The sequence below is a fragment of the Nocardiopsis endophytica genome, from assembly GCF_027706725.1.
Classification (GTDB): domain Bacteria; phylum Actinomycetota; class Actinomycetes; order Streptosporangiales; family Streptosporangiaceae; genus Nocardiopsis_A; species Nocardiopsis_A endophytica.
In genome coordinates this window covers 1-55342 of record NZ_JAQFWQ010000042.1, presented here as the reverse complement: position 1 = coordinate 55342, position 55342 = coordinate 1, and the positions used below count along the sequence as shown (strand labels likewise).

Annotated in this window: 38 protein-coding genes and 2 pseudogenes; 23 read left to right on the top strand and 17 right to left on the bottom strand. The window is 74.2% G+C overall.

The window, feature by feature from the left end:
* Positions 1-456 precede the first annotated feature (456 nt).
* Complete coding sequence (locus O4J56_RS15920; RefSeq protein WP_270686585.1) at positions 457-5112, bottom strand: ATP-dependent helicase; 4656 nt, start codon at positions 5110-5112, stop codon at positions 457-459.
* Positions 5113-5415: 303 nt separating this feature from the next.
* On the opposite strand from O4J56_RS15920, the gene O4J56_RS15915 reads away from it, so the two are divergent.
* The 5 genes from O4J56_RS15915 (at position 5416) to recX (ending at position 9228) form a co-directional block, all read left to right on the top strand.
* Positions 5416-5643, top strand: coding sequence for a DUF5957 family protein (locus O4J56_RS15915; protein WP_270686584.1), 228 nt, complete (start codon positions 5416-5418; stop codon positions 5641-5643).
* 163 nt (positions 5644-5806) lie between these two features.
* Complete coding sequence (locus tag O4J56_RS15910; RefSeq protein ID WP_270686588.1) at positions 5807-6928, top strand: MFS transporter; 1122 nt, start codon at positions 5807-5809, stop codon at positions 6926-6928.
* A gap of 5 nt (positions 6929-6933) precedes the next feature.
* Positions 6934-7128 (top strand): DUF3046 domain-containing protein, encoded by a 195-nt coding sequence (locus O4J56_RS15905; protein WP_270686583.1) that lies wholly within the window; start codon positions 6934-6936, stop codon positions 7126-7128.
* 59 nt (positions 7129-7187) lie between these two features.
* The gene (gene recA, locus O4J56_RS15900) at positions 7188-8576 is read left to right on the top strand and encodes a recombinase RecA (RefSeq protein WP_333563801.1); all 1389 of its coding nucleotides are present in this window, start codon (positions 7188-7190) and stop codon (positions 8574-8576) included.
* Positions 8569-9228 carry a recombination regulator RecX gene (gene recX, locus O4J56_RS15895; protein WP_270686581.1) on the top strand — a complete coding sequence of 220 codons (660 nt, stop codon included), beginning with the start codon at positions 8569-8571 and terminating at the stop codon, positions 9226-9228. Before recA ends, recX begins: the two co-directional genes overlap by 8 nt.
* Positions 9229-9962: 734 nt before the next feature.
* Here recX and O4J56_RS15890 read toward each other — a convergent pair.
* Positions 9963-12188 carry a S9 family peptidase gene (locus O4J56_RS15890; RefSeq protein WP_270686580.1) on the bottom strand — a complete coding sequence of 742 codons (2226 nt, stop codon included), beginning with the start codon at positions 12186-12188 and terminating at the stop codon, positions 9963-9965.
* A gap of 433 nt (positions 12189-12621) precedes the next feature.
* Between O4J56_RS15890 and O4J56_RS15885 the strand changes: the two genes are divergently transcribed.
* The 4 genes from O4J56_RS15885 (at position 12622) to miaB (ending at position 18037) form a co-directional block, all read left to right on the top strand.
* Positions 12622-13638 (top strand): TAXI family TRAP transporter solute-binding subunit, encoded by a 1017-nt coding sequence (locus O4J56_RS15885; RefSeq protein ID WP_270686579.1) that lies wholly within the window; start codon positions 12622-12624, stop codon positions 13636-13638.
* A gap of 16 nt (positions 13639-13654) precedes the next feature.
* Positions 13655-14212 (top strand): DUF1850 domain-containing protein, encoded by a 558-nt coding sequence (locus O4J56_RS15880; RefSeq protein ID WP_270686578.1) that lies wholly within the window; start codon positions 13655-13657, stop codon positions 14210-14212.
* A 21-nt stretch (positions 14213-14233) separates the two neighbouring features.
* Positions 14234-16453, top strand: coding sequence for a TRAP transporter permease (locus O4J56_RS15875; RefSeq protein WP_270686577.1), 2220 nt, complete (start codon positions 14234-14236; stop codon positions 16451-16453).
* 105 nt (positions 16454-16558) lie between these two features.
* A complete protein-coding gene (miaB, locus tag O4J56_RS15870; RefSeq protein WP_270686587.1) occupies positions 16559-18037 on the top strand; it encodes a tRNA (N6-isopentenyl adenosine(37)-C2)-methylthiotransferase MiaB in 1479 nt (492 codons plus the stop codon).
* Between the two features lie 116 nt (positions 18038-18153).
* On the opposite strand, the gene O4J56_RS15865 is transcribed toward miaB, so the two are convergent.
* Together O4J56_RS15865 and O4J56_RS15860 are read right to left on the bottom strand one after the other, a co-directional pair.
* Positions 18154-19431, bottom strand: a complete 1278-nt coding sequence (locus O4J56_RS15865) for a cytochrome P450 family protein (protein ID WP_270686576.1) — start codon at positions 19429-19431, stop codon at positions 18154-18156.
* A 64-nt stretch (positions 19432-19495) separates the two neighbouring features.
* The gene (locus O4J56_RS15860; RefSeq protein WP_270686575.1) at positions 19496-20230 is read right to left on the bottom strand and encodes a TetR/AcrR family transcriptional regulator; all 735 of its coding nucleotides are present in this window, start codon (positions 20228-20230) and stop codon (positions 19496-19498) included.
* Between the two features lie 243 nt (positions 20231-20473).
* Between O4J56_RS15860 and O4J56_RS15855 the strand changes: the two genes are divergently transcribed.
* The gene (locus O4J56_RS15855; protein ID WP_270686574.1) at positions 20474-20830 is read left to right on the top strand and encodes a hypothetical protein; all 357 of its coding nucleotides are present in this window, start codon (positions 20474-20476) and stop codon (positions 20828-20830) included.
* 103 nt (positions 20831-20933) lie between these two features.
* On the top strand, positions 20934-21620 hold the full coding sequence (locus tag O4J56_RS15850) for a class III extradiol ring-cleavage dioxygenase family protein (RefSeq protein WP_270686573.1): 687 nt from the start codon (positions 20934-20936) through the stop codon (positions 21618-21620).
* A gap of 225 nt (positions 21621-21845) precedes the next feature.
* Here O4J56_RS15850 and miaA read toward each other — a convergent pair whose 3' ends face one another.
* The gene (gene miaA, locus O4J56_RS15845) at positions 21846-22877 is read right to left on the bottom strand and encodes a tRNA (adenosine(37)-N6)-dimethylallyltransferase MiaA (protein WP_270686572.1); all 1032 of its coding nucleotides are present in this window, start codon (positions 22875-22877) and stop codon (positions 21846-21848) included.
* 135 nt (positions 22878-23012) lie between these two features.
* Here miaA and dapF point away from each other — a divergent pair, with 135 nt between their 5' ends.
* From dapF to O4J56_RS15830, 3 genes are all read left to right on the top strand, one after another.
* Positions 23013-23846, top strand: coding sequence for a diaminopimelate epimerase (gene dapF / locus O4J56_RS15840; RefSeq protein ID WP_270686571.1), 834 nt, complete (start codon positions 23013-23015; stop codon positions 23844-23846).
* Positions 23843-24814: an ABC transporter permease gene (locus O4J56_RS15835; protein WP_270686569.1), complete on the top strand. Its 972-nt coding sequence runs from the start codon at positions 23843-23845 to the stop codon at positions 24812-24814. Before dapF ends, O4J56_RS15835 begins: the two co-directional genes overlap by 4 nt.
* Positions 24815-24929: 115 nt before the next feature.
* Positions 24930-26633, top strand: coding sequence for an ABC transporter family substrate-binding protein (locus O4J56_RS15830; RefSeq protein ID WP_270686568.1), 1704 nt, complete (start codon positions 24930-24932; stop codon positions 26631-26633).
* On the opposite strand, the gene O4J56_RS15825 is transcribed toward O4J56_RS15830, so the two are convergent.
* Positions 26618-26755 (bottom strand): hypothetical protein, encoded by a 138-nt coding sequence (locus tag O4J56_RS15825; protein WP_270686567.1) that lies wholly within the window; start codon positions 26753-26755, stop codon positions 26618-26620. The genes O4J56_RS15830 and O4J56_RS15825 overlap by 16 nt on opposite strands.
* 10 nt (positions 26756-26765) lie before the next feature.
* Between O4J56_RS15825 and O4J56_RS32120 the strand changes: the two are divergent.
* The 3 genes and pseudogenes from O4J56_RS32120 to O4J56_RS15815 form a co-directional block, all read left to right on the top strand.
* Positions 26766-26921 (top strand): annotated as a pseudogene (locus O4J56_RS32120) (helix-turn-helix transcriptional regulator); the annotation flags it as partial.
* Positions 26922-26939: 18 nt separating this feature from the next.
* Positions 26940-27587: a DUF5753 domain-containing protein gene (locus O4J56_RS15820; RefSeq protein ID WP_408639126.1), complete on the top strand. Its 648-nt coding sequence runs from the start codon at positions 26940-26942 to the stop codon at positions 27585-27587.
* Positions 27577-27765, top strand: coding sequence for a DUF397 domain-containing protein (locus O4J56_RS15815; RefSeq protein WP_270686565.1), 189 nt, complete (start codon positions 27577-27579; stop codon positions 27763-27765). The genes O4J56_RS15820 and O4J56_RS15815 overlap by 11 nt, the downstream gene beginning before the upstream one ends.
* Positions 27766-27791: 26 nt before the next feature.
* Here O4J56_RS15815 and O4J56_RS15810 read toward each other — a convergent pair whose 3' ends face one another.
* Positions 27792-30914 carry a hypothetical protein gene (locus O4J56_RS15810; RefSeq protein ID WP_270686564.1) on the bottom strand — a complete coding sequence of 1041 codons (3123 nt, stop codon included), beginning with the start codon at positions 30912-30914 and terminating at the stop codon, positions 27792-27794.
* Positions 30915-30937: 23 nt separating this feature from the next.
* Complete coding sequence (locus O4J56_RS15805; protein WP_270686562.1) at positions 30938-31402, bottom strand: hypothetical protein; 465 nt, start codon at positions 31400-31402, stop codon at positions 30938-30940.
* Between the two features lie 266 nt (positions 31403-31668).
* On the opposite strand from O4J56_RS15805, the pseudogene O4J56_RS32115 reads away from it, so the two are divergent.
* Positions 31669-31776: pseudogene (locus O4J56_RS32115) on the top strand (IS1096 element passenger TnpR family protein); the annotation flags it as partial.
* Positions 31777-31817: 41 nt separating this feature from the next.
* Here the strand turns inward: O4J56_RS32115 and O4J56_RS15800 are convergent.
* The 3 genes from O4J56_RS15800 to O4J56_RS15790 all read right to left on the bottom strand — a co-directional run bounded on the left by O4J56_RS15800 (position 31818) and on the right by O4J56_RS15790 (position 37942).
* Positions 31818-36650: a hypothetical protein gene (locus O4J56_RS15800; RefSeq protein ID WP_270686560.1), complete on the bottom strand. Its 4833-nt coding sequence runs from the start codon at positions 36648-36650 to the stop codon at positions 31818-31820.
* Positions 36651-36756: 106 nt separating this feature from the next.
* Positions 36757-37320, bottom strand: coding sequence for a YwqG family protein (locus O4J56_RS15795; protein WP_270686559.1), 564 nt, complete (start codon positions 37318-37320; stop codon positions 36757-36759).
* Positions 37321-37516: 196 nt separating this feature from the next.
* On the bottom strand, positions 37517-37942 hold the full coding sequence (locus O4J56_RS15790; RefSeq protein ID WP_270686558.1) for a CBS domain-containing protein: 426 nt from the start codon (positions 37940-37942) through the stop codon (positions 37517-37519).
* Between the two features lie 241 nt (positions 37943-38183).
* On the opposite strand from O4J56_RS15790, the gene O4J56_RS15785 reads away from it, so the two are divergent.
* Positions 38184-38936, top strand: a complete 753-nt coding sequence (locus O4J56_RS15785) for a DUF1963 domain-containing protein (protein WP_270686557.1) — start codon at positions 38184-38186, stop codon at positions 38934-38936.
* Positions 38937-39089: 153 nt separating this feature from the next.
* Here the strand turns inward: O4J56_RS15785 and O4J56_RS15780 are convergent, their stop codons facing one another.
* The 4 genes from O4J56_RS15780 to aceB form a co-directional block, all read right to left on the bottom strand.
* On the bottom strand, positions 39090-40445 hold the full coding sequence (locus tag O4J56_RS15780) for a (Fe-S)-binding protein (protein ID WP_270686556.1): 1356 nt from the start codon (positions 40443-40445) through the stop codon (positions 39090-39092).
* A gap of 52 nt (positions 40446-40497) precedes the next feature.
* Positions 40498-41808 carry an FAD-binding oxidoreductase gene (locus O4J56_RS15775; protein WP_270686555.1) on the bottom strand — a complete coding sequence of 437 codons (1311 nt, stop codon included), beginning with the start codon at positions 41806-41808 and terminating at the stop codon, positions 40498-40500.
* A 128-nt stretch (positions 41809-41936) separates the two neighbouring features.
* Entirely contained in the window at positions 41937-43388 is a 1452-nt protein-coding gene (locus O4J56_RS15770; RefSeq protein ID WP_270686586.1) for an FAD-linked oxidase C-terminal domain-containing protein, read from the bottom strand.
* Positions 43389-43605: 217 nt separating this feature from the next.
* Positions 43606-45210, bottom strand: coding sequence for a malate synthase A (aceB, locus tag O4J56_RS15765; protein ID WP_270686554.1), 1605 nt, complete (start codon positions 45208-45210; stop codon positions 43606-43608).
* Between the two features lie 334 nt (positions 45211-45544).
* Here aceB and hflX point away from each other — a divergent pair, with 334 nt between their 5' ends.
* The 4 genes from hflX (at position 45545) to O4J56_RS15745 (ending at position 50830) form a co-directional block, all read left to right on the top strand.
* Positions 45545-47047: a GTPase HflX gene (gene hflX, locus O4J56_RS15760; RefSeq protein WP_270686553.1), complete on the top strand. Its 1503-nt coding sequence runs from the start codon at positions 45545-45547 to the stop codon at positions 47045-47047.
* 331 nt (positions 47048-47378) lie between these two features.
* The gene (locus tag O4J56_RS15755) at positions 47379-48587 is read left to right on the top strand and encodes an amidohydrolase family protein (protein ID WP_270686552.1); all 1209 of its coding nucleotides are present in this window, start codon (positions 47379-47381) and stop codon (positions 48585-48587) included.
* 210 nt (positions 48588-48797) lie between these two features.
* On the top strand, positions 48798-49373 hold the full coding sequence (locus tag O4J56_RS15750) for a helix-turn-helix domain-containing protein (RefSeq protein WP_270686551.1): 576 nt from the start codon (positions 48798-48800) through the stop codon (positions 49371-49373).
* 35 nt (positions 49374-49408) lie between these two features.
* The gene (locus O4J56_RS15745; protein ID WP_270686550.1) at positions 49409-50830 is read left to right on the top strand and encodes an NAD(P)/FAD-dependent oxidoreductase; all 1422 of its coding nucleotides are present in this window, start codon (positions 49409-49411) and stop codon (positions 50828-50830) included.
* A 328-nt stretch (positions 50831-51158) separates the two neighbouring features.
* On the opposite strand, the gene holA is transcribed toward O4J56_RS15745, so the two are convergent.
* Positions 51159-52133, bottom strand: coding sequence for a DNA polymerase III subunit delta (gene holA / locus O4J56_RS15740; RefSeq protein WP_270686549.1), 975 nt, complete (start codon positions 52131-52133; stop codon positions 51159-51161).
* Positions 52134-52190: 57 nt separating this feature from the next.
* Positions 52191-54743 (bottom strand): ComEC/Rec2 family competence protein, encoded by a 2553-nt coding sequence (locus O4J56_RS15735; RefSeq protein ID WP_270686548.1) that lies wholly within the window; start codon positions 54741-54743, stop codon positions 52191-52193.
* Positions 54744-55342: the final 599 nt, after the last annotated feature.

The following is a 55342-nucleotide window of genomic DNA, read 5'->3' as shown; positions in this document are numbered from 1 at the left end:
AAAACCGCCGGAATGACAGCACCTTTGTCGAGATCATCGCCGGGCAGGGGCGCACCGGGCCGACGGACGCCACGGGCGCCCTCGACCATCCGCCTGCCCGGTCGCGCCGTCGCCTGGACCGCGAGTGGCCGGACGGACGGTTGGCAGCGCTGGGGAACCGCCCCGCTGTCTCCGTCGCCGCCTTTCACGGTGACCATGCACACGCCCGCCAGCCGACAGTGCTGCGGCGAGGGCCGCCCTCCTGTCCTCGTCGCTGCCCTCCAGGCTGCATTTCGGTGGCCCGGCGGACGGCTGGGGTCCGTGAGTGGGGTACCTGCTCAGCCGCCGCCCACCGGAACTGCGAGTGGCCGGATGGACGGCAGGCAGGGCCGGGGAACCGCCCAGGTCGCTCCGTCGCCGCCGACCACACCGACCACTCACACGCCCGCCGGCCGACAGTGCTGGCGTAAGACCCGCCTACCTCAACCGGAGGCCCTTCGGGGTCGGGTGGAAGCCCGCCTTCTTCAAGGCCGGTTCCAAAGGGGTTCCGAACACCTCGCCTCCGTCCGCGCGCTCCACCGTCAGTGACGCCAGGCCGCCCTCACGGACCGTCTCCGCCAGGGCCGACGCGGCCCTCTCCAGCTCCGCCTCCCCGGAGCCGAAGGTCACCGCCGTCTTCCCGCCGCGCTCCAGGTACAGCGTCGGCGCCCCGTCGTCCAGGACCACCATCGCCCCCGCCTTCCTGGACGGGCGGCCGCCCTCGCTCTCCGGCCACGCCAGCGCCGCGCCGTACGGGTTCGCCGGGTCGGCCGCTGCCAGGACGAGCGGGGCACCGTCCCCGGGAGGCGTCCCGGACCCACCGGGCCCACCGTCCCCACCGGAGTCCTCTGGGCCCCCGGCGCCGACGCTGAACGAGCGCAGCCGGTCCACCGCCCCGGGCGGGGCGAACTGGGCCGCGCCCAAGCCCTCGACGAAGTACCCGCGCCGTGCCTTGCCCGCCTCCTCGACGCCGCGCAGCACCGGGTACACCGCGCTGAACCCGCCGCCCGACCGCTCGCCGGTGCGGCGCCGCACCTGCTCGGCCACCACCGGGCCGCGCGTCACCACCCCGTACCGGTCCAGCAGTGCCGTCGCCGCCGCCAGCCCCCTCCTGGTCGCGTCCGCCTCCCTCTCCGGGAGCCGCCACCAGCGCCCCGCCACCGTCGGCGGCCCCATCCGGCTCGGCATCACCGGCCGCCGCGACCGCCTCCGGTGGGCCGCCGAACCTGAGCCGGAACCCCCCGCCCCCGTGCCGCCCGCGCCCAGCAGCGCGCGCAGCGGCCCCAACGTGTCGTTGCCCAAGCGCCCCGCCCACACCAGGTCCCACACCGCCGCCACCAGCGCGGCGTCGGAGACCGCCGCCGTCCCCAGAGCGCGCTGGGCCCGGTCGGCGATGTCCCGGAAGAACAGCGCGCCTCCACCGTCCAGCGCCTCGGCCACGGCGTCGTGCAGCGGCGACTCCTCCACGTCCGCGGGGTCGGGCAGCAGCTCCGGCGCGTCCTCGGCCGGGACCAGGCACACCCACCCGTCCTTGCCGCCGATCGGGCCCACACCCGCCCACACCACCTCGCCCGCCGAGGTGAGCTCGTCCAGCATCGACGGCGCGTACCCGCGCACGCGCGCCGGGAGCACCAGGGTCTCCAGCGCGGACGCCGGAACCGGGCACCCGCGCAGCGACTCCACCGCCTCGAACACCGCGTCCGGCCCGCGCAGCGGCGACGACACGTGCTGCCACGCCGGGAGGAACCGGCCGAGCGCGCGCTGCGGCACCGGCTCGGCCTCCTTGCGGAGCCGCAGCACCGACCCCTTGCGCAGGCGGCGCAGCACACCCGTGTCGCACCACTCGCTCCCTGCGCGGCCCGGCCGGAATCCGCCCTCGACCACCCGGCCGTCGCCCGACAGCCGCCGCAGCACCTCGCGCACCGCCGCCGGCCCCAGGCCGAAGCGGCGCGCCGCGTCCTCGGCGGTGAACGGCCCGTGCGTCCGCGCGAACCGGGACAGCAGGTCGCCGAGCGGGTCCTCGACCGGCCGGGTGAACGCGACGGCGGTGTCGGGGAAGGGCGAGTCGGCCCCCAGCTCCAGCCAGTCGGGCAGCGCCGTGCCCAGGCCGTCGCGCAGGCGCGCCGCGTCCTCCACGGCCGCCCACCGCTCCTGCCCGGCCACCCGTACCCGGATCGCCCGCCGCGCCTTCTCCAGGTCCTCCAGCCACGCGGCCCGCGCCCCGCGCTCGGCCGCCTCCTCCCCGGACAGCGGCCCCAGCTCGCGCAGCAGGTCGGCGGCGCCCTCCGGCCCGCGCCCGTCCACCCGCCGCTCGGGGGTGAGCCGCTGCAGCGCCGCCTCCACGTCGGCGATCACCCCGGCGTCCAGCAGCTCCCGCAGGTCGGCCCGGCCCAGCAGCTCGGCCAGCAGCGCCGAGTCCAGGGTGAGCGCCTGCGCGCGCAGCTCCGCCAGCGGCGCGTCGCCCTCGTACAGGAACGCCGCCGTGTACCCGATCAGCAACGACTGCGCGAAGGGGGAGGCGCGCGGCGTCTCCACCTCCACCACGCGCACCCGCCGCGCCCGCATGTCGCCCATCAGCGCGGCCAGCCCCGGCACGTCGAACACGTCCCGCAGGCACTCGCGCACCGCCTCCAGCACGATCGGGAACGACCCGTACCGCCCGGCCACCGACAACAGCTGGGCCGAGCGCTGCCGCTGCTGCCACAGCGGCATCCGGTGCCCCGGCCTGCGGCGCGGCAGCAGCAGGGAGCGCGCCGCGCACTCCCGGAACCGGGCCGCGAACAGCGCCGACCCGCCCAGCTCCGCCGCCACCGCGTCCTCGGCCTCCTCCGGTGGCAGGTACAGCAGGTCGGCGATGCGCAGCCGCTCGGCGTCGTCCACGTCCGGCAGCCGCAGCACGATCCCGTCGTCGCCGTGCACCACCTGGGCGTCCAGCCCGTAGCGCTCGCGCATCCGCGCCCCCAGCGCCAGCGCCCACGCCCCGTGCACCCGCGCGCCCAGCGGCGAGTGCACCACCACCCGCCAGTCGCCCAGCTCGTCCCGGAACCGCTCGACCACCACCGTGCGGTCGTCGGGCACCGCCCCGGTCGCCTCCCGCTGCTCCTCCAGGTACGCGGCGAGGTTGTCGGCCGCCCAGGCGTCCAGCCCCATCCCGCGGGCGCGCTCCCGCGCCCCGTCCGGCCCGGCCTCCCCGAGCTCCCGGGTCAGCGCGCCGATGGCCCGCCCCAGCTCCGGCGGGCGGCCCGCCGCGTCGGCCTTCCAGAACGGCAGTCGGCCCGGCCGCCCCGGGGCGGGCGCCACCAGCACCCGGTCGGCGTCGATCGACTCGATCCGCCAGGCCGTGGAGCCCAGCACGAACACGTCGCCGACCCGCGACTCGTACACCATCTCCTCGTCCAGCTCGCCCACCCGGGTGGGCCCCGACCCGGCCGCCCCCGCCAGGTGCACCGCGTAGGTGCCCCGGTCCGGGATGGTGCCGCCGCTGGTGACCGCGAGCCTCTGGGCCCCCGGCCGCCCGGCCACCGTGCCCTCCTCCCGGTCCCACACCAGGCGCGGGCGCAGGTCGGCGAACTCGTCGGAGGGGTAGCGCCCGGAGAGCATGTCCAGCACGCCCGTGAGCGCCGAGTCGGGCAGCGCGGCGAACGGCGCGGCCCGCCGCACCGCGGCCGCCAGGTCCTCCACCCGCCACTCGTCCATCGCCGCCATCGCCACGATCTGCTGGGCCAGCACGTCCAGCGGGTTGGCGGGCACCGCCAGCTCCTCGATGGCCCCCGCGCGCATCCGCTCGGCCACCACCGCCGACGCCAGCAGGTCGCCCCGGTACTTCGGGAAGAACACCCCGCGCGACACCTCGCCCACGTGGTGCCCCGCGCGCCCGACCCGCTGCAGCCCCCCGGCCACCGACGGCGGCGACTCCACCTGCACCACCAGGTCCACCGCGCCCATGTCGATGCCCAGCTCCAGGCTGGAGGTGGCCACCACGCAGGGCAGCCGCCCCTCCTTCAGGTCGGCCTCGATGGCGGCGCGCTCCTCCTTGGAGACCGACCCGTGGTGGGCGCGCGCGACCACCCGCTCGGCGCCCCGGCTCGGCCCGGACGGCCCGAGCACCTCGGAGGGCACCTCCTCCGGCGGCAGCGCGCCCTGCGCCCGCTCGGTCGCCAGCTCGTTCAGCCGGGCGCACAGCCGCTCGGCGACGCGGCGAGCGTTGGTGAACACGATGGACGAGCGGTGCTCCTCCACCAGGTCGAGCACCCGCTCCTCGACGTGCGGCCAGATGGAGGCGCGGGCCTTGGGGTCGGCCTCGGCGGTGCCGCCCGCGCGCTCCGGGGCGGGCGCGGCCGCCAGGTCGGCCATGTCCTCCACCGGCACGGTGATGCTCAGGTCCAGCCGGGGCGCCGACGGCGGCGCGACCACGGCGGCCGGGCGCGCCCCGCCGAGGAAGGCGGCCACGGTCTCGTGCGGGCGGACGGTCGCCGACAGGCCGATGCGCTGGGCCCGCCGCCCCAGCAGCGCGTCCAGCCGCTCCAGGGACAGGGCCAGGTGCGCGCCGCGCTTGGTCCCGGCCACGGCGTGCACCTCGTCCACGATGACCGTCTCCACGCCGGCCAGCCCCGCGCGCGCTTGCGAGGTGAGCACCAGGAACAGCGACTCGGGCGTGGTGATGAGGATGTCCGGGGGAGCGGCGGCCAGGCCGCGCCGCTCGCTCTGCGGGGTGTCCCCGGTGCGCATGCCGACCCGGATGTCCGGCACCGCGCCGCCGGAGCGTCCGGCCTCGCGCCGGATCCCCGACAAGGGGGCGCGCAGGTTGCGCTCGATGTCGGCCGCGAGCGCCTTGAGCGGCGACACGTACAGCACCCGGCATCGCCTGGCGGGCTCCTCGGGCGGGGGAGCGGTGGCCAGCCGGTCCAGCGACCAGAGGAACGCCGCGAGCGTCTTTCCCGACCCGGTCGGGGCGACGAGCAGGGTGTCGCCGCCCTTCTCGATCTGGGCCCACGCGCCCTCCTGGGCGGGGGTGGCCCCGTCGGGGAAGGCGGAGCGGAACCAGGCGCGGGTGGCGGGCGAGAACCGTTCAACCGGGTCGTGCGGGTGTGCCATGCCCCAAGTGTGCAACGCGGCCCCGACGGTTCTCCGGAGGCGTGCGCCCGCGGCCCGCCATCGGTACGGCCGACGCCGACCACGGGCCGACCACGGCTGGCCACGACCGACCTTCGAACCTTCCGGCGGGCGCCGCGTGCATCCAGGGATGTACGCGGGTTCGGTCCCGCAGGCCGACGCCGCGTCCGGCGCCTGCTCCGTACGGTCGCAGACGACCGGAGACCGGCCGCGCGCATCGCGCACGGCCGCACAGCGCGCGCTCGACCGCACAGCGCGCATGACAGCACAGAACGGACGATGAGAATGAGGATCGCTGGGGCCGCACTGCTCGGCCTGTTCGGAGGGTGGGTCGTCGGCTTTCTCCTGTCGACGCTGGTGCACATCCCCATGGGGCTTCTCGGGGTGGCCGACTCGACGGGGTGGGTGATCGCCGTCGGGATGCTGCCCTATGCCCTGGCACTGGTGGGGCTGGTGGCCGTCCCGGTGATCGTGGCGCGCAGAGGCCGCGAGGACCCGGAGGGGCAGGGCTGAGGCGGCCGGATAACGCCTTGTCCGGTTCAGGGCACCGGCATAAGGTTGCTTCATGACCTGGCGATGTTGACCCTCACCTGACGTAGCCGAGGCACCTGAGGCCCGGACGGCGCGCAGCCTCTACCCGTACGCCTTCCTGGTCGACCTCATCCCGCTCTACCCGCTGTACGCGCTGCTGTTCGCCGACAGCGGGCTCTCCGCCGCGCAGATCTCCAGCCTGCTGATCATCTGGTCCCTCACGGCCTTCCTGCTGGAGATCCCCTCCGGCGTGCTCGCCGACCTTGTCCCACGGCGGCACCTGCTCACCGCGGCCCCGCTGTTCTCGGCCGCCGGGTTCGCCCTGTGGACGCTCCTTCCGGCCTATCCCGCCTTCGCCGCGGGTTTCGTGCTCTGGGGCGTCGGAGGGGCGATCACCTCGGGCACGCTCCAGGCGCTCGTCTACGACGAGCTGGACCGCGCCGGCGCCGCGTCCGCGTACGCCCGCCTCATCGGACGCTCGCGCGCGCTGGGAACGATCGCCGTGGTCACGGGCACCGCCGCCGCGGCGCCCCTGCTGGCGTTCGGCGGGTACACGGCCGTGGGCGCGGTGAGCGTCGCCGCCGCGCTCGCGGCGGCGCCCATCGGCTTCTCCTTCCCCGAAGGCGCCCGCCCCGGGAGCGGCGCCCATCCCGGGAACGGCGGGGAGGACCGCTCCCCGGGGCTCGGCCCGCCGCTCCGCGTGATGCGCACCGCGCTGTCGGAGGTGCGCCACGCGCCCGGCGCGCGCCCGGCCCTGTTCGCCGTCGCGGTGGTCATGGGCCTCTCCTCCCTGGACGAGTACCTGCCGTTCCTGGCGCGGTCGTTCACCTCCGACACCGCACTGGTCCCGATCCTCCTCGTGCCCGTGTTCGCCGCCATGGCGGCGGGGGAGTGGTGCGCGGAGCGCGGTGCCCGCCGGCCCGCCCCCGTGGTGGCCGCCGGCGCGCTGCTCCTCGCCGCCGGTGCGTTCCTGGGGCACCCCTTGGGGATGCTCCCGGTGTCCGCCGCCTTCGGGGTGTTCGCGTGGGCGGCGGTGGTCGCGGAGACGCGCTTGCAGGACTCCGTCTCCGAACGCGCGCGGGCCACCGTGGTGTCGATGTCGGGCTTCGGCGCCGAGGCCGCCGCCGTCGCGACGTTCGCGGCCTATGGCCTCGGATCGGCGGTCGCCGGGCCCGGGATGCTGTTCGCCGCCGCGGCCCTCGGGTTCCTGGCCGTCGTCCCGGCGCTGCGCCGACGCGCGCGCGGTCCCCGGTCGGAGCGATACTGAGGGGGATGAGACTGACGCTTTTCTGGGACCGCATGCACGAGCAGTTCGGCGAGTCGTATGCGGAGAGCCTCGCCAAGGACTACGTGATCGAAGGACTGGGCTCGCGGACCGTGAACCAGGCCCTCGCCGAGGGCGCTCCGGCCAAGGAGGTGTGGCGGCGCGTCTGTGAAGCCTTCGACCTGCCCGAATCCGTGCGCTGACCCTGCGTTCGGCACCGGCCGCGGACCTGCGGGCGGCCCGGCCCCGCGACACGCGTTCGATGTGGTGGGCCCCCGCTCGAACAGAAGTTCGGGTATGGTGGTCGGTGAGTCCGGGGTGCGCGGATGTGGCGCGAGATACCCCGAGGGCCGGGAAGGCCCACCGGGACGCGGGAGCCGCTGGGCCCCGCGGTCAGGGGGACGGTGCGAGCCGTCCACAGCGCGGCCGGCGCCGTCGCGGAATGTCGCGGCGAGCGCATAGCGTCGCCTTCGAGATGAAGAAGAAGACACCGACCCAACAGGGGTTCCCCGTGGCAGCAGCAGACCGAGACAAGGCCCTCGAAACCGCGCTCGCGCAGATCGAGCGCCAGTTCGGCAAGGGCTCCGTGATGCGCCTGGGCGACGACGACCGCCCGCCGATCCAGTCCATCCCGACCGGTTCCATCTCGCTCGACGTGGCCCTGGGGATCGGCGGCATCCCGCGCGGCCGCATCGTCGAGGTCTACGGCCCCGAGAGCAGCGGTAAGACCACGGTCGCCCTGCACGCGGTGGCCAACGCCCAGCGCGAGGGCGGCATCGCGGCGTTCATCGACGCCGAGCACGCGCTGGACCCCGAGTACGCCAAGAAGATCGGCGTCAACACCGACGACCTGCTGCTGTCCCAGCCCGACACCGGTGAGCAGGCCCTGGAGATCGCCGACATGCTGATCCGCTCCGGCGCGGTCTCCATCCTGGTGGTGGACTCGGTGGCGGCGCTGGTGCCGCGCGCCGAGATCGAGGGCGAGATGGGCGACAGCCACGTCGGCCTTCAGGCCCGGCTGATGTCGCAGGCCCTGCGCAAGATCGCCGGCGCCCTGCACCAGACCGGCACCACCGCGATCTTCATCAACCAGCTGCGCGAGAAGGTCGGCGTGATGTTCGGCTCGCCCGAGACGACCACCGGCGGCCGGGCCCTGAAGTTCTACTCCTCGGTGCGCCTGGACGTGCGCCGGATCGAGACGCTCAAGGACGGCACGGACGCGGTCGGCAACCGCACCCGGGTCAAGGTGGTCAAGAACAAGACCGCCCCGCCCTTCAAGCAGGCCGAGTTCGACATCCTCTACGGCGTGGGCATCTCCCGCGAGGGCAGCCTGATCGACCTGGGCGTGGAGAACGGCATCGTCCGCAAGTCCGGGGCCTGGTACACCTACGAGGGCACCCAGCTCGGCCAGGGCAAGGAGAACGCCCGCAACTTCCTGCGGGAGAACGCCGACATGGCCCTTGAGGTCGAGAAGAAGATCAAGGAGAAGCTGGGCGTGCCGATGAAGGGCGACGACGCCGCCGGCGCGGCCGCCGCGCCCGACACGGCCAAGGACGCCGCCGGTGCGTCCGCGGCCGCGTCCACGGTCAAGGAGCCCGCCGCCAAGCGCACCACGAAGGCCAAGAGCACCGCCGCCGCCACCGATGCTTGATCGCACGTCCGGGGACCCTGGCACCGCCCAGGGGCCGCAGGACCCGGGGCCGGACGCCGCCGCGGCGCCCGACCCCTGGGCCCCGGCCGAGGACGCCGCCGCCGACCCGTCCGGCCCCGAGGGGCCGGACGGGAGGAGCGCCGAAGTCCCCGACCAGGACCCCGAGTCCTACGCCCGCACCGTCTGCCTCCGGCTGCTCACCGTCGCCCCGCGCACCCGCGCCCAGCTCGCCGAGGCGCTGCGCACGCGCGGGGTGGAGGAGCCGGTGGCCGAGACGGTGCTGGAGCGCTTCGGCGAGGTGGGCCTCATCGACGACGCCGCGTTCTCCGCCGCCTGGGTGGAGTCCCGGCACACCGGGCGCGGCCTGGGCCGCCGCGCCCTGGCGGGGGAGCTGCGGCGGCGCGGCGTGGACGAGGAGACCGTGCGCGACGCGGTCGACGACATCAGCGCCGACCAGGAGGAGGCCACCGCCCGCGACCTGGTCCGGCGCAAGCTCGCGGCCACCCGGGGCCGCGACGACACGGTCCGCGTCCGCCGCGCCATGGGCATGCTCGCCCGGAAGGGCTACCCCGCGGGCCTCGCCTACCGCGTCATCCGCGAGGAACTCGAGGCCGAGGGCTCCGACCTGGAACTGCCCGACCCCGATCTGTGACCGCGTGTGTCACGGTGCCCCGGCAGCGCAAACCGGGCATACCGGGCAGCGAGAGAGGGGGCGGGCGACCTATGTCGTGAAATCGACGCTTTTTGGCTGATCAGGCGTCGGTTTCACGACGCAGGATTCCCCCGCGCCCCCTCGCTCGCCCCCCTGGTGATGATCTCGACAGAAGTGGTGTCAAAACGGCCGGAATGACAGCACTCCTGTCGAGATCATCGCCAGGAAGGGCGCAGCGGGCCGACGGCCGCCACGAACGCGCGTGACCGCGCAGCCTGCCCACCGCGCCGCCCGCCCGGACCGCCCGCGGCCCGCCGGACGGCAGGCAGGGCCGGGGAACCGCCCCGCTTCTGCCGTCGCCGCCAAGCACGGCGACCACGCACACGCCCCACGGCCGGCAGCGCTGCGGTGTGGGCCGCCGACCTCTCCTCGTCGCCGCCCTCAACGCCGCACTACGGCGGCCCGCCGCTCGGCCGGGGCCTTGAAGCGGGGTACCTGCCCAGCCGCCCGCTGAACCGGACCGCGAGGGGCCTCGCGCCCGGCAGGCAGGGCCGGGGAACCGCCCCGCTGTCTCCGTCGCCGCTCGCTTCGGTGACTGCGTACACGCCTCACGGCCGATGACGCTGCTGGAAGGGCCGCCTACCCGGCCGCCTGTCCACTCGCACCGCGAGACCTGGAACTCGAGCCGCGCCGCGGTGGCGTCGTTCCTCCCGAGATCAACGAGGAGGGGGCGCTCAGGGGTGCGGGCGGTCCCTCTCCGGGGCTCGGGAGCCGCCGGGCGGCTCCGACCAGGGGATCAGGTCCGGTTCGGCGTCCTGCGGTGCGTCCGGGACCTCCGGCGGCGCGGACGGCGTCTCCGTCGCGGGTGTGGCCTGCGCCGCCGGTGCGGCCGGCTGGGCCTCTCCGTCTCCGTCAGGGGCGTGCGCGGACCTGGGGCCGGTGTCCTCCAGCTCCGGCAGCGGCTCGGCCTCCAGCTCCGGGTCGGGGTACTCGGTGACCAGCTCGATCCCGGGCACCCCCGGCGGGGTGAAGCCGAAGACCTCCCCGTAGAAGGCCAGCTCCGCCTCCAGCCCCCGCTCGATGGAGTCGGCTGAGGCGAAACCGTGCCCCTCGCCCTCGAACTCCAGCATCGCGTGGCGCACCCCGTTGTCCGCCAGCGCCCTGGCGAAGTCCCGAGTCTGCTCCTTGGGGACCACGCGGTCCTCCGTGCCCTGCAACAGCAGCACCGGCACCCGCACCTGGTCCGCCTTGCCGATCGGCGAGCGCTCGCGGTAGGTCGCCTTGTAGCCGGGCAGCGGCCCCACCAGGGTGTCCAGGTAATGCGACTCGTAGTCGTGCGTGGTCGCGGCCAGCTGCAGCAGGTCCGCCACCCCGAACAGCGACATCGCGCAGGCGAACGTGTCGCCGGCCGCCGCGAGCAGGGCGGTGTACCCGCCCGCGCTCGGGCCGCGCACCGCCAGCCGCGCGGGGTCGGCCTCACCCGACTCCACCAGCGAGCGCGCCACGGCCTCGACGTCCTCCACGTCGACCACGCCCCACATGCCCGCGATCCGCTCGCGGTAGGTGCGGCCGAACCCCAGCGACCCGCTGTAGTTGACGTCCACCACGCCGATGCCGCGACTGGTGAAGTACGCCTTCATCAGGTCGAGCCCGCTCGTGGCGCGCCCCACCGGGCCGCCGTGCACCCACACCGCGTAGGGCGCCGGACCGTCCGCCGTCCCCCGCGGGTTGGTCGGCGGGTACACGTTGGCGTGGACGGCGGCGCCGTACTTGCCCGAGAACTCCACCTGCCGGGGAACCGGCAGCAGCGCGGCATCGGGCATCTCCTCCCGGCTGGAGCGGAGCACCTGCGTCCTGCCGGTGGCCGGGTCCAGCCGCACCAGGCTCTGCGGGGCCTGCGGCCCCGAGGCGATGCCGACGACCTGCCCGCCGTCGCCGCCGAGCGTCTCCCAGGTGGTGAAGGCACCCGTGTCCAGCGGGGTGAGCTCCAGCGTGTCCGGGTCGTACACGGCGGGCACCAGGTCGGCGCCGCCCTGCAGCACCACCAGGCGCCCGTCGGCCAGCGGAACGCAGGAGCACACGCCCAGCCGCGACGGCCCCGGGGTGAACTCGCGCTCGTCGGGGTAGAGCGCGACCGCCTGCCCGGTCAGGCCGATCTCGTACAGGTTCCACCAGCCCGACCAGTCCGACACGAAGCGCAGGCGCGAGGGTCCGCACCACACCGGCTGCAGCACCGACTCGTCCACCCCGCCCTTGAGGGTGTAGGGGCGCTCCACACCGTTGGCGCTCAGCCCGCCCACGCGCAGCTCGGTGCCGTCCCAGGGCATGCGCGGGTGGTTCCACGCCACCCAGGCCAGGTGCTCCCCGTCGGGGGAGGGCGTGGGGGAGGCGTAGAAGTCGGCGCCGGTGACCAGCTCCGCCACGGCCGACGGGTCCTCGGCGGCCCGCCCGGACAGCGGGACCGACACGATCGCCCGGTCCACCGAGCCGTCGCCGGCATGGCGCTCGCGCACGCACACGATCCGGCGGCCGTCGGGCGACAGGGCCGGGTCGGCATAGCGCAGCGCCCCGGGGAACGCCGGGGCGGGGGTCAGGGGCCGGGGCTCGCGCGCTCCGCGTTCGAGCAGGTAGAGCCGCTGGTCGCTCGCCTCGGCGAAGACGATGCCATAGCGGGTGAGCGCCTTGTCGTCGCGCCGGGGAACCGGCAGGAAGGAGCGGCCGCCGTACTCGTGCACCCGGGTAAAGGCGCTCCACGGGGCCTCGAGCAGCTCGGCGGGGGCGCCGTCGGGGCCGCACCGCATCACCGTGGTGCGCCCGCCCTCCTCGGGGCGGGCCTCCTCCCACCAGACCTCGCCGTCGGCGGTCGCGGGGAACCCCAGGCGGCGGGTGCCTCGGGCGACGTCGCTCGCTGAGATCGGCGATGGCCAGGCGCCGTGGGGGGCCGTCACGCGGTCGGTCATAAGAGGATCTCTGCGTTCGCGGGGATTTTGTGTGGCATGTCGACCTTAGTCCCCCAGGGGAGCTCCGGACGAGCCGACAGGTGCGTTCCCTGGGGTTTCGGCCCGTCCCCGCGCCCCGGTGCGCGTGGTGCGGACGCCCTGGGTGAAGGGGCCGTTCCTCCGTGTGCGCCCGCCCGCGCCCGCCCGCGCCCGCCTGCGCGCATGTCCGCCCGCGCCTGCGCGCGAAGGCCGGAACCGGCGCCCCCGGACCGGGTTGTCCGGGGTCCGCAGGGGGAATGCCGTCGGCCAGACGGGGCGGGAGGGGGCATTTGTTCCCCACTTGTGACCGCGCAGGAGCGGCGGTGTATTCGCTCGCGTGTCTATAGTCCCTGTCCACGCTCAGTGAGCCGCTCAGTGAGCAAGCGACATTCATCGCGCGAGGAGGACGCTCGGAATGACGACGAGAATCACGGCCAAGCGCTTCGCAGCCGTTACCGCTGTGGCGGCTGCGGGCGTGATAGCGGCCGCGGGGTGCGGCGGCGGGAGCGTCCCCGGCGCGGGCGGCGGTGACGAGGAGGTCACCGGCGGCGACCTGACCCTGGGCACCGGCAGCACCGGCGGCACCTACTACCCGCTCGGCGGCGAGATCGCGCAGATCTGGTCGGACAACATCGACGACGCGAGCGTGTCGACCCAGTCCACCGGGGCCTCGGTGGAGAACATGCGCCTGCTCGACCAGGGCGAGATCGACATCGCCATGGCGATCAACGGCGTCGCCGCCGACGCGGTCAACGGCGAGAACGACTTCGCCGACGAGCCGATCGAGAACGGCGACGACGTGTTCATGCTGGGCAACGTCTACCCGGAGGTCCTGCAGATCGTCGCGACCGAGGACTCGGGCATCGAGACGGTGGAGGACCTCAAGGGCAAGCGCGTGGACGTCGGCCCGCCCGGCAGCGGCACCGCGCTGGCCGCCGAGGCCGTGCTCGAGGCCTACGGCATCAGCATGGACGACATCGAGCCGTTCAACAGCACCTTCGAGGACGCGGCCACCAAGCTGGGCGACGGCCAGACCGACGCGGCCTTCGCGGTCCTGGCGGTCCCGGCCGGCAGCATCGAGCAGGTGGCCACGACCAGCGACGTCCGGCTGGTGCAGTTCGCCGGGGACGGCCTGGAGCAGCTCCAGGAGGACAACCCGTCCTACAGCACCCTGGACATCCCGGCCGACACCTACAACGGCCAGGACGAGGACGTCACCACGGTGACCAACTGGGCGACCATGTACGTGCGCGGCAGCATGAGCGACGACCTCGCCTACAACCTCACCAAGGAGATGTACGAGCGTGCCGGCGAGATCGGCCACGACGTCGGCGAGCAGGTCCAGCTCGACACCGCCCTGGAGGGCCAGGGCGCGGTCGACCTGCACCCCGGCGCCGAGCGCTTCTACGAGGAGGAAGGCGCCCTGGGCTGACGCCCCGGACGGCACAGTGAGGCAGGCGGCGCACCGGGTCGGTCCCGGGCGCCGCCGCTTCCTACGGGACGGAGCGGTGGTCGCCGCCGGGGCGCTCCTGGCGATGGCCACGTACGGCGGCGCGGAGGCCGCCGGGGCGCGCTTCGAGGCGGCCGACCTGTCGGCCGGGCGGCTGCTGCTGTCCGTGCCGGTCCGCGAGGGCGACCGGATTCTGATGGTGCACGTCCACTCCATCGCCAAGCGGCCGGTGGAGGAGGAGTTCTCCGTGCGCAACGGGGTGCTGTCCATGGAGGAGATGCGCTTCGACACCTTCGGGGCCAACCTTCCGGTGGGCCCCGAGCACATCGGCGGGACCACCACCGAGTTCCTGCGCGGCGAGGACGGCTACCGGGTGCTGCACCACGGGCGCCCCCTGGGCGCCGTCCAGGTGATGGTGGGCGGCCCCGCGGTGGACCACACCCTCACCCTGCCGGGGGGAGGGCGCGTGCGCCTGCTCGACCTGACGCGGCGGGGAGCACGTGTGGAATTGCGCGTCCGGGGCGGGGGGCGACCCCGCCCCCGCCGGGACGCCTGAGACGAGGATGGGGATGGGGCGATGACGAACGACCCGACGCCCGCCGCTCCCGCGACCGAGGACCCCGAGGTCCTGCGGGAGCTGGAGAAGGACGTCGCCGAGCTGGAGCAGCACGACGCGGCGGAGGAGACCGCGGGCACGCGGAAGGACATGCGGGGCCTGTGGCGGGGGGCGGTCTTCGCGGTCGGCCTCGTGTTGAGCCTGTTCCACCTGTACACGGGGGCCTTCGGCACCCTGCCCGGGCTGCAGCAGCGCGGTGTGCACCTGGCCCTGGGGCTGGGGCTGGTCTTCCTGCTCTACCCGGCCAAGGAGCAGGACACCCGCAACCAGCGGATCTACGGATGGGCGCTGACCGCCGGGGGCGTGGGCATCCTCGCCTACCTGGCGGCCTTCCAGATCGCGGACTGGTACGTGCTGGCCCCGGCGGTGGGGGTGCTGCTGCTCGTGCAGGCGGCCCGCTACGTGCCCTGGCGCCCGCTGGGCATGCCGGTGGCCGACGTGGTGCTCGCCCTGCTGGGCATCGGGTCGGGGATGTTCCTGGTGGTGAACTACCAGGACATCATCCTGTCGGCCGGGCGGATCACCCCCGAGTACGTCGCCGTGGGCACGGTGGGCATCCTGCTGGTGCTGGTGGCCGCCCAGCGCACGCTGGGCACCGCGCTGGTGCTCCTCGGCTCGCTGATGCTGGCCTACGCGCTGTTCGGCCCGCTCATGCCCGGGTTCCTGCACCACGGCGGCTACACCATCGACCGCATCGTCTCCTCGATGTTCCTGGGCACCGAGGGCGTGTTCGGCACACCGCTGGCGATCTCCTCCACCTTCATCTTCCTGTTCCTGATCTTCGCCTCCATGCTCACCCGGACCGGCATGGAGCGCTTCTTCACCGACCTGGCGCTGGGCAGCACCGGGTGGGCGACCGGCGGCACCGCCAAGGTCGGCATCGTCACCAGCGCCTTCTCCGGGACCATCACCGGAAGCTCGGTGGCCAACACCGTCTCCAACGGCGCCTTCACCATCCCGATGATGAAGAAGTCGGGCTACAAGCCCGAGTACGCCGGCGCGGTGGAGGCCGCCTCCTCCACGGGCGGGCAGATCGCCCCGCCGATCATGGGCGCCGCGGCGTTCATCATGATCGAGTTCACCGGCGTGCCCTACCTGGAGATCATCCAGGCGGCGATCGTCCCGGCGATCCTGTTCTTCGTCGCCCAGTTCATCGTCGTGCACTACGACTCCAAGAAGCTGGGCATCCGCGGCATCCCCAAGCGGCTGCTGCCGAGCGTGCGCCGCCTGATGGTCACCCGCGGCTACATGCTCATCCCGATCATCGGGCTGTTCGTGCTGCTGTCCATGGGCTACTCGCCGATCTTCTCGGCGATGGGCGCCATCGCCATCACCGTCGGCATGAACATCGTGGCGCAGCTGGTCTTCCTGGCGCTGGGGCGCTGGCAGGACATGCCCGACCGGCTGAGCCCCTGGGGGCTGCTGGACGGCCTGGTGAACGCGGCCCGGGTGGCGGTGCCGATCATCGTGGCCACCGCCACCGCCGGCATCATCGCCGGCGTGATCACGCTGACCGGGCTGGGCCTCAAGCTCAGCGACGGCCTGCTGTCCCTGGCCGGGGGGCAGCTGCTGCCGACCATGGTGCTGTCCATGCTCGCCTGCCTGATCCTGGGCATCGGCGTGCCGACCACAGCGAACTACGTCATCACCGCCACCCTGGCCGCCCCCGCGATCATCACGATCCTGCAGGGCGACCTGGAGGCCCCCACGGTGGCGATGCTGCTGACGGCGCACATGTTCGTCTACTACTTCGGCGTGATGGCCGACATCACCCCGCCGGTCTGCCTGGCGGCCTACGCGGCGTCCGGCATCTCCGGGGGCAATCCGATCATGACGGGCGCGCACTCGGTGCGCATCGCGGTCTCGGGCTTCGTGGTGCCGTTCATGTTCGTGCTCTCGCCCGAGCTGCTGCTGCAGGAGACCACCTGGGCGACCGGACTGCTGGCGGCGGTCACCGGCATCCTGGGCGCGTCCGTCGTGGGCGTGGCGGTCGTCGGGTACATCAACACGGCCATCGGCTGGTACCTGCGGATCCCGCTGGCCGCGGCCGGGATCGCGCTGCTCTACTACGGCTGGGAGAGCGACCTGGCCGGGCTGGTGGTCGCCGGAGCGATCTTCGGCTACCAGTGGTTCCGGCACCGCCCCGCGGCCGCTCCGGCGCAGGCCGCGGCGACCGCCTGACCCCGGGGGCTCCCGGGCGCGGGGCCGGCCGCCGGACACCGGCGGTCGGCCCCGCCCCGTATGGCCACTAGCCTGGGACCTGTGAGCCAGAGTCGTACTTACCAGGTGCGGACCTACGGCTGCCAGATGAACGTGCACGACTCCGAGCGCCTGTCCGGCCTGCTGGAGGACGCGGGGTACGAGCGCGCAGCCGAAGGCAGCACCGCAGACGTCATCGTTTTCAACACGTGCGCGGTCCGGGAGAACGCCGACAACCGCCTCTACGGCAACCTCGGGCACCTGCGCCCCGTCAAGGACGCCCACCCGGGGATGCAGATCGCCGTGGGCGGGTGCCTGGCGCAGAAGGACCGCGGCGAGATCGTGCGCCGGGCCCCGTGGGTCGACGTGGTGTTCGGCACCCACAACATCGGCTCGCTGCCGGTGCTGCTGGAGCGCGCGCGGGTGCAGCACGAGGCCCAGGTGGAGATCGAGGAGTCGCTGCAGACCTTCCCCTCCACGCTGCCCACGCGCCGCGAGTCGCCCTACGCGGCGTGGGTGTCGGTCTCGGTGGGCTGCAACAACACGTGCACCTTCTGCATCGTGCCGCAGCTGCGCGGCAAGGAGAAGGACCGCCGCCCCGGCGACGTCCTGTCCGAGGTGCGCGCCCTGGTCGACCAGGGCGTGGTCGAGGTGACCCTGCTGGGGCAGAACGTCAACGCCTACGGGTCGGAGTTCGGCGACCGCCAGGCCTTCTCCAAGCTGCTGCGCGCCTGCGGGGACATCGAGGGCCTGGAGCGCGTGCGCTTCACCTCGCCGCACCCGCGCGACTTCACCGACGACGTGATCGAGGCGATGGCCGAGACGCCCAACGTCATGCCGCAGCTGCACATGCCGCTGCAGTCGGGGTCCAGCCGGGTCCTCAAGGCGATGCGCCGCTCCTACCGCCAGGAGCGCTTCCTGGGCATCGTGGAGAAGGTGCGCGCCGCCATGCCCGAGGCCGCCATCACCACCGACATCATCGTCGGCTTCCCCGGCGAGACCGAGGAGGACTTCCAGGAGACGCTGCACGTGGTGCGCGAGTCCCGGTTCTCCTCGGCGTTCACCTTCCAGTACTCCAAGCGCCCGGGGACGCCCGCCGCCGAGATGGAGGGGCAGCTCCCCAAGGAGGTCGTCCAGGAGCGCTACGAGCGCCTGGTGGCCCTGCAGGAGGCCATCTCCGAGGAGGAGAACGCCAAGCTCGTCGGGCGCGAGGTGGAGCTGCTGGTCGCCGAGGGCGAGGGCCGCAAGGACGGCGAGCGGCGCCGCCTGTCGGGCCGGGCGCCCGACAACCGCCTCGTCCACTTCGCCGTGGAGGAGGGCGCCGAGGAGCCCCGCCCCGGTGACATGGTCACCGTCGGGGTCACCTACGCGGCCCCGCACCACCTGGTCGCCGACTCGGGCGTGCGCGCGCTGCGCCGCACCCGCGCGGGCGACGCCTGGGCGGCGCGCAACGGCAAGGCCGACGAGGGTGCCGACGGCGGCCAGGCGGGCGTCATGCTCGGCATGCCGTCGGTGGGGGCTCCCGCCCCGCAGCCGGCCGCCACCGGGGGCTGCTGCGACGCCTGAGCCCCCGCCCCGCGCGCTGAAGACGAACGCGGCCCCTACCCCGGGAAGCCGGGGGCGGGGGCCGCGTGTGCGTCCGGGCCGTGCGGGCGCCACCTGGCGTGCGCCCGTGCGCGGAATCAGCCCAGGCGCACAGGGAGCGCCTTGAGGCGCCAGAAGAGGGGGAACGGCTCGCGCTCCAGCTCCTCGCGGCCGGCCGCCAGGGACAGGTTCGGGTAGCGCTCGAAGAGCCGGGTGAACGCCACCTCGCCCTCCTGGCGCGCCAGGGCGGCCCCCAGGCAGTAGTGGATGCCGTGCCCGAAGCCGACGTGGGACTCGCGCCGCCCGGCGGGCTCGCGGGTCAGGTCCAGGACGTCGGGCTCGGAGAAGACGTCCGGGTCGGTGTTGGCGCCGCCGAGCACGGCGAAGACCACGTCGCCGCGCTGGAAGCGCATGCCGTCGACCTCCATGTCCTCGGAGGCGTAGCGCATCCGGGTGGCCTGCACGGGGCCGTGCCGGCGCATCAGCTCGTGCGTGGCGCGCGGCCCCAGGTCCGGGTCGCCCTGGAGCAGCCGGAGCTGGTCGGGGTGGTCGAGCAGGGCCAGGGTGCCGTTGGTGATCAGGTGCGCGGTGGTCTCGTGCCCGGCCAGGATCAGGGTGAGCACGATCGAGACCAGCTCGATGTCGGAGAGCCGGTCCCCGTCCTCGTCGTGGGTCCGGATCAGCGCGGTGATCAGGTCGTCGGCGGGTGTCCGGCGCCGCTGGCCGATCAGCTCGCGGGTGGTGGCGACGATGCCCTCCAGCGCGTCGAGCTGCCCGCCGGTGGCCGCCGCCGCGATCAGCCGGCGGCCCCAGTCGCCCCACTGCATCCGCTGGTCCTCGGGCACCCCCACCAGCTCGCAGATCACGGTGATCGGCAGCGGGTAGGCGAAGTGCCGGGACAGGTCCACCACGCCGTCCTCGGCGTGCCCGGGCAGCTCGTCCAGCAGCCGCTCGGTGATCTCCTCCACGCGCGGGCGCAGCGCGTTGACCCGCTTGACCGTGAAGGTGCGCGAGACGTGCTTGCGCATCCGGGTGTGGTCCTCGCCGTCCATGTCCAGGATGCTGGCGTCCACCAGGTAGCGGGCCTGGTCCCGGGTCAGGCCCAGGTCCATCAGGCGCTTGACGCGCACGTTCTCCACGTCGTCCCCGGCGATGGAGGCGGGGTTGTTGACGAACCGGCGGTCCGACAGCACGGCGCGCACTCCCTCGTAGCGGGAGACCAGCAGGACCTGCTGTTCCACACCGGGGAAGGACGCCGGGACGGGCTGCTCGCGCGCGTTCAGCTCGGCGAAGAAGCCGTGCGGGTCGGACTGCAGGCGCGGGTCGGTCAGGTCGACGGCGGCGCCGCTCGCGCCGGTGTCGGCGGTGGCTGTCATGTCGCGTCCTCTCGTGTCGGGCCCAGCGGCTCGCCACCGCTGCCGGGCCCGGCCCCGCAGGGGGTCAGGTGAGCTTGAGCCGTGCGATCTCCTCCCGCATCCGCCCCAGCACGTCGGTGAAGGAATCGGCGACGCGCGGCGCGACGGCGCGGACCGCCGCGGGGTCGGGGTCGGGTGCGGGCTCGAAGGCGTTGCGCACGGTGGTGGCGAGCATCCCGGCCAGCGTCTCCGCGTCGGCGCCGTCGGCGCTCAGCAGAGGCCCGGAGGTCAGGAAGCCGGTCACCACGATGCCGTAGGAGCGGCGCTGGTCGTCGAGCGGGCTGTCGGTGCGCAGCAGTCCGTTCTCGCGCAGCACCGCGAAGTGGGCGCGCTGGGCCTCGCGGCGGCGGTCGATGAGGTCGCCCAGGATGCGCCGGGCCTCGCGGGTGAGGATGCCGAGCGTCTCGGAGTTGCCGATCAGCACCGCGTGCAGGACCGGGTCGGCGTCGGCGCCCAGGTAGGTGGCGCGGGCGGAGCGGTGGGGCAGGACCGCCATGGGGTCGGTGCGGATCTCGGCGATCATCCGGTCGGCCAGGGCCGCCTGCGCCCGCAGCATCACGGTCAGGAACAGCGCCTCCTTGGTGGGGAAGTGCAGGTAGACCGTGCCCTTGCCGACGTCGGCGCGGCGCGCGACCTCGCTGATGGACACGCGGCGGTAGCCCTGCGCCGCCAAGAGGTCCGCGGCGGCGTCGAGGATGCGCTCGGCGCGCAGGTCCTTCTCGGCGTCGCTGGTGTCGGCCTCGCGTACACGCCCTGCCATCGCCGTCCGCTCCTCCTCGCCCGTCCGCCGCTCCGGCGTCGGGAAACCCGTCCATGCCGTGCTTTGACCAGATTTTCAAATCCGGTCATCTGGTCACAGCGCCACCGTAGCCCGCTCGGCGCCCCGGGGCAAGGGGGCGCGGTGGGGTGTCCGGCCCCGGCCGACGGGGGAGGCGGCGGCCGGCGCGCCGGTAGTGTCGGACAGCATTTCCAGGCGGCGCCGAGCGGCGGGGGTTCACAGGCGATGGCGGAGATATTCGATCGGCGGGAGGAGATCCCGCTCGACGGCCGCGATGCTGACATCGGCCGGTTGGCGACGCGGCTCAGGAGTGCGGGGTGGCGGGTCGCCCAAGGGGACGGCGACCGCATCGATGCCGTCCACGGCTCCCGCTTCACGTTCCGGATGTTCGGCTGCTATACGCAGATCGGCCGCCGCAACCTCCCGGCCCGGTTGGAGATCAGGAGGGAAGGGGCTGCGTCCGCGTTGCTCAGTGTCCGCCTGTACAGCGACGAGGGCTGGTACCTCTTCTACGTCTCGGAAGTCACGACGGCGTATGAGGAGCTCTTGCATAAGACCTTGGAGACCGTGCGCGACGCCTGATCCTCTGGTCGGTCCGGGCGGCGTATCCGCCGTCCCGCTCCACGCTCGGCCAAGGGTGTCGACGGCGGAGAGCGCGCTGGAGGACGGTCTAGGGTGGGGAGCCATGCTGACCGCCGCCGCAGTGTGCCCTTTTCCGCCTCTGCTCGTCCCTGACGTGGCCGCGGGCGCCGCGGCCGATCTCGACGACCTCCGGCGCGAGTGCGGCGCCGTGGTCGGGGCTTTGAACGCGAGTGGCGCGGACCGCCTCGTCGTCGTCGGGCCGGGCGAGCGCACGCGCCGCTACGGGCCCGACAGCGGGGGAGACCTGGCGCCGTACGGTGTGCCGTTCCCTATCGGCCCGCAGCCGCCGGTGCTGCCGCTGTCCCTGACCATCGGCCGCTGGCTGTGCGAACGCGAGGGGGCGGCGCCGGACGCCTACGTCGAAGTCGCCTCGGACGCCGCGCCGGAGGAATGCCTCGCGCTCGGGGCGGAGCTGGCGGCCGAGGCGCCTGCCGTGGCGCTGCTGGTGATGGGCGACGGCAGCGCGCGCCGCCCGCCCTCCTCGCCCGGAAGGCCGGACGACCGGGCGCCCGCCTTCGACGAGGAGGTGGCGTCGGCCCTGGCGCGCGCCGACGCCGACGCGCTGGCCCGGGTCGATCCGGCACTGGCCCGGGAGCTGATGGCCGCAGGGCGCCCGGCCTGGCAGGTCCTCGCCGGGGCGACGGACGGGGGCGCCGTCAAGGGGGAGCTCCTCGCCCACGAGGCGCCGTACGGCGTCGGCTACTTCGTGGCCCGCTGGACCCGCGACTGAGCCCGACGCTGATCTCATCGCGGAGGGGGCCGTCCGGGCGGGGCACACCGGGCATTTCGAGCGAGCGGAGAGGGGGCGGGCATCCCGCGTCGTCGGATCGACGCTTTCATGCGGATCAGGTGTCGGTTTCACGACCCAGGATGCCCCTGCACCCCGGCCCGCCCCCACGCGCACTGCGAGAACCCGGCACCCGAGACCGCTCCGGTAGGGACGATTCCCCCGAGATCAGCGAGAAGGGGGCGCCGGGGCGGCGCCGCCTGCCGTGATCCCCTCCTCGACCAGGGCCAGCGCGCGGGCGGTCAGGTCGGGGGCGTCGTAGGGGAGCCACTGCACGCGCGGGTCGCGGCGGAACCACGACTCCTGGCGCCGGGCGAAGCGGCGCGTGGCGCGGACGGTCTCCTCGCGCGCCTCCTCCTCGGTGCACTCCCCGCGCAGGAACCGCAGCACCTGGGCGTAGCCCAGCGCGCGCGGCGCCGTCCGCCCCTCGGACAGTCCGTGCTCCTCCAGGGCGCGGACCTCCTCCACGAGTCCCGCCTGCCACATCCGGTCCACACGCAGCTCGATGCGCTCGTCCAGTTCGGGGCGCGGCACCTCCAGGCCGACCTGGACCGACGGGTACGACGAGACGTGGTCGGGCAGCGTGGCCGTGAACGGGCGGCCGGTGAGTTCGATGACCTCCAGCGCGCGCACGATCCGGCGCCCGTTGCTCGGCAGGATCGCCTCAGCGGCGGCCGGGTCGCGCTCGGCCAGGCGCGCGTGCAGTGGGCCCGGTCCGGACTCGGCCAGCTCGGCCTCCAGGCGCGCGCGCACGCGCGGGTCGGTGCCGGGGAACTCCAGCTTGTCCAGGACGGCGCGCACGTACAGTCCCGACCCCCCGACGAGGATCGGCACCGCCCCCTGGGAGCGCAGGCGGTCGACGATCCCGCGCGCGAGGTACTGGAACCGGGCGACGTCGGCGGGCTCGGTCACGTCCCAGATGTCGAGCAGGTGGTGCTCGACCCCGCGCCGCTCCCCTTCGGCCATCTTGGCGGTGCCGATGTCCATGCCGCGGTAGAGCTGCATGGAGTCGGCGTTGATGATCTCCGCATGGCGGCCGGAGGCGCGCAGGCGCAGGGCGATGTCGACGGCGAGGTCGGACTTCCCGGCGGCGGTGGGGCCGACGACGGACACGACCGGGATCCCGGCCCGCCCCTGTGCGCCGCCCTCACCGGCGGCGTCGTCGAACCTGGTCCCGTCGTTGTCCGTGCTCGTGCCCATTCCTCCAGTTTGGCAGCGGGCGGCGACCTGATCGGACGCCCCCGCGGTGCCCCCGGAACCGCGGCGCATGGACGGCTCCGGACAGGTCCACCGGTACGGCTCCAGGGTCGCCGATCCAGTCATAAGATGATCTCCATGCGTTTCGCCAAAGGCCACGGCACCGAGAACGACTTCGTCATCCTCCCTGACCCGGACGGTGCCCTGGACCTCAGCGCCGGTCTCGTGGCCCGGCTGTGCGACCGCCGCGCCGGGATCGGCGCGGACGGTGTGCTGCGGGTCGTCCGCACGCGCGCGCTCGGCGAACCGCTCACCGGCGCCGCGGCCTCCTCCGAGGCCGCCGAGTGGTTCATGGACTACCGCAACGCCGACGGCAGCATCGCCGAGATGTGCGGCAACGGCGTGCGGGTCTTCGCGCGCTACCTCCTGCACGCGGGCCTGGCCGAGGGGCGGAGCATCGACGTCGGCACGCGCGCGGGCCTGCGCACGGTGGCGATCGAGGACAACGGCGACGTCACCGTGGACATGGGCCGCCCGGAGGTCCTCGGCGACGGCGAAGCGCGGCTGGCCGACGGCCGCGAGGTGCGCGGCCTGCGCGTCTCCGTCGGCAACCCCCACCTCGCCTGCATGGTCGACGGCCCGGTCGCCGGCCTCGACCTGACCGCCGCCCCGGCGCTCGACGCGGCCGCCTTTCCCGACGGCGGCAACGTCGAGGTGGTCGCCCCGGCCGGCGACGGCGTGCTGGACATGCGCGTGTACGAGCGCGGGTCGGGCGAGACGCGCTCCTGCGGCACCGGCATCGTCGCCGCCGCCGTCGCGGCCACCCGGGCCGCCGGCGCCGCCCCGGACCAGGGCGCCACCTGGCGGGTCCGGGTCCCCGGCGGCGAGTGCCTGGTCCTGCTCGACGCCCGGGGCGCGCGCCTGCGCGGCCCCGCCGTCATCGTCGCGGAAGGCCAGGTCCGTCTGGGGTGAGCCGGGCGGCGCTGTTCCTGCTGCGCCGGCTGGCGGGATACGCCCTCCTGCTGGCGGCGGCATCAAGCTGTGCCTACCTGCTCAGCGCCGCGGTGCTCGACCCCACCGGCAACTACGCGGCACAGCGGCCGCCCCCGCCCCAGCAGGAGGTGGAGCGCCAGCTCGCCGAGCGCAACCTCGACCCCGAGGTGCCGCTGGCCCGGCGCTACCTGGTGTGGGCCTCCGGAGCGGTCACGGGCGACCTCGGGGAGACCTGGGACGGGCGCCCGGTCGGAGCCGAACTGGCCGACCGGGCGGCGGCCAGCACCCGCCTGCTCGTCCTGGGCGCCGTCCTGGGGTCGGTCGCCGGGGTGGCCTGGGGCGCCTGGGCGGGGGCCCACAAGGACCGCGCGAGGGACACCGCGGCCACCCTCGGGGCGGTGGTGCTGATCTCGGTGCCGCCGCTGGTGGTGGCGGTCGTCCTGCAGACCCTGGCGATCGGGCTCAACGCGGCCTCGGGGGAGGCGCTGCTGCGCACCGCGGGGGAGGCGCCGCCCGGGTCCGGCCCGGCCGACCAGATCCGCTACATCGTCCTGCCGACGGTGGCGCTGGCCCTGCCGCTGGCCGCGGTGGTCAGCCGGTACCAGCGGGGACTGATGGCCGACGAGGCCGGTGCGGACTACGTGCGCACCGCCCGGGCCAAGGGGCTCACCCGGGGGCGGGCGCTGCGCGGGCACGCCCTGCGCACCAGCCTCGTCCCGGCCTCCACCTATGTGGCCTACACCGCCGCGGCCATGTTCACCGGCGCCGTCTTCGTCGAGCGGGTCTTCGGCCGGCACGGCGTGGGCGGGATGCTGGTCGAGTCGGTGGAGGCCGGGGACGTGAACGCGGCGGCCGCGGCGTGCGCCTTCGGCGCGGTGTGCGTGGTGGCGGCGGGTGCCGTGGCCGACACGGTGCGCGTCGTGCTCGATCCGCGGGTCCGAAGCTGAGGCGCCCGGGGCGGAATCGCAGTACTATTTCCGGATTGTTCCAATCGTGGCTTTCGTCCGCGACGGGCCCAACGGCCGCCCCTCGGCCGTCGGGGACCGTCCGAAAGGGGTGCACGTGGGTCAGGGACGTGCCCGGCGCGGCGCCGCACTGCTGTGCGCGGTCGCCCTCGGCGCCGCCGCCTGCTCGCCCGCGGAGGAGGGCGCCGGTCCCCGGCCCGCCGCCGCGGGCGGCGTTGACGTGGGCGCCGCCGACCGCGCCGACCTCGAGCCCGGCGGCACCCTGGAGTGGGGCATCAACGAGTTCCCCGCCCAGTGGAACCCCCACCACGCCGACGGCAACCTGGCCACCGTGCGCACCGTCACCGACGCCGTGCTGCCCACCCCCTTCGAGGTGGACCCGGAGGAGGGGCCCCGGCCCGACCCGGACTACCTGCTGGGCGCCGAGGTGCGCGAGGCCGGGCCGGACCGGCCGCAGACGGTGACCCTGCGCCTCAACCCGGAGGCGCGCTGGTCCGACGGCACCCCCATCACCTGGCGGGACTACCGGGCCACGGCCGACGCGCTGGACGGTCGGGGCGACGGCTACCGGGTGCGCGGCGAGGTCGGCTACGACCGCATCGCCCGCGTGCGGCAGGGCGCCGACGAGTACGAGGCGGTCGTGGAGTTCTCCGAGCCGTTCTCGGAGTACCCGTCGCTGTTCGCCCCGCTGCTGCCCGAGTCGGTGGCGGGCGACCCCGAGGCGTTCAACGAGGACTTCACCGGGGACATCCCGGTGACCGCCGGGCCGTTCGAGGTGGCCGGGGTCGACGACGGCGCTCGCCGGGTGGAGCTGCGGCGCTCCGAGGACTGGTGGGGCGACCCCGCTGTGCTCGACGGCATCGTGTTCACCGCCATGGACCAGGAGGGCCTGGACAGCGCGTTCCTGGACGGCGGCATCGACGCCTACGCGCTGCCCGTGGACGCCGGGTCCTTCGGCCGGGCCAACTCCGCCGGGGACGGGGAGGTGCGCGTCGCCCTCGGGCCGGACTACCGGCACATCACCCTGAACGGCCAGAGCCCCCTCCTGCGGGACCGGCGGGTGCGGCACGCGGTGTTCCTCGGGGTGAACCGGCAGGCCCTGACCGACGCGGCGCTGAGCGGGCTGGGCATGGAGGCCGAGCCGCTGGGCAACCACTTCCTGCTGGAGGGGCAGCCGGGCTTCACCGACAACAGCGGCGAGTGGGGGCGGCACGACCCCGAGCGCGCGGCCGCCCTGCTCGACGAGGCCGGGTGGAAGCCGGGCGAGGACGGGATCCGCGAGAAGGACGGCGAGCGGCTCGAACTGCGCTTCCTGGTCCCGCGCGGGTTCCGCCCGGGCCAGGACGAGGCGGAGATGGTGCAGGCCATGCTCGGCGAGGCGGGCATCGGCGTCGACATCGAGCAGGTGGGCGGGGACGAACTGTTCTCACGCTATGTGCTGCCGGGCGACTACGACATGGTCGCCTTCGTCAACACCGGCGGCCGGTTCCCCATCTCCAACTCGCTCCCGCAGTGGGCGTCCCCGGTCGAAGGGCCGGACGGCGAGGAGTGGCGCTCCAACGTCGGCCGCATCGCCTCGAAGGAGATCGACGCCGCGATGGACGACGCACTGGAGACCCTCGACGAGGAGGAGTCCCTGCGCGCGGTGAACCGCGCCGACAAGGCCCTGTGGGAAGAGGGCCACACCCTGCCGCTGTACCAGCGCCCGCAGTTGATGGCCGTCCGCTCCGACCTGGCCAACATCGGAGCCCCGGGCTTCGGAAGCTACGACTACGAGGACATCGGCTACCTGAAGGGCTGAAAGGGCTGAGGAGCCACGGGCGCCGGGGCCCTGTCCGGGGTGAGCAGCGTGAGGGAGAGGCACCCGCCGTCGGGCTTGTGGAAGTAGAGCCAGTGGGCGGCCAGGGAATCGATCAGGAACATTCCCCTTCCCATGGAGGGTTTCCCTAAGGCGGCTCGTCGGAGATTCGGACATGACCTGCGGCGATGGCGCGGGCGAGCTGGGCTTACGCAAGCTCAGCTCGCATCGGCGGTGTTTCTTCGGCAGTCACAGATCAGCGGGATCGAGCGGGGGAGCAAAGGGACCAGATCGGAACAGATCCGGCGGATGGATGAGGTTCTCAACGCCGGTGGAGTACTCCTGAAACGATGGGAGGATCTCCATCGGGAGGACGGCTACGCGTCGTGGGCGCGGGACTTCGTCGCCTTGGAGCGCGAGGCTTCGGAGATCCGGGCGTACCAGCTCGCGCTCGTGCCCGGGATCCTCCAGGTGGAGCCATATGCCCGAGCCCTCATCCAGACCGGGCGCCCTGGCGACACACCGGCGGAGATCGACGAGGCCGTGAACGCGCGCATCCGTCGTCAGGCCGTCCTTGAGCACGAGCGGGGCCCAGTCTTCAAGGCAGTGGTGGAAGAGCATGTGCTTCGGCGGCCGATCGGAGGTGGTGAGACCATGCGTCGGCAGCTCGTCCACATCCTGGACGTGGCCGCGACACCTCGGGTCACCGTCCAGGTCGTGCCGATGAGCTCGGAGGTCCACCACGGAGCGGATGGCTCCTTCACCCTCTACACCATCCCTGACCGGGGGCAGACGGTGTACATGGAGAATCGGGTGTCCAGCGACGCCCGGGACGACCTCGCGACCGTAGAGGCGTACGGAGGCGTGTTCGGTGACCTGTGCTCGGACGCCCTACCGCCGTCGGCGTCGCGGGCTCTCATCGAACGGATCAAGGAGGAGTTCGGCAGTGATCAGTGAGCAGTGGGCGAGGGCCAGCTACAGCCAGAAGGGGATGGACAACTGCGTCGAGTGCCGGTCGGCGCCGGAACCCGGGGTCCTGATGCGCGACACGCGACACCGCCACCTCGGCCACCTCGAATTCCCCGTCGCCGAGTGGGAAGGGTTCCTACGCCCTCTCAAGCAGCGGGAACTATGAACCCACCCGGTGCGGAGACCGGTCGGTCACCCGGCGGTGAAGACCTTCTCGGCGCGGTCTTCCAGGGGTTCTTCGCCGTCCTTCTGGAGCACGAGGCGGCCGTCGCCGTAGCGGGCCGTCCAGCCCTTGCCCAGGTCGGTCTCGCGGAGTCCGCCGGTCTCGGCGGGGGACCAGGTGTCGGCTCCGGGGGCCAAGGCGTGGACCTCGGGGTCGGCGGAGGAGTCGTAGATGCACCTGCCGTCGAACTCCGCCTCGGACGCGTAGTCGTTCTCGGGCCCATAGGGCATGAAGGCGACCTTCGCGGTGCCTTCCTCGTCGAACCAGGCCTCGCTCAGGCTCCGTCCCGGCTCCGCTTCCGATTCGGCCAGTACCGAGCCGTCCTGCAGATCCAGGACACGTACCGGGGTCACGGGTGCGCACGGTGAGCTGGACACCCCGAAGTTCTGCGTGGCGACCAGGCCGCGGGTCCCGTCGGGGCTGACCGCGACGACGTCCTCCGTGCTGTGCGCCGTGTAGTTGATGTCCGCTAGGCGCCGGGCCTGATCAGGGGAGGGGATCTCGTATACGGCGGCCTGGAAGATGTCGTCCGGGTCGTCGCTGACGTGGGCATAGGTGTGCTGTTCGCCACCGCTCCACAGTGAGACCAGCTCGATGTTGGGCGCGACGTCTCCGGGTGGGCCGTCCGCTATCTCCGGGATGTCGTGGGCGGTGGGCTCGCCGCCGTCGTCGGGGTAGGAGTACAGGTCGTCGCCGAAGCCGGTGGACACCAGGGTGTCGCCGACGAAGGCGATCGTGCAGCCGTCGCAGGTCCACGTGCGGTCCTCGCCGCCCTCCAGGTCGCGCAGGCGGATGGTCGGTCCGGACAGCCCGCCGAAGGGGTCGTCGGGGTCTTCTTCCCCCGGCTCCAGCCATGCGGCCTTCGTACCGTCGGAGGACCAGACGAGTGACCCGCCGACCGTCTCCTCGGCGAGGACCTCGGGCTCGCCTCCCGGCTCGGTGACCGCCTTGAGGACCCCGCCGCCGAACCAGGCCACCGGGCGGAAGGCAGACGTCCCGGTGGCCTCGGCGCAGGCGCGGCGGTTGGCCGCGTCCTCCGGGGCGGTGGTGCTGATGCACACGGTCAGCGCCGCGTCCGCCTTGACCGTGCAGGACTCGGCCCCGGGCCCCTCCTCGCACCCCCAGTAGAGGAAGGAGACCCCCTCCGGCAGAGGCGCGTCCGGGTCGACCTCGATGGGGCCGGTCTCCCCCTTCTCCGAGTCGACGACGGTGGTGCAGTCGGTGGCGCCGTCACCGATCGCGCAGTCCTCGCCCGGCTCGCCCGGCATGGTGACCTCGGCCGCCGCGGTCGCCACCATGACGCTGACCGGAACGGTGTCGGGTGTGAGCACCTGCTGCCCGAGCACCACACCTCCGGCGGTGACGACGGCCAGCCCTCCGCCGATCGCGAGTTTGGCGGTGATCCCGGCACCGGTCGTGGCGGCGGTCCCGGTTGCGGTGCCGGTGCCGGTCGCGGTGCCGGTGGAGAGGGTGCTCGTGGCCGTGGAGGTGACCGCGCCGCCGGGGTCGGCCGCGCCTGCCACTTCGCTTCCCAGGCCGCCCGAGTGGGAGGCGGCCCCACCGACCGTCTCACCGCCGGGCGGCGGCGAGACGGACGACAGGGCGTCGCCGGACGCCCCCGGATCGGCGCCGGCACCGTCCCCGGCACCGCCGCCGTCACCGGCCGAGCCGGTCTGTGCGTGCTCCGGCCCGCACAGCTCTGCCCCCTCCTCCGCCCCCTGCGCCGCTCCCTCGTCGCCCAGCTGCCGCCACAGGGCTGCGGCAGCGGCGAAAGCGGCCGCCGCGGCGGCGCGCCGACCGGTGACCAGGCTCCGAACGCCCTCCTCGTGCAGGAAGTAGGCCAGAGCGCCCTTGTCGCGGGCGCGCTCGGCGGCCGCCCGTCCGCGCTCCATCAGCCGCCCCCAGGCACCGGTCTTCAGCGAGCAGGCGAGCGTCGGGGCGGCGGCGCGGGCCAGGCGTACGGCGGCCCCGGCGGATCCGTCGCGGTCCAGCGCGTCGACGGTGCGCGACAGCAGTCCCTCGGCCGCCGCCGCGTCGGCGGGGGAGCGGTCGGGCGCGCTCACCCAGTGGGCCAGGCGGTCGGCGAGGCCGGCCAGTTCCGCACCGCTCGGGGGCGCCAGGGCCTCGGCCGCGGCTCCGTAGGGGGCGGGCGCCAGGCGCAGGCCCTCTCCGATGGGCACGGCCAGGCCCAGGCGTTCCAGGCGTTCACCGGCCGAGGCGGTGTCGGTGCCCGGTGCGGTCAGCGCCGAGAGCAGTTCCTCGTCGACGCCGGAGGGCCCAGCGAGCGCGAGTACGGACAGCACGGCCCGCTCGCCGGGCTCCAGCGTCCCGGCGAGGCGCGGAAGGAGCTCGGGCAGCTCTGCGGGGCGGACCAGCCGCCCCTCGGCCGACGCGAGCAGGAGTTGGTTGGGGCTGCCGGAGGTGGCCAGCACCAGCTCGTCGGCCAGCGCTTGCTCGGACTCGTCCAGCGTGTGCCCCAGCGCGCGGGAGAGCAGGGCGAGCGCGTCGTCGTGACCGAGGCCCTCCAGCGCCATCACGTCGCCGTTGCCCCACAGGGTGCGCCGGGTCGAGGAGAGCAGAACGGCCGAATCGGGGAGCGTGTCCAGCAGGGCGTCGACGTCCTGCCGGGGGCACTCCAGGTCGTCCAGGACGAGCGTCGCCGCGACACCGGCCATCAGGCGGCGCAGCTCCGCGCCGGTCGGCCGGTAGCCGGGGGAGTCGAAGCAGGCGGCGAACACCTCCTGCAGGACGTCGCCGAGGTCCTGGCCCGTGGCGTCGATGAAGGCCACCCCGTCGCGGTCGGCCCGCGCCTCATGCGCGCACATCCGCAGCAGCGTGCTCTTGCCGGTGCCGGAAGGGGCGTAGACCTGGACGGCGCCGCCCTCGGTGAGGGCCCGGGTGACGGCGGCCAGCTCCCGGCCGCGCCCCACGGGGTCGCGCACGCGGCGGGGAAGGAGGCGGACCTCCTCCCGGCGCCGGACCTCCGGCCGCCGCCCCTGCTGGACGACGGTGACATGGGAACGCTCGGCGGTGACGACGATGTTGTGGTCGCCGACCACCACGCTCCCGGAGACGCTCCCCCCGACCTTCACCCGGTGACCGGGCCCGCCGTCCACTACTCGGCCCCGGGCGCGGTCCCGTCGCCGCCGTCCTCGTCGCCGAAGTGGCGGGAGAACTCGGAGGCCACGGCGTCGCCCGCGTGCTCGACGAGCCGCCCGACGAAGGGGTGCACGATGAGCGCGGTGACGGCCCCGGCGAGCGCGGGCAGGCGCTTGACGAACCAGTCGCGGACGTAGACCATGACCGAGACCTCGGGCTTGTCGGCGGTGACCGCCTCTTCGAGCTCGTCGATCCGCTCGCGGGCGGCGGCGCCGGTCCCGTCCTCGGCCTCCCGGTCGATCCGCCCGCGCAGGGCGGCGAAGCCGGACCGCAGCGACTCCAGGTCGGCGCCGACGGCCGCCGGCGCCCCCTCGGCCCCTCCGGTGGCCGCGACGACGACGTTGTCCTCGCCCACGACCACCTGGCCGGACACGTCGCCGGTCTTCACCCGGTACCGCTTCCCGGACCCGCCTTCACCCATGCCCGCCCCTTATATCGTTTTTTGCCCCCCGGCATTGCGATGATAATGAGGCGGTGTGAGGATCGGTGGGCTCAATCGATAAAGGAATGAGCACATTTATTCGCCCATTGGGCTGAAAAGCGCTCATTCCGCTGAAAATGTACGATAGAGAACGGCGTCCCCACCGGAACCACAGGCCCCACGGGGCGGGGCGGGCGGCGCCCCCGCCCCACCGCGTAGCAGTTCACGAGGAGAACGGGGCGGGCCGCTGTCCCTTGTAGAGGCCGCTGGCCTCGGACCTCTACCTGAACCAGGTGCACGGGGTACTCCAGAACACCTTCGCCTGGCAGGACTACCATCTCCACCGCTTCTCACCGACCGGCGACGTCTATGGATCCTCCACCGAGGCCCGGCGACGGCCTCCGGGGGGCTCGGATCAGCTCTGCATCGTTTCCGTACGCTCCCTCCGTTCCCTCCAGGCGCGGGTGAACAGTTCGTGCAGGGGGATCGGGGGGAGGAGGCGCCCGAAGGGGGCGGTCACCTCTTTCCTCGTCTCCCTCGCCAGGTACAGGTCGAGTTTGGCGGTCTCCAGCGGCAGTTCCGGGGCCTTCAGCTCGGTCCAGGGGCCAGGCAGGAACGCGGTGCGGCCCGCCCTCGGGCGCTTCTCCTCCACGATTGCCCCAAGGGCCGCCAGCTCTTCGCGTGCCTGCTTGAGGCGGGCGGCGGTCCAGCCGTTCCACCGGCGGACGTTCTTGTCGGTGGGGCGGGCCAGGGCGAGCAGCTGGAGGTACAGCGCGGCGGCGTCCGGACCGCTCCCCAGCTCGTCGGCGACCTCCGCCACGAGGGACGGGACGCTCAGGGACGGATCGGCCTCGTAGCCCCCGGCCGGGACCGGGGTGGAGGCCGCCCGCTCCACCATGCGCCCCAGGCCCGTGCGCACCACCAGGGCGCGGTGGATCTCCAGTGCCGCTTCGCGCCACCCGCGCTCTTCACACGCCTTCAGCGTCCGCTCCACGGCCTCCGGGTCGGCCAGCACGGACGGCCTGAGGAAGGGTCGTTGAACGGTTCTCCCCGCCTCGACGAGGAGGAGGCCTCCGTCGTAGACGACGGGATCGTTCCTCTGCTCCTTGGGGGCGGGGTGCGGAAGCACGGGGTGGGTGTCCGGGCCGAACACGGCCGCGAGGTCCGTGCCGGACCCCCCGAAGGACACCAGGTCCAGGCGCTGGAGGAGCTCCGGCTCGTCCAGACGGGCGCACAGGCGCTCATAGAGCCGGGGGACCCCCACCACGGCCGGGTCGCCGACCGGGCGCTCCGTAAGAGCCCAGGACAGGAGCGTGGGCACCGTGCTGAACAGGGTGGTCCGAAGCGACCGGCCGGCGCGGTCGAACTCGCCGTCCTCGTCGGCCGTGCGGACCTCGGGATGGAAGCCGAAGAGGTCCATCATCAGCTCGCACCGCAGGCCGTGGGTCTCGGATCCGAAACGCCTCGGAGCGGCCAATTCGGCGGCCCACCGGTCGGAGAACCCGAGATCGCGTTGGAGCTGGTCGGCGGCGTGTTCGCCCACAGGGGCGCGGGTGCCGAGCACCTCGGCCCACACCGCCGCCATCCGCTCGGCCGCCGCCACGGTCCCGCCCGGCCGCCACAGCTCCGCCGGGTCGTCGGGGACCCCCGCCGCGAGCAGTCGGAACCGCCCTTCGTCCCCGAGGGAGGCGGCGGCGCCGTCCGCCTGGGCGGCGACGGACGCGTTCGCCTTGTAAGGGGCGGCGCGCAGCATCGCCTTGTGCTCGTCGAAGCGGGGGGAGTAGTCGGTACCGAACTCGGCGCGCCTCGGCAGGCCGTCCAGAGCGAGGAGCGCCACGGCCCGCCGGACCCCTGTGCGTTCGATGAACACCCGCACCGCCTCCGGGTCGGCGGACACCCGTACCGGCCCGTTGTCCTTGACCAGCGAGAGCAGCCGCCGGAGCCGCTCCGCGTCGTCGCGGCCGATCTCCACCTCTTCGACACCGTGCGCCCCCTCAGGCGGCGCGGCTCGGTCCGGCTGCACGAACCGGTACTCGCGTTCCGGGTCGAGCGGGTGGCCCGGTTCCGGGAGCGGTGCCCCGGCAGGCCGCCCGTACCCCCGCCGCTCATCGCGGGCGGGCGCGGTCCCGGTCGCGACCGCTTCACCGGCGGCGAGCAGCGGCGCCAGGGCCTTCCCGGAGGCCCGTCCGCGCCGCCACCGGCCGGGGGCGGCGAACGGCTGCTCGACCCAGGTGCGAAGCAGCGCCTCCAAGGCGTCGCGCTCGGCGTCCGCCCCGACCCCCACGGCGAACCGCAGCGCGGCCGCGTCGATCCGCCCGAGCAGAGGGGACCAGTCCTGGGGCGGGACCGGCGGGCTGAGGCGGCGCACCTCGTCGTCGACCTCGCCCCGGAACAGGGCGCCGTCGGCGGCGATCGCGGTGAGCAGGGCGGGGTGCGCCGCCGAGGAGCCGCTGTAGGCCCCGGACGGGAGCGGCAGGAGCCCGCGCAGCGCAGGGAACAGCTCGGCGTCCGGCACCGGGGCGGGCGGGGAGACCCGCGCATCCGAGCGGACAACGTCCACGCGGGAGGACAGGTCCTCACGGATGCCCAGGATGTGGGCCGCCCAGCGCGCGGCCCACACGACGCCATCGGCCACGCGGGGGTCGGTGACGCCGGGGAGGACTCGGGCGAGCGCGTCGCGGACCGCCGCCTCCTCCCCGCCCGCCGGGGCCGTGCGGGCGGCGCCGATCAGCGCCCGCGCCGCCTCCTCGTCCGCACCGCGCAGGGCCCGTGAGGAGGCGGGGTCGGCGGGCATGAGGAAGTGCCAGAAGGCGGGCGGCGGGAACCACAGGTGGTCGTGGAGCTCGGGATGGATCCCGCGCGCGGAGAGGACCTCGCGGTCGTGCAGCGACCACACCTGCCACAGCAGGGCGTCCCCGCCGTCCCCGCCGGCGGCGTACGCGGCCAGCGGCCCGGTCCGCTCGGGGCCGACCCCGCCCCGCTGGTCGAAGAGGACGACGTCCGCGCCGCCTTCGGGCATCCGGAGGATCGCCCAGGGCTCGTCCTTGGCCGACCCTCCGGGGACCTCGGCGCGTCGGCCGTCGACCCCTTCGATGACGAAGCGGTCGGGCGCCCTGAAACGGGCGGTGGTGTCCTGGGAGACACGGAAACCGGAGAGCCCGTCCGCCGAACCGAGCGGTGATCCGGGGACGCCGTCGGGCAGCCGGACCAGGGTCAACGCCCTGTCGACCCACGACCACCCGTCGGGCAGATCGACCTCCTCGAAGAAGGAGGGCATGGACAGCGGGCCCCGCTCACCGGTGACGGGGTCGACCTCGGCCCACCCCCATGCACCGGGTCCGCCGTCACGAAGACTCCATACGGTGGAGCCGTCGCTCATCTGCCTCGGTTCGCCGCCGATTCCGTGCCGGTCGCCGGGACGCAGCAGCCGCTCGCCGTCGTGCCTGCCTCCTTCGATCTCGAACTGGAAGCCGTAGGCCCCCTCCAGCCAGTCCCGGCACGGTTCCATCGCGTGGATGCGGTCCGGAGTGAACACCGCGTCCGGCGCGCTCGCCCAGAAGGCCCGGTGCGGGGCCGAGGCCTTCGAGTCGTGCGCCCCATCGGCGGGCGGGGCCCACCCGACGAGGAAGTCGCCGCCGGAGAAGTGCACGGAGATCTGGTGGGCGCCTTCGGGCAGGGAGAACGTGCAGGCCCCCCGGCGGCCCTCGTGGTCGACGGCGACGGCGCCCGAGCGGGTGAAGACGGTGAGCACGGGCCAGGTCGCGGTGGCGCCCTTCAAGGGCCCGTCGCCGAGCACGGGGTCGCCGAGCGCCTCCTCCAGGGCCGGCCAGTGCAGCTCGGCGGGGATGCCGGTGCGCAGCGTGCGGGCGAGCGGCGCGGCCAGGTCGAGGGGGGACAGGTCGTCCCCGATCCCGTCCAGCGCGGTGGCCGTGGGGGCGTCGAGCAGGCCGTCCAGCTCCTGGACGGCCTGGTGGGCGGCACCGAGTGGGCCGTCTGCCGCGCGGCCGATCAGGCCGGCGATGCGCGAGCGCACGTGCGGTTCCACGCCCGGGGCGTCGGGCAGGCGGCTGATGGCGGTCCCCCCGGTGCGCTGCTGCCCGAACCCGACCCGCTCCGGGGCGTGCGCGGCGCGTTCCAGGCGCCCGCCCAGCACCGGGTCGGCGGCCAGGGCAGCCAGGTCGCGGCGCCCACCGCGGTGCCACAGGTGCAGGCGCACCTTCGGCCCCGGATCCTCCACCGGGATCCCGGCGGCGAGGCACGCGTCGACGACGTCGGAGTCGAAGCAGAAGTGGTGGTACCGGGATTCGTGCAGCCGGACGGGGGAGCCTTCGGCGCGGATCCCCGGGGCCAGCCGGGGGAGCAGCGCGAACAGCTCCTCGGGCTTGCGCTGGGCCATGACTCCGCCCCCGCCGGCGAGCACGTAGTTGTACTGCCGCGCGAACGCCGACAGCCACGCCGTCAGGCCGCTTTCGGGGACGAGGCGGCCCTCGGCCATGCGGTCGAAGGTGCCCGCGGCCTGCAGCAGGCGCAGCCAGGCCCCGCCGTCGGTCGCGGACGAAGGGAAGAGCACGGCCAGGCGTGCGTGCACGTCGTCATCGGCGGGCGGGACGGCGGCGAACACGGTTGCGGCGGCGTCCAGGAGGCGGTCGGGGACCGCGGTGCCGCGCGCGTGCGCGAGCGCATGGGCGAGGAGGCGGGACTCCTCTTCGGCACCGAGACCGGCGGCCTTCACCGAGGCGCGGACCCGCGTGCGCAGGTCGGCCGGGGGCGCCGCGCCGCCGTGCGCCCACGCCTCAAGGATCCGCACGAACAGGGCGTGCGCCCTGTCGCCGGGCAGCTCCGCCGCCAGGAGCTTCTGCACGGCGGAGAGCTCCTTCGCCGGCAGCCCGCCGTACCGGGCGAACAGCGCGGCGGAATCGGCGAGCCGTTCCGGGCTGGAGGAGTGGCCGTTGCTCCTCTCGGCGGCGCGCGCTTTGGAGTAGGCGCTGCCGGCCTGTTGAGGGGCGTCCCGCAGCATCCGGTGCCCGACCGTCTCCCAGAACCGGGGCAGGTGCTCGGCGGGCAGACCGCGGGTGAGGCGTTCCAGGGCGCTGATCGCCGCCTTGGGCTTCGCCCAGGAGCGGCGGATCTCGGAGCCCATCCGTGTGATGAGCGTGTCGGCCTGTTCCGCCCGGGAGGGGTCGTGGGCCTTCACCCAGTCGAGGTAGGAGGTCGACTCGTGGGGATTCGAGGGGTGTGGCGTCGGCATGGCGGAGAGTGTCGCAGGCGCTACCGACATGCTCCACTCCGGTCGATGCGTTCTGGTGGTGGGGGCGGGGAGCCGCCCCCACCGGGCATCGCGGCGGGGCCGCGGGTCAGGCGCACTGCCAGAGGAAGCGGCCCTCGCCCGTCTCCGGGTTCAGGAAGGCGTAGCCGATTCCCGCGTCTCCGAAATTGACGTCGAAGGGGGCGTCGCAGCTGTCCAGCTGGAGCACGTGCTCCCACGTTCCGGGGGCTTCGGGCTCCTCGTCGCGTTGAAGCCAGGCGGGGTCGCCGCCCAGGAAGGTGTGGGCCTTGTCGTCCTTGTCGGGCGCGGACGTCACCGCGATGTGGTCGGGGCCGTGCGTCGGCCCGGTCTCCATCGGGGCGACCTCATAGAAGGCCGCGGGGCGTCCCGGCTGGGCGAAGAACGCGTTCTCGCCGGCCTCGGGCTCCCACGTGCCATCGACGAAGTCCTCCTCGTCGGTCATGAAGAGGTAGGCGAGGCGCACCCGGGCTCCGGGCAGTCGGACCTGCCCGATGAACTTCATGGGGTTGCCGGTCTCCGCCGACAGTGGCCATGCCGGCTCCTCCAGCCACACGGGCTGCCCGCCGAGCTTGGTGACCGGCTCCCGGACCGGTACGTCGGACTCCTTGAAATGCAGGCTCTGCTTGTCCACGGGGGGCTTCCGTTCGTTCGTCGGGCTGCTGCGGGGGGCCTGGCGCCCCTGTCGTTCCGGCGGTACCGACGCATGGGACGGGAAAGCGGTTCCTCCGGAGCAGAGCCGAGCCGGGCGGGGCGGTGGGGCGTTCCGGCGCATACGGAACCGAGGGGCGCCCTTCGGCTGCCCCTCGGTCGGAATCCGGTCCGGTGCGTCAGGAGTAGACGCGCTCCACGAACTTCGCCAGCTGGTCCTCGGAGAGGAAGTGGGCCAGGTCGGCCTCGCTGATCATGCCGACGAACCTGCGGTTCTCGTCGATGACCGGCAGGCGGCGGATCTGGTTGTCCTCCATCTCCCGCAGGACGTCCTGGACGCTCGCGCGGCTGGAGATCCAGTGGGGCGTGCCCTGGCACAGCTCCCCGGCGGTCACGTGGGACGGCTCGTGGCCCGCGGCCACGCAATTCACCACGATGTCGCGGTCGGTGATGATCCCGACCATGCGCTGGTTCTCATCCATCGGGTCGCCCACCGGTAGGGCGCCCACGCCGTGCTCCCGCATGAGCTGCGCCGCACGGTCCAGGGTCTCGTCGGCGGGGATCCAATGGGATCCGGAGTGCATGATGTCGGCGGCGGTGGTCATGTCCCGGCCTCCTCGGCTCGGATTCCTGGTGGACGGGGCCGTCCACAGGCCTCTCCACGTCAACGCTAGGAGCGCCCCGGCAAAAGGCACGACACATGCGGGGTTCGGACTCGCCAAAGAGCGGGCGCCGATCGGTGGGGGGATCCGTGTCGGGATCCGCGGGAACCGGATGCCCTCCGGCCCCGTCTTGTCCGTTGCCGGGGCCGCACAGGGCGCCGCCGGATCGGGACGAGGAGAATCCATGACGGTAGAAGACCTGCGGACCCTGCGGCTCGGGCGGCTGGTGCCCCTGGCCGAGGGCGAGTCCGCAAGGGCGGACGACGGCGGGCCGGCGACCAGGTTCGGCGGGCAGCCGGACTGGCTCTCCCAGCCGGAGTGGCCCCTGGCGTCCGGAAAGGCCCAGCGCTTCATCGCGCAGGTGCGGCTCCCCGGATCCGAGCCGAGGATGGCCTACATCTTCATGGAGGACGACGGGCTGGGCGACGACGACCCGGACCCGGGCGACCTCAGCGAGTACGACTGGAACACCGACGCCCCGTCCACCTACCGCGTGACCGACTCCCACGCCCCCAACACCGTCATCGTGCAGCCGGGAGGCACGCCGCGGGTGCCCACCGCGCCGGTCGCGGAGGGGCCGACGCTGCAGAACACCGTCCCCGGCCGGACCATGCCGGTGGTGTACCGGGTGGAACTCGCGCCGTACGTTCCGGAGACGGTGGAGGCGGAGGTCGAGGGGGAGGAGGACGAACCGGTCGCCTGGTGGTCGGGCAAGTCGAAGTTCGACGGGGAGGAGGGCGGCCGCCCCGACGTCCAGGTCGGCGGGGACGCCTTCTGGCTCCAGATGGACGAGGCGCCCGGCGACGACTGGCACCACGTGGCCACCATCGACTCGGCCACCGACAAGTACTCCATCAACTGCGGTGACAGCGGGCTCGCCTACGCCTTCCTGAACCCCGAGCAGACCAACGGCGTCCTCATCACCCAGTCCTGCTGACTTCGGGCCCGCGGGTCGGCGCCGGGCCTGGTCGGTCTCGGGGAGGTCGGGCTTGCGACGGCCCGCTCAAGCCCGGCCTCCCCGAGATCACCGGGGGCCGGGCCGCGTCGGAGGGAGCGGTCGGGTGGGCCGCTGCCGTCCTTCGGACGGGGCCTAGACCAGCGCCGACGGCGGCAGCCCCCGGATCGAGGCGTCGAGCACCTGGACCGTGTGGGCGACGGCGATCTCCTCGCCGCGCTCGCGCATGGTCGCGGCGATCTGCAGTGAGCACCCGGGGTTCCCCGCGATCAGCAGGGACGCCTTCGTGGAGGCGACGTCGTCGGCCTTCCGGGCCCCCAGGTCGGACGCGGGCTCGGGGTTGAGGAGGTTGTACACCCCGGCCGAGCCGCAGCAGATCTCCGGGTTGGGCAGGTCGGCCACCTCCAGCTCCGGGATCGCGCGGAGCAGCTCGCGGGGCTGGGCGGTCACCCCCTGGCCGTGGGAGAGGTGGCAGGCGTCGTGGTAGGCGGCCTTCACCGGGAGAGGGCGGCGCTCGGCGCGCGGGCCGAGCGCCACCAGGTACTCGGAGAGGTCCACGACCTTGGCGGAGAGCGCCTCGGCGCGGCGGACCAGGTCGTCCGGGCGGCCCGCCTCGCGCAGGACCCGGCCGTAGTGCTTCATCGTGCCGCCGCATCCCGCGGAGTTCACCACGACGGCATCGACCCCCTCCTTCTCGAACGTCCTGACGGTCCGCTCGGCGAAGCGCGCGGCCTCCTCGGCGCGGCCCGAGTGCGAGGAGAGCGCGCCGCAGCAGCCCTGTCCCTTCGGGACGACCACCTCGCATCCCTCGCTGGCCAGCACGCGCGCCGTCGCCGTGTTCACCTGAGGGAAGAACGCCCCTTGGACGCACCCGGTGAGCATGCCGACGACGGCCCGCCGCCGACCCACGGCCGGGACACGCTCGGGGAGCGCGGGCACCTTCCCCTTGATGGGCGGCGCCATCCGCTCCATCGCCGCGACGGAGGGGGAGACGCGTTCGAGCACCCCGGACGAGCGGAGGGGACCGGCCAGGCCGCTGGCCTGATAGGCGCGCAACGGGCCGCGCATGAGCTCCAGGCGGCGGCGGTGGGGGAAGAGGGAGAAGATCGCCGACCGGATGAGGCGCTCCGCCCGGGGGCGCTCGTGCTCCTCCTCCACGCGCGCGCGGGTGGTCTCGATCAGCGCGTCATAGGCGACCCCGGACGGGCACGCCGTCACGCAGGCGAGGCACCCCAGGCAGTTGTCGAAGTGCCCCACCGAGGCGTCCGTGAACGCCCCCTCCTCCTCGGCCTGCCCCATGAGGTGGATGCGCCCCCGAGGAGAGTCCATCTCCTCGCCCCAGAGCACGTAGGTCGGGCACGTCGGCAGGCAGAACCCGCAGTGCACACAGTCGGACAGCAGGTCGGGGAACGGCCGCTCGGCGGTCCCTGCGCCGTTCTCGGCGCTCTCGGGGCCTCCGGTGCTCTGCGTGCTCTCGGCGCCTTCGGTCATCGGGTGTCCTCCCTGCGGGTCGGGGCGCGGAATGCGAGGGAAGGGGCGGGCGTCAGATGCCCCCGGCGAACCGGCCGGGGGAGAGGACACCGTCCGGGTCCAGGTTCTGCTTGATCGACCGCATGAGCGGCAGGCCGAGCACCGTCCCCCACGGGTCGAGGCCCGCCCCGTGCACGGTGGGCGGCGCGTCCAGGACGGTCAGGGAGCCGTGGCCCCCGGTCACCGCCTCGACACGGGCACGCAAGGACGCGACGGCCCGGACAGCGCTCGCCGGGGCGGTGGCCGACGGCAGGGCGCCGTACAGGACACCGGAGCCCGCCGAACCCCGGACCGGCAGGGGCCCGGTGTCAGGGGCGGCGTCGGCCACGGCGTCCAACACGGCGGGCAGGCGCGCCGGCGGGGTCGTCAGCTTGAGGAGCGTGTCCCCGGGGCCGCCCGGAAGCGCCCCCCAGCCGTCGGGAAGGTCCTCCGCCACGGAGGAGCCGGGCAGCAGCGCGGACACCTCCTCAGCGCGCGCTCTGATGCCCTCCTCAGGCCCTTCGAGCAGGACGTGCACCGTGACCGCACCTCCGTCCGGACGGTCGGCCTCGATCGCGGTCGGGGCGGTGTGCGACCGCAGTACCGACGCCACCAGCTCCCGAGCGCGCGCGGGATCGTCGGCCCTGGCGGACACGACGCGCGCCGCCGGGGGGACCGGCCGCAGGCGGAAGGTCACCGACGTGATGATGCCGAGCGTGCCCAGGGCGCCGGTGTGCAGCTTGCCCAGGTCGTACCCGGCCACGTTCTTCACGACCCGGCCGCCCGAGTTCGACACGACCCCGTCGGCGCGCACCACGGTCATGCCCAGGATCAGGTCGCGCACCGGTCCGTAGAGCATCCGCCCCGGCCCGGACAGCCCGGTCGCCACCACACCGCCGACGGTCGAGCCCGGCACCACCGGGTCGACCGGGAGCCGCTGGCCCGAGGTGCCCAGCACGTCGGCGAGGTCCTTCATCGGCGTCCCGGCACCGGCCTCGACCACCAGGTCTCCGGCGGCGTGGTCCACATGGTTCAGCGCCGACAGGTCGACGACCGCGTCGCACCGGCGCGGGGGAGCGCCCCACCCGGTCTTCGTGCCCGCCCCGCGCGGTACGAGGGCCAGGCCCTCACGGGACGCGGCGGCGGCCACCGCCGCGCACCCCTTGGTATCGGCGGGCGCGGCGACCCACCGGGGGACGGCGCCGCCGACCGCGTCCCGGTCGGTCCCGGGGCGCACGGGAACGCCGGACGCCGCCAGGGGCCCTGCCGCGCCGTCCGCGCGGTCCGTGTCGGCCGGCCCGGCAGCCTGCCCAGCAGCCAAGTCCTGATGGTCTTCGCCGGTCATCGCCCGCCCTTCTTGAACGGTTCCTCGACGCCTCGTCTACCCTGCCGCCGTCCCGTTGATCTCGGGAAAAACGCCCCTACAACCGCGGTCGTAGCGTCGCTTCCCCCGAGATCAACGCGGGAGGGGCGTCAGAACTGCTCCGCCCGGCCCTGTGCCACCAAGGGGTGCACGTCCTTGCGCACCCCCGGCACCTCCCCGCACAGGCGCGGTGTGGGCAGCAGCTTCTCCGGGTTGGCCACCCCGGCGGGGTCGAACGCCCGCCGGAAGAGGTCCATCGTCTCCAGGTCCTCCGGGGTGAACATGCGCGGCATCGAGCAGGCCTTGTCCACCCCCACGCCGTGCTCACCGGTGATGGATCCGCCGTGCCGGATGCACAGGTCCAGGATGGCGCCGGAGACCTCGGCCGCGCGCTCGCCCGCGCCCGGCTCGGCGTCGTCGAACAGCACCAGCGGGTGCAGGTTGCCGTCCCCCGCGTGGAACACGTTGGCCACCCGGATGCCGCTCTCGGCCGACAGCCGCGCGATGTCGCCGAGCACCTCGCCCAGCGCGGTGCGCGGCACCACCCCGTCCTGGACGATGTAGGCGGGACTGATCCGCCCCACCGCGGCGAACGCCGACTTGCGCCCCTTCCAGATGCGCGCCCGCTCGGCGGCGCCGCTGGCCTCCCGGATCTCGAAGGCCCCCGCGCGCTCGCACAGCCGCCGCACCATGGCGGCGTCGGCGTCCACGTCGGCGGCGGGCCCGTCCAGCTCGACGATGAGCACCGCGCCCGCCCCCTCGGGGTAGTCGCAGGCCACGGCCGCCTCGGCGGCCGCGATGGACAGCGCGTCCATCATCTCCACGGCGGCGGGCAGCACCCCCTCGGCGACGACGGAGGAGACCGCCTCCCCGCCGGCGTCCATGCCGGTGAAGGCGGCGAGCAGGGTGGTGACCTTCTGCGGGGTGCGCACCAGGCGCACGGTGGCCTCGGTGGCGATTCCCAGGGTGCCCTCGGAGCCGATGAAGGCGCCGATCAGGTCGTAGCCGGGGGCCTCGGGCGCCTTTCCGCCCAGCCGCACCAGCTCCCCTTGCGGCGTGGCGATCTGCAGGCCCAGCACGTGGTTGACGGTGAACCCGTACTTCAGGCAGTGGGCGCCGCCGGAGTTCTCGGCGATGTTCCCGCCGACCGAGCAGACCTGCTGGCTGGAGGGATCGGGGGCGTAGTAGTAGCCGTAGGGGGCGGCGGCGCGGGTGATGTCGAGGTTGGCCACGCCGGGCTGGACGACGGCGCACTCGTTGTCCGGGTCGACCTCGACGACGCGGCGCATGCGCGAGGTGGTGACCAGCACCCCGTCGGTGCGGGGGAGCGCTCCCGCCGAAAGGCCGGTCCCGGCGCCGCGCGGGACGAATGGCACGCCTTCGGCGGAGCACAGCCCGAGGACCTCGGCGACCTGCTCGGCGGTGGTCGGCAGGACCACCACCCCGGGCACCTCGGCGTGGTAGGTGAGCCCGTCGCTCTCGTAGGTGCGGCGGCGGGCGCGGTCGGTGATGACGCCGTCGTCGCCGCAGATGCCCTTGAGGCGGGGGACGAGGGCGCTCAGGCGGTCCGCCCGGTCCGCGCGGTCCGCCTGGCCGCGGTCCGTGCCCGCCGGATCCGTGGTCGACCGGTCATCGGGTGACTCGTCCGACCGATCCCGAATGGGCCGATCCCGCATGGCACTCGTCCTCCCGCCCGTCGTCGGCGACAGCCGTGCGGAGCGCGCGGGGCCGGGCCCCTGGCGGGACGTCCCGCGCGCTCCGTGATCTCGGCCTCAGACGTTACGGCATCCGCTCGTAGGCGGGAAGGGTGAGGAAGTCGGCGTAGTCGTCGGCCAGCGACACCTCGCGGAACAGCTCGACCGCGCGGCCGAACAGCTCGGCGTCGTAGGCGTCGCCGTGCTCGGCCTTGATGGCCTCCAGCTCCTCGTCGATGATGCGGTCGACCAGCTCGGCGGTGACCTTGGGGCCGTCGTCGAGGGTGACGTCGTTGTGCAGCCACTGCCAGATCTGCGAGCGCGAGATCTCGGCGGTCGCGGCGTCCTCCATGAGGTTGTGGATGGCCACCGCGCCGTTGCCGCCGATCCAGGCGGCGAGGTACTGCAGGGCGACGTTGACGTTGGAGCGCAGGCCCGCCTCGGTGATGCCGCCCTCGGTCGCGTCGACCGCGAGCAGGTCGCCGGCCTTGACCGCGACGTCCTCGCGCTGCTTGTCGAGCTGGTTGGGCTTGTCGCCCAGGACGCCGTCGAAGATCTCCATGGCGACCGGGACCAGGTCGGGGTGGGCGACCCAGGAGCCGTCGAAGCCGTCGCCGGACTCGCGGGTCTTGTCGTCGCGCACCTTGGCCAGGGCGCGCTCGTTGACCTCGGCGTCGCGGCGGCTGGGGATGAACGCGGCCATCCCGCCGATGGCGAAGGCGCCGCGGCGGTGGCAGGTCGCCACCAGCAGCTCGGTGTAGGCGCGCATGAACGGGGCGGTCATGGTGACCGCGTTGCGCTCGGGCAGCAGGAAGCTGCGGCCGCGGGTGCGGTGCGTCTTGATGATGCTGAACAGGTAGTCCCAGCGCCCGGCGTTCAGCCCGGCGGAGTGCTCGCGCAGCTCGTAGAGGATCTCCTCCATCTCGAACGCGGCCGGGATGGTCTCGATGAGCACGGTGGCGCGGATGGTGCCGCGCGGGATGCCCAGGCGCTCCTGGGCGGCCAGGAAGATGTCGTTCCAGAGCCGGGCCTCCAGGTGGCTCTCCATCTTCGGCAGGTAGAAGTAGGGGCCCTTGCCCTTGTCCAGCTGGCGCTGGGCGCAGTGGAAGAAGTAGAGGGCGAAGTCGACGATGCCGCCGGAGGTGCGCTCGCCGTCGACCAGGATGTGCTTCTCGTCCAGGTGCCAGCCGCGCGGGCGGACCACGATGGTGGCCAGCTCCGAGTCCTCCTTCAGGGCGTAGGTCTTGCCCTGGGGGGAGGTGAAGTCGATGGCGCGGTCCAGCGCGTCGCGCAGGTTGAGCTGGCCGCCGATCATGTTCTCCCACAGCGGGGTGTTGGCGTCCTCGAAGTCGGCCAGCCACACCTTCGCCCCGGAGTTGAGGGCGTTGATCGTCATCTTGCGGTCGGTCGGGCCGGTGATCTCCACGCGGCGGTCGGTGATGCCGGGGGCCGGCGGGGCGACCTTCCAGCCCGTGTCCTCGCGGACGGCCCGGGTCTCGGGCAGGAAGTCCAGGTTCTCGCCGGCGTTGATGCGGGCCTGGCGCTCCTTGCGCGCGGCGAGCAGCTCGCGGCGGCGCGGCTCGAAGCGCCGGTGCAGGTCGGCGACGAGCGCGAGAGCGTCATCGGTGAGGATCTCGTCGTACCGGTCGTGGAGGGGGCCGGTGATCTCGACCCCGTTCGTGGCGCCCATGCGATACCTTCCACAAAGCGAAACTTGGTTCTGGGATGTGGAATATGACGCTACTCTCCGGCCGGACCGCTGGTCAACGTTGTGAGCCTCTCACACGCCCGGAAACCTTCCTCTGAGAGTAAACTTCGCGAAGTTTTCTTGGGAAGGGTCCCGCCTCCTTCGGATACCGGCAGAAAAGGTGTGTTCTGCCTGGCGTCGCCGCCCGCCCCCGGCGCGCCCGGGAGCGCGCCCACGGGCCGGCCGGCGTGAAAATCCCGTGCCAACGGCCCGGTGCCGTGCGACGATCCCAGGGAACAACCGGCGCCACCGGGACGTTGGCCCTGCTGGAGGGATATTGAGTACTTCTCACGAACACGGCACCGACACCGCGGCCGAGGACTTCGGCCACGCTCCGTCGGACGGCCGTGCAGGCGGCGCCGCGGACCCCTACGGCGCCGAAGACGCCCAGGGCGGCGGCCCCCAGGGGTCCGGCCCCGAACCCGGCCAGCTCGACCTGGAGGAGCGCAACGCCCTGCGCCGCGTCGCCGGGCTGTCCACCGAACTCGAGGACGTCACCGAGGTCGAGTACCGGTCGCTGCGCCTGGAGCGCGTCGTCCTCATCGGCGTGTGGACCGGCGGCACCCAGGCCGACGCCGACAACTCGCTGATCGAGCTCAAGCAGCTCGCCGAGACCGCCGGCGCCCAGGTGCTGGAGGGCCTCACCCAGCGCCGCTCCCGGCCCGACCCGGCCACCTACATCGGCCGCGGCAAGGCCGAGGAGCTCGCCGGGGTGGTCGCCGCCACCGGCGCCGACACCGTCATCTGCGACGGGGAGCTCGCCCCCGGCCAGCTCCGCCAGCTCGAGGAGGCGGTCCGGGTCAAGGTGATCGACCGCACCGCGCTGATCCTGGACATCTTCGCCCAGCACGCCCGCAGCAGCGAGGGCAAGGCCCAGGTGGAGCTGGCCCAGCTCAACTACCTGCTGCCGCGGCTGCGCGGCTGGGGCCACTCGCTGTCCCGGCAGGCGGGCGGCAGCTCCGGCGGCGTGGGCCTGCGCGGCCCCGGTGAGACCAAGATCGAGACCGACCGGCGGCGGATCAACACCAAGATGGCCAAGCTGCGCCGCAAGCTGGCGCAGATGTCCACCGCGCGCGACGTCAAGCGGGACCGGCGGCGCGCCCGGCAGGTCCCCGCGGTCTCCATCGCCGGGTACACCAACGCCGGCAAGTCCAGCCTGCTCAACCGGCTCACCGGGGCCGGGGTGCTGGTCGAGGACGCGCTGTTCGCCACCCTGGACCCGACCGTGCGCCGGGCCCGCACGCCCGACGGGCGCGCGTTCACCCTCAGCGACACCGTCGGCTTCGTCCGGCACCTGCCGCACCAGCTGGTCGAGGCGTTCCGCTCCACCCTGGAGGACGTCGCCGACGCCGACCTGATCGTGCACGTCGTGGACGCCTCGCACCCCGACCCCGAGCAGCAGCTCGCCGCGGTGCGCGAGGTCTTCGCCGACATCGGCGCCCAGGACGTGCCCGAGATCGTGGTGCTCAACAAGACCGACGCCGCCGACCCGGTGGACGTCAAGCGGCTGCGCACCCGGGAGCCGGACGCGGTGGAGGTCTCGGCCCGCACCGGCGAGGGCGTGGACGACGTCATCGCGGCGGTCGCCGCCGCCCTGCCCGAGCTCCAGCACGAGGTCCGCGTCCTGGTCCCCTACGACCGCGGGGACCTGGTGTCCCGGGTCCACCAGGAGGGGCGCATCGTCTCCGAGGAGCACACCGGGGAGGGCACCGCCCTGCACGCGTGGGTCCCGCCGCTGCTGGCCGGGAAGCTGCGCGACTACGAGGCGGCCCTGAGCTGACCCCGGCCCCGCCCCCGGGGCGGGCGGCCGGGGCCGAACGGCTCCCGAACGGCGGAACCCTGCGCGGGGTTCCGCCGTTCGCTCTATCGTGGAGGTGCCCCGGGTACCGGGAGGCCCCCGCGCCGCGGCGGATTCGCGGTACGGAGGTGTACACGCCGTCCACGCATGAACTACCGTTCTGGGACACTGGCGGCGGGCTCCCGACACCCGGCGCCCACGCCTCCCCGGCCGACGAGATCGAGGTCCGTCCATGTCCTCCCCGAAACCGTGCAGCGCCGCCCCCTCCGCCGCGGCGCGGCCGTGAGCACCTCGGGCGGGAGCCGCTGAGACGATGACCGTGCGACTGCTCACCAACATCGGGCGCCTGTGGACCGGCACCGACCTGCTCAGCAACGCCGCCATGCTGCTGCACGGCGACCGCGTCGCCTGGGTCGGGGCCGCCGCCGACCTGCCGCAGAGCCTGCCCGGGGTCATCGACGACATCGTCGACGTCGACGAGGTCGACAACCTGGGCGGGGGCCTGGTCACCCCCGGCCTGATCGACGCCCACTGCCACCCGGTCTACGCCGGGAACCGCTACGCCGAGGTGGCGATGCGCGCCGGGGGCGCCACCAAGTCCGAGATCGCCGGGGTCGGCGGCGGGGTGGCCTCCACGGTCACGGTGACCCGCGGGACCGACCCGTGGACGCTGTGCAACGCGGTGCGCGAGCGGCTGCGGTACTGGGTGCTGTCCGGCTGCACCACCGTCGAGGCCAAGACCGGCTACCACCTGACCCGCGACGGCGAGCTGGCCGACGTGCGGCTGCTGCGCACCCTGGAGGAGGAGCCGGGCATGCCCCGGCTGCACGTCACCTTCTTCGCGGCGCACGCGGTGCCGCCCGAGTACTTCGGCCGCCCGCAGGACTACGTGGACGCGGTGGCCTCCTGGCTCGGCGACGCCTCCCAGGCCGGGGCCGAGGGCATGGACGTCTACTGCGACAACCACCACTTCACCGCCGAGGACGCGCAGCGGCTGCTGTCGACCGGAAGGGCGGCGGGGCTGCGCACCCACCTGCACGCCTGCGCCAAGCCGCGGCACGGCGCCGTGCGCATGGCCGCCGACCTGCAGTGCACCTCGGTGGACCTGCTGCACGAGATCGACGAGGACGACGTGCTGGCGCTGGCCAAGACCGCCACGCCGGTGGTGGTGTGCCCGACGACCTCGCTGATGGAGGGCTCGCGCCCGCCGGTGCGCACCCTGCTCGACCACGGGGTCCCGGTGGCGCTGGGCACCGACCACAACCCGGGGCAGGCCGGGGCGATGTCGCTGCCGCTGGCCGTGTCGATGGCGGTGGCGATGTTCGGTATGAGTGTGCTGGAGGCGCTGCGCGCGGCCACCGCGGGCGGGGCGCACGCGCTCGGCTGCGGCGACCGCGGGGTGCTGGCACCGGGCAAGTACGCCGACATCGTGCAGTGGGACGCCGACCACGAGGGGGCGTTCGCGTGGTCGTACGGCCTGAAGTCCCTGCGCGTCTGGCGCGGCGGCGAGACGATCCGCTGACGACCCGGGCGGAGTGGTGACGCGCTGACGCACTGAGCGGGTGGTGACGCGCCGGCGCACCGTCCCCGCCTCTTCGCCGGACCCCCTGACCCTCCCCTCCGCGCGGCCGAACACGCTCCGGAATCCCTCACCCAGCAGCATCACTAAAGAAAAATTTAGTAACACCAAGATCAATTGTGGTGTGAGCGAAGCCATGTTAGCTTCCTCGGCATGTCCAACGACCAGGCCGGCCCCGCCCCCGGGCCGGGCATCGGCGCCCGGCTGCGCCGTCGGCGGCGCGCCCTGCACCTGACCCTCAAGGACGTCGCCGAGCGGACCGGCGTGACCGAGGGGTACCTCTCCCAGGTCGAACGCGACCGGGCCAACGCCAGCGTGCGCATCCTGCAGAAGCTGTGCGGGGTGCTCAAGCTCAACGTCGGAGAGCTCTTCGACCAGGGCGCGTCCGGCAGCCCGGTGCTGCGCTTCCGGGACGCCCGCGGGATGGCGTTCGGCGAGGGCGCCACCAAGATCAAGCTCACCCCCGGCACCTTCGACCACCTGGAGGTCCTGCTCGGCCGCTTCGAGCCGGGCGGCTCCACCGGGGTCGACCCCTACACCCACGGCGACTCCGAGGAACTGCTGCTGGTGCTGTCCGGGGAGGTGGAGGTCGGGGTCGGCGGGCGCGTCCACCGGCTCGGCCCCCTCGACTCGGTCCATTACCGCAGCAGCGACCCGCACAGGGTCGCCGAGGCCACCGGGCGGGCCGAGGCCCGGGTGCTGTGGGCGATGGCGCCCCCCACCTACTGAGCCCCCGCCCCGTCCCCCCGTCCTCTGGAGGTCCCATGCCCGCGTACCGCAACGGCGAGATATCGCACTGGATGCGCGGCGGCCGAGCCGGGAACGGCGCCCGCCGCTCGGCCGCCCCGCCCGGCGACGAGCAGGACCTGGTCATCGTCGGCGGCGGGCTGACCGGGCTCTGGGCCGCCTACCACGCGGCGGTGGACCGCCCGGGCGCGCGGATCACCGTGGTCGAGGCCCACGAGGTCGGCTACGGGGCCTCCGGGCGCAACGGCGGCTGGCTGTCGCCCCTCATCCCGGGCAACCGCGCGGTCTACGCCCGGGCCGCGCGGGCGCGCGGCGAGGACGGCGACGAGGCGGTCCGCGCCTTCCAGCGCGAACTGACCGCGGCCGTCGGCGGCACCCTGGACATCCTCGCCGACGAGGGCATCGACGCCGACCAGCACCGGGGCGGGCACCTGCGGGTGGCCACCACCCCGGCGGCGATGCGCAGGCTCGAACGCGCGCACGGCGCCGACCTGGCCGCCGGGTTCGAGGAGTCGGAGCTGGCGCTGCTCTCGGCCTCCGAGGTCGCCGACCGGGTCGCGGTCCGCCCCGCCCTCGGAGGGCTGCTCACCCGCACGACCGCGCGGGTGGACCCGGCCAAGATGACCCGGGGCCTGGCCGAGGCGGTCGAGCGCCGGGGCGTGCGGATCCTCGAAGGCGCCCCCGCCACCCGGATCGACCCGGGCGCCGTGCACACCGCGCGCGGGACCGTGCGCGGGCGGACCGTCCTGTGCTGCTTGGAGGCCTACTCGGGCACGGTCGGGGGGCGTGGGCCCGGGCCGCGCGAGGTCATCCCGGTGAACTCGTCGATGATCGTGACGGGGCGGCTGCCTGAACGCGCCTGGGAACGGATCGGGTGGCAGGGCCGCGAATGCCTGGGCGACGCGGCGCACACCTTCGTCTACGCCCAGCGCACCGCCGACGACCGGATCGCGATCGGCGGGCGCGGCACCCCCTACGCCTTCAACTCCGGGACCCCGGGCCGGGGCGCGGTGGACGCGCGCACCGTCCGCATGCTCTACGACCGGCTCCGGCTGTTCTTCCCGGACGTGCACTTCACCGTCGAGCACGCGTGGCGCGGGGCGATCGGGGTGACGCGCGACTGGTGCGCCGGGGTCTTCTTCGACCCCGCCACCCGGATCGGGGCGGTGCGCGGCTTCGCCGGGCACGGGGTGGCGCCCACCCGGCTGGCGGCGCGCACCCTGCTGGACCGCGCCGCCGGGCGGGACACCGCGCTGACCCGGCTGCCCTGGAACGACCACGACTCCGGCCGCTGGGAGCCCGAGCCGGTCAGATGGCTCGGGGTGCACGGCATGTACCGGCTCTTCGGCGTCGCCGACCGGTGGGAGGAGCTCCGCCACTCCCGGGAGACCGCCCTCATCGCCCGCTTCGGATCGCGATTGGCAGGACTTGACGGATGACCACCGTGCCCACTTCGGGTTCGGGCTTGCCGCGGTCGGCCTGGCCGCGGCGCTGGTCCAGTACGCGGTGTCGATGCGGCGGCTGCCCGAGCGCGCGCGAGCGGTGGACAATCCGCTGCCCGCGAACCGCAGGCCGCTGGCGGCGCTGGTCGCGGCCGCCGCAGTGGGGGCCGTCGCCGGTGCGGCCGTTCGACCTGGGGATCGGCGGCTGGACCTTCCCGGTCCTTCTCCATCGTCGCGGGCGGCGGGATCGGCCTGGGCCTGCTCCTCGTCCGCAGGCCGGTGGGGCGCCTGCTGGGGGCGGGGCTGTGACGGGGAGGGCCGGGCCTCAGCCCCGGCCCGCGTTGCGGGCGGTGGCGATCTCGATGACCGCGCGCTCCAGGGCGTAGGCGGGGTCGCGGCCGGCGCCCTTGATGAGGGCGTCGGTCTCGGCCACCACGCGCATGGCGCGGGCCACGCCCTGCGGGGTCCAGCCGCGCGCCTGCTGGCGCAGCGTCTTCAGCTTCCACGGCGGGACCTTGGCGCGCTTGGCGATCTCGGCCTCGGGGACCCCGCGCGGCGGCTGGGCGGCCACGGCGATGCCCCGGACCGCGCCCGCCAGGGCACTGTTGATCAGCACCGGCGCGGTGCCCACCGACAGCGACCAGCGGAGCTGCTCCAGCGCCTCGGGCAGGCGCCCCTCCACGGTCCGGTCGGCGACGGTGAAGCCCGTGGCCTCGGCCTTGCCGGTGTGGTAGCGGGCGACCGCCGCCGCGTCCACCCGCCCGTCGGTGTCGGCGATGAGCTGGGTGCAGGCGGCGGCGATCTCACGGAGGTCGTTGCCGACGGCGTCGAGCAGCGCCTGGGCCGCGTCGGCGGTGATCTGGCGGCCGCCCCGGGAGAACTCCTCCTTGATGAACTTCAGGCGCTCGGCGGGCTTGGTGGGCTTGGCGCAGTCCACGCGCGCGGCCCCGGCCTTCTTCGCGGCCTCCAGCAGGGCCTTCCCCTTGGCCCCGCCCGCGTGCACCAGCACCAGGACCACGTCGTCGGCGGGGTCCTTGAGGTAGGCGGTGACCTCGGCGGCCAGGTCCTTGGTGAGGTCCTGGGAGGAGCGCAGGACGACCACGCGGCGCTCGCCGAACAGCGACGGCGAGGCGGCCTCGGCCAGTCGGCCCGCGGTGACCTGCGACGGCACGAGGTCGTGCACGTCCACCTCGGGGTCGCCGTCCCGGGCGGCGGCGACGAGCGCGGCGACGGCCCGGTCGACCAGCAGCTCCTCGTCGCCGACGACGAGGGTGATGGGGGAGACGGAGGTGGAAGCCATACCAGCAGCATGCCACGCGCCGGTGACCGGATGGGGCGGATGCCGGTGCCGCCCCGCTCACTCCGGTCCGCCCGGCGCGCCCCCTTCCCCGTCCGCCTCCGCCCTTCCCCGGGCCACGGCTTCGGGGCCGCCCGGGCCGGGCACGACGGCGACGTCGCCGTGGAGGTCGGTCCGGTAGTGCTCTGTGGTGAGCCCTTCGAGAACGGCGAGGGTCTCGGGGGAGGGGTGGCCGTAGGAGTTGTCCCGGCCCACCGAGGTGAGGACCAGGCGGGCGCCGGTGGCGGTCAGGAACGCCTCCTCCTGTGTCTTCGCCCCGTGGTGGGGCGTCTTGAGGACGTCGACCCCGTGGACGCCTCCCTCGTGCATGAGCGCGCGCTGGGCGGGCTCTTCGATGTCGCCGGTGAGAAGGACCGTCATGGGGAGGGCATCGGCGCCGGGCGGCGGAGCCCAGCGCGCGTGCAGGACCACGCTGCGGTCGTTCTCCGAGTGCCCGGCGTCCCCGTCCCCGTCCGTTCCCCTCTCGGGCCAGAGCACGGTCAGCGTCCAGGGGCCCGTCGTCCACGTCTGACCCGCTTCGGCGGCGTGCAGGGGCACGCCCTCGGCGCGCAGGTGCTCCGCCCCCGATGACGTCTCGAAACCGCCGGGCGCCAAGGCGGCGTGCGCGGTGCGGCCCCTGAGCGCGCCGACGGTGTCGCCCATGTGGTCGGAGTGGTCGTGGGTGAGCACGAGCAACGAGAGGCGGCCCACGCCCAGGTCGCGCAGGCACGGGTCGACACCGGCGTCGCGCTCACCGGTGTCGACCAGCACGGCCTGTCCGCCTCCGGTGGCCAGGACCAGCGCGTCGCCCTGGCCGACGTCGCAGGCGGTAAGGGCCCATCCGTCCGGTGGCCAGTCCTTGAGGGCGCAGGTGGTCGCCGCGACCGAGACGGCCGCCGCCGTCAGGCCCGACAGGAGGGCGGTGCGGGCGCGTCCGCGCAGCACCAGGACGGCGGCCACGAGGACGGCCAGGGCGAGCGCCCCGGCGGCGTCACCGCGCCAGGGCGGCGCCGTCAGGGGAGGTGCGGCGTGGTGCAGGTCGGCGGCGGTCCGGGCGATCGCGGCGATGCCGAGCACGGCGGCCCCGGGGATCCAGGCGAGCACGGGGGCGGCCGAGGGCAGGACCGACGCGGCGACGGCGGTGGCGAAGCCGCCCGTCATGGCGATGGGGACCAGTGGTGTGGCGACGGTGTTCGCGGGCACACCGACCCACCCGATCTCGGGGGTGAGCAGGACCAGCACCGGCAGGCAGGCGAGCTGGGAGGCGAGGGCGACGGCGGCCGCGTCGGCGGCCCACCGCGGCACGAGGGGGACACGGGCGCGCAGGGCGCGGCTCCAACCGGGGGCGAGCACCATGATGCCGCCGGTGGCCAGGACCGACAGGGCGAAGCCGTGGGCGCGGGACAGGTGGGGGTCGACCAGGACGAGCGCCAGTACCGCCGCGGACAGGGCGGCGAGCCCGCCGCGGGTGCGGCCGGCGGCGAGGGCGGCCAGCGCGATGAGCGCCATCAGGGCGGCCCGGAGCACACTGGGGCGGGGTCCGGCGACCAGGACCATGGCGGCGATGAGGCAGGCGGCGACGGCCGCGGCGGCCCACGGCGGCAGGCGCGACCACCGGGCCGCCGCGAGGGCGGCGCCGGTGAGGACGGCCAGGTGGGTGCCGGAGACCACCATCAGGTGGGTCATCCCGGAGGCGCGGAAGTCTTCGCGGACGTCGGCGGGGACGCGTGCGGCGTCGCCGGCCACGAAGGCGGGCAGGAGGGCGTCCGCGGGGGAGGGCAGGCCGGCTGAGGCGGCATGGAGCCGGGCACGGACCCGCCCGGCCCAGGCCTGGGCCTCCGGCGGCGGCCGGACCTCGTCGGGTGGTCCCCGAACCAGGACGAGCGCCCGGGCGCGGCCGCCGCCGTCGGCGGGGACGACCGGGCCGGACACACGGAGGCGCTGCCCGGGCAGGAGGCCGCCCCACCCGGGCCCGGAGGTGATGAGCACGACCGGGACACGGGTGGCGAGGCGGCGGTCGTGGCGTGTCGCGCTCCGGTGCGCGCTGTCGTGGTCCGCGCCGTGGTGGTCTGTGCTGTCGTGGTCCGCGCCGACGTGGTGTGCGGGGACGGTCACGGTGACCGTCATTGCGGCGACGGTGTGCCGCTCCCCGGCCGGGCGCGACTCGTCCCCGGTGTCTCCCCCGGCCCTGGGGCGAGGGGGTTCGGAGATCTCGACCTCGAGATCGGCGGGGGCCTCGCGGGCGGCGAGGTCGGCGACGGGCGAGGCCTCGAGGGCGGCCAGCCGACCGGCACAGGCGACGGCCGCCGCGGCGCAGCACGCGAGCAGGGCGGCGAGCGTCGGCTTCCACGGGGCGGGCCGACGGCAGACCCGGACGACCGCGACGACGGTGAGCAGGACGAGGAGGAAGGCGAGCCAGGCTGCGGGGGCGGCGGTACCGCCGATGAGGAGTGCCGCCGTCACCCAGGCCCCGACGGCGGGCCCGACGAGCCGCAGATCGAAGGCCTGGGCCCCAGCGCCGTATTCGGGTTCGGAGTCGGGCACGTCCGTCCCGAAGAGCAGCGACGACCGCAAGGGGGACCTCCAGAGCGGACAACCCGTCCGAGGCCGACCGGCCGGGGACGGAGGAGCGAGGGCATGAGCGGGCGGAAATGTGACGGGGTCGAGCGCCGCCCCTCCGGAACACCGGGGGAGGGGGCGGCGGTGACGGGGGCGGTGGCGCCTGCGGCAGCTCTGTCGGGTTGGGGCGTGTGGGTGGTTGTCGTGGATGGCGGCGAGGGGGTGAGCGGGGCGGTTCCCGGGCCCTGCTCGCCGGGCGGTGGGATGACGGGGTGCGATGCCGCAAGGGCAGCAACGGCAAGGGTCAGCGACCCATCCGACAGCGTTGTCGACCGTGGGGCGTGTGGGTGGTTGCTGTGCTGGGCGCCGACGGGGTGAGCGGGGCGGTTCCCGGGCCCTGCCTGCCGGGTGGCGGGTCGCTGGTGGTTCGGGTGGGCGGCTGGGTTGGTACCCCGCTTACGGGTCCCGGCCGGGCGGCGGGATGACGGGGGTGGGGTGGAGGGCGGCGGCGACGGGGGCGGTGGCGCCTGCGGTAGCGCTGTCGGGTTGGGGCGTGTGGGTGGTTGCTGTGCTGGGCGCCGAGGGGGTGAGCAGGGCGGTTCCCCGGCCCTGCC

Coding starts and splice junctions, on each gene's coding strand:
- O4J56_RS15920 (WP_270686585.1), bottom strand. CDS start 5,112: ATGGCACACCCGCACGACCCGGTTGAACGGTTCTCGCCCGCCACCCGC.
- O4J56_RS15915 (WP_270686584.1), top strand. CDS start 5,416: ATGAGGATCGCTGGGGCCGCACTGCTCGGCCTGTTCGGAGGGTGGGTC.
- O4J56_RS15905 (WP_270686583.1), top strand. CDS start 6,934: ATGAGACTGACGCTTTTCTGGGACCGCATGCACGAGCAGTTCGGCGAG.
- recA (WP_333563801.1), top strand. CDS start 7,188: ATGTGGTGGGCCCCCGCTCGAACAGAAGTTCGGGTATGGTGGTCGGTG.
- recX (WP_270686581.1), top strand. CDS start 8,569: ATGCTTGATCGCACGTCCGGGGACCCTGGCACCGCCCAGGGGCCGCAG.
- O4J56_RS15890 (WP_270686580.1), bottom strand. CDS start 12,188: ATGACCGACCGCGTGACGGCCCCCCACGGCGCCTGGCCATCGCCGATC.
- O4J56_RS15885 (WP_270686579.1), top strand. CDS start 12,622: ATGACGACGAGAATCACGGCCAAGCGCTTCGCAGCCGTTACCGCTGTG.
- O4J56_RS15875 (WP_270686577.1), top strand. CDS start 14,234: ATGACGAACGACCCGACGCCCGCCGCTCCCGCGACCGAGGACCCCGAG.
- O4J56_RS15865 (WP_270686576.1), bottom strand. CDS start 19,431: ATGACAGCCACCGCCGACACCGGCGCGAGCGGCGCCGCCGTCGACCTG.
- O4J56_RS15860 (WP_270686575.1), bottom strand. CDS start 20,230: ATGGCAGGGCGTGTACGCGAGGCCGACACCAGCGACGCCGAGAAGGAC.
- O4J56_RS15855 (WP_270686574.1), top strand. CDS start 20,474: ATGGCGGAGATATTCGATCGGCGGGAGGAGATCCCGCTCGACGGCCGC.
- O4J56_RS15850 (WP_270686573.1), top strand. CDS start 20,934: ATGCTGACCGCCGCCGCAGTGTGCCCTTTTCCGCCTCTGCTCGTCCCT.
- miaA (WP_270686572.1), bottom strand. CDS start 22,877: ATGGGCACGAGCACGGACAACGACGGGACCAGGTTCGACGACGCCGCC.
- dapF (WP_270686571.1), top strand. CDS start 23,013: ATGCGTTTCGCCAAAGGCCACGGCACCGAGAACGACTTCGTCATCCTC.
- O4J56_RS15825 (WP_270686567.1), bottom strand. CDS start 26,755: ATGTTCCTGATCGATTCCCTGGCCGCCCACTGGCTCTACTTCCACAAG.
- O4J56_RS15820 (WP_408639126.1), top strand. CDS start 26,940: ATGGATGAGGTTCTCAACGCCGGTGGAGTACTCCTGAAACGATGGGAG.
- O4J56_RS15805 (WP_270686562.1), bottom strand. CDS start 31,402: ATGGGTGAAGGCGGGTCCGGGAAGCGGTACCGGGTGAAGACCGGCGAC.
- O4J56_RS15800 (WP_270686560.1), bottom strand. CDS start 36,650: ATGCCGACGCCACACCCCTCGAATCCCCACGAGTCGACCTCCTACCTC.
- O4J56_RS15790 (WP_270686558.1), bottom strand. CDS start 37,942: ATGACCACCGCCGCCGACATCATGCACTCCGGATCCCATTGGATCCCC.
- O4J56_RS15785 (WP_270686557.1), top strand. CDS start 38,184: ATGACGGTAGAAGACCTGCGGACCCTGCGGCTCGGGCGGCTGGTGCCC.
- O4J56_RS15780 (WP_270686556.1), bottom strand. CDS start 40,445: ATGACCGAAGGCGCCGAGAGCACGCAGAGCACCGGAGGCCCCGAGAGC.
- O4J56_RS15775 (WP_270686555.1), bottom strand. CDS start 41,808: ATGACCGGCGAAGACCATCAGGACTTGGCTGCTGGGCAGGCTGCCGGG.
- aceB (WP_270686554.1), bottom strand. CDS start 45,210: ATGGGCGCCACGAACGGGGTCGAGATCACCGGCCCCCTCCACGACCGG.
- O4J56_RS15755 (WP_270686552.1), top strand. CDS start 47,379: ATGACCGTGCGACTGCTCACCAACATCGGGCGCCTGTGGACCGGCACC.
- O4J56_RS15750 (WP_270686551.1), top strand. CDS start 48,798: ATGTCCAACGACCAGGCCGGCCCCGCCCCCGGGCCGGGCATCGGCGCC.
- O4J56_RS15745 (WP_270686550.1), top strand. CDS start 49,409: ATGCCCGCGTACCGCAACGGCGAGATATCGCACTGGATGCGCGGCGGC.
- holA (WP_270686549.1), bottom strand. CDS start 52,133: ATGGCTTCCACCTCCGTCTCCCCCATCACCCTCGTCGTCGGCGACGAG.